This window comes from Hydrogenophaga taeniospiralis (assembly GCF_020510445.1).
Classification (GTDB): Bacteria; Pseudomonadota; Gammaproteobacteria; order Burkholderiales; family Burkholderiaceae_C; genus Hydrogenophaga.
Map to the genome: position 1 here is coordinate 2005711 of NZ_JAHBAG010000001.1, position 57671 is coordinate 2063381.

At 64.4% G+C, this 57671-nt stretch carries 48 protein-coding genes (2 of these 48 only partly in view); 37 read left to right on the forward strand and 11 right to left on the reverse strand.

Features of this window, described 5'->3' with window-relative positions:
• The 6 genes in view from KIH07_RS09620 to KIH07_RS09645 are tightly spaced (at most 38 nt apart) and all read left to right on the forward strand, a layout consistent with a single transcriptional unit that may run on beyond the window.
• On the forward strand, window positions 1-261 hold the final stretch of the coding sequence (locus KIH07_RS09620) for an ABC transporter permease subunit (RefSeq protein WP_319004850.1). 876 nt of this gene lie to the left of the window's left edge; only the last 261 of its 1137 coding nucleotides appear in the window; the start codon falls outside the window, past its left edge; the stop codon is at window positions 259-261.
• Window positions 258-1040 carry an ATP-binding cassette domain-containing protein gene (locus KIH07_RS09625; RefSeq protein WP_226491760.1) on the forward strand — a complete coding sequence of 261 codons (783 nt, stop codon included), beginning with the start codon at window positions 258-260 and terminating at the stop codon, window positions 1038-1040. The genes KIH07_RS09620 and KIH07_RS09625 overlap by 4 nt, the downstream gene beginning before the upstream one ends.
• The gene (locus tag KIH07_RS09630) at window positions 1041-2231 is read left to right on the forward strand and encodes an ROK family transcriptional regulator (protein WP_319004783.1); all 1191 of its coding nucleotides are present in this window, start codon (window positions 1041-1043) and stop codon (window positions 2229-2231) included.
• A gap of 5 nt (window positions 2232-2236) precedes the next feature.
• On the forward strand, window positions 2237-3685 hold the full coding sequence (xylB, locus tag KIH07_RS09635; RefSeq protein WP_226491761.1) for a xylulokinase: 1449 nt from the start codon (window positions 2237-2239) through the stop codon (window positions 3683-3685).
• A 38-nt stretch (window positions 3686-3723) separates the two neighbouring features.
• Window positions 3724-5037, forward strand: coding sequence for a xylose isomerase (gene xylA / locus KIH07_RS09640; protein ID WP_226491762.1), 1314 nt, complete (start codon window positions 3724-3726; stop codon window positions 5035-5037).
• Between the two features lie 37 nt (window positions 5038-5074).
• A complete protein-coding gene (locus tag KIH07_RS09645; RefSeq protein WP_226491763.1) occupies window positions 5075-6082 on the forward strand; it encodes a Gfo/Idh/MocA family protein in 1008 nt (335 codons plus the stop codon).
• Between the two features lie 37 nt (window positions 6083-6119).
• On the opposite strand, the gene KIH07_RS09650 is transcribed toward KIH07_RS09645, so the two are convergent.
• Entirely contained in the window at window positions 6120-6872 is a 753-nt protein-coding gene (locus KIH07_RS09650) for a helix-turn-helix domain-containing protein (protein ID WP_226491764.1), read from the reverse strand.
• 315 nt (window positions 6873-7187) lie between these two features.
• On the opposite strand from KIH07_RS09650, the gene KIH07_RS09655 reads away from it, so the two are divergent.
• Window positions 7188-8789 (forward strand): tannase/feruloyl esterase family alpha/beta hydrolase, encoded by a 1602-nt coding sequence (locus KIH07_RS09655; RefSeq protein ID WP_226491765.1) that lies wholly within the window; start codon window positions 7188-7190, stop codon window positions 8787-8789.
• Between the two features lie 282 nt (window positions 8790-9071).
• On the opposite strand, the gene groL is transcribed toward KIH07_RS09655, so the two are convergent.
• From groL to cdd, 3 genes are all read right to left on the reverse strand, one after another.
• Window positions 9072-10721 (reverse strand): chaperonin GroEL, encoded by a 1650-nt coding sequence (gene groL, locus KIH07_RS09660; RefSeq protein WP_226491766.1) that lies wholly within the window; start codon window positions 10719-10721, stop codon window positions 9072-9074.
• Window positions 10722-10766: 45 nt separating this feature from the next.
• Complete coding sequence (locus tag KIH07_RS09665; protein ID WP_226491767.1) at window positions 10767-11057, reverse strand: co-chaperone GroES; 291 nt, start codon at window positions 11055-11057, stop codon at window positions 10767-10769.
• Between the two features lie 249 nt (window positions 11058-11306).
• Window positions 11307-12296 carry a cytidine deaminase gene (cdd, locus tag KIH07_RS09670; protein ID WP_226491768.1) on the reverse strand — a complete coding sequence of 330 codons (990 nt, stop codon included), beginning with the start codon at window positions 12294-12296 and terminating at the stop codon, window positions 11307-11309.
• A 187-nt stretch (window positions 12297-12483) separates the two neighbouring features.
• On the opposite strand from cdd, the gene KIH07_RS09675 reads away from it, so the two are divergent.
• The 4 genes from KIH07_RS09675 to KIH07_RS09690 all read left to right on the forward strand — a co-directional run bounded on the left by KIH07_RS09675 (window position 12484) and on the right by KIH07_RS09690 (window position 18959).
• A complete protein-coding gene (locus tag KIH07_RS09675) occupies window positions 12484-13290 on the forward strand; it encodes a hypothetical protein (RefSeq protein WP_226491769.1) in 807 nt (268 codons plus the stop codon).
• A 31-nt stretch (window positions 13291-13321) separates the two neighbouring features.
• Complete coding sequence (locus KIH07_RS09680) at window positions 13322-14659, forward strand: hypothetical protein (RefSeq protein ID WP_226491770.1); 1338 nt, start codon at window positions 13322-13324, stop codon at window positions 14657-14659.
• A gap of 261 nt (window positions 14660-14920) precedes the next feature.
• Window positions 14921-17149, forward strand: a complete 2229-nt coding sequence (locus KIH07_RS09685; protein ID WP_226491771.1) for a carotenoid biosynthesis protein — start codon at window positions 14921-14923, stop codon at window positions 17147-17149.
• A 43-nt stretch (window positions 17150-17192) separates the two neighbouring features.
• Window positions 17193-18959: a 7TM diverse intracellular signaling domain-containing protein gene (locus KIH07_RS09690; protein WP_226491772.1), complete on the forward strand. Its 1767-nt coding sequence runs from the start codon at window positions 17193-17195 to the stop codon at window positions 18957-18959.
• Window positions 18960-19028: 69 nt separating this feature from the next.
• On the opposite strand, the gene KIH07_RS09695 is transcribed toward KIH07_RS09690, so the two are convergent.
• The 3 genes from KIH07_RS09695 to metK form a co-directional block, all read right to left on the reverse strand.
• Window positions 19029-19841 carry an SDR family oxidoreductase gene (locus KIH07_RS09695; RefSeq protein ID WP_226491773.1) on the reverse strand — a complete coding sequence of 271 codons (813 nt, stop codon included), beginning with the start codon at window positions 19839-19841 and terminating at the stop codon, window positions 19029-19031.
• A gap of 31 nt (window positions 19842-19872) precedes the next feature.
• Window positions 19873-21948, reverse strand: a complete 2076-nt coding sequence (locus tag KIH07_RS09700) for a PAS domain S-box protein (protein ID WP_226491774.1) — start codon at window positions 21946-21948, stop codon at window positions 19873-19875.
• Window positions 21949-22189: 241 nt separating this feature from the next.
• Complete coding sequence (gene metK / locus KIH07_RS09705; protein ID WP_226491775.1) at window positions 22190-23374, reverse strand: methionine adenosyltransferase; 1185 nt, start codon at window positions 23372-23374, stop codon at window positions 22190-22192.
• Window positions 23375-23594: 220 nt separating this feature from the next.
• On the opposite strand from metK, the gene KIH07_RS09710 reads away from it, so the two are divergent.
• Window positions 23595-24485, forward strand: a complete 891-nt coding sequence (locus tag KIH07_RS09710; protein WP_226491776.1) for a lysophospholipid acyltransferase family protein — start codon at window positions 23595-23597, stop codon at window positions 24483-24485.
• A 27-nt stretch (window positions 24486-24512) separates the two neighbouring features.
• On the forward strand, window positions 24513-25436 hold the full coding sequence (locus KIH07_RS09715; protein ID WP_226491777.1) for a lipid A biosynthesis acyltransferase: 924 nt from the start codon (window positions 24513-24515) through the stop codon (window positions 25434-25436).
• Between the two features lie 32 nt (window positions 25437-25468).
• On the opposite strand, the gene yihA is transcribed toward KIH07_RS09715, so the two are convergent.
• Window positions 25469-26260, reverse strand: a complete 792-nt coding sequence (gene yihA / locus KIH07_RS09720; protein ID WP_226491778.1) for a ribosome biogenesis GTP-binding protein YihA/YsxC — start codon at window positions 26258-26260, stop codon at window positions 25469-25471.
• A 102-nt stretch (window positions 26261-26362) separates the two neighbouring features.
• Between yihA and KIH07_RS09725 the strand changes: the two genes are divergently transcribed.
• The 5 genes from KIH07_RS09725 to KIH07_RS09745 all read left to right on the forward strand — a co-directional run bounded on the left by KIH07_RS09725 (window position 26363) and on the right by KIH07_RS09745 (window position 32482).
• On the forward strand, window positions 26363-26977 hold the full coding sequence (locus KIH07_RS09725; RefSeq protein ID WP_226491779.1) for a c-type cytochrome: 615 nt from the start codon (window positions 26363-26365) through the stop codon (window positions 26975-26977).
• Between the two features lie 172 nt (window positions 26978-27149).
• Window positions 27150-29294: a cytochrome c biogenesis protein ResB gene (locus KIH07_RS09730; RefSeq protein WP_226491780.1), complete on the forward strand. Its 2145-nt coding sequence runs from the start codon at window positions 27150-27152 to the stop codon at window positions 29292-29294.
• The gene (ccsB, locus tag KIH07_RS09735; RefSeq protein ID WP_413465727.1) at window positions 29291-30664 is read left to right on the forward strand and encodes a c-type cytochrome biogenesis protein CcsB; all 1374 of its coding nucleotides are present in this window, start codon (window positions 29291-29293) and stop codon (window positions 30662-30664) included. Before KIH07_RS09730 ends, ccsB begins: the two co-directional genes overlap by 4 nt.
• 87 nt (window positions 30665-30751) lie before the next feature.
• Window positions 30752-31759, forward strand: coding sequence for a protein-methionine-sulfoxide reductase catalytic subunit MsrP (gene msrP / locus KIH07_RS09740; RefSeq protein WP_226491781.1), 1008 nt, complete (start codon window positions 30752-30754; stop codon window positions 31757-31759).
• 138 nt (window positions 31760-31897) lie between these two features.
• Complete coding sequence (locus tag KIH07_RS09745) at window positions 31898-32482, forward strand: sulfite oxidase heme-binding subunit YedZ (protein WP_226491782.1); 585 nt, start codon at window positions 31898-31900, stop codon at window positions 32480-32482.
• A 36-nt stretch (window positions 32483-32518) separates the two neighbouring features.
• On the opposite strand, the gene lysA is transcribed toward KIH07_RS09745, so the two are convergent.
• Window positions 32519-33814: a diaminopimelate decarboxylase gene (gene lysA, locus KIH07_RS09750; RefSeq protein WP_226491783.1), complete on the reverse strand. Its 1296-nt coding sequence runs from the start codon at window positions 33812-33814 to the stop codon at window positions 32519-32521.
• A 79-nt stretch (window positions 33815-33893) separates the two neighbouring features.
• Complete coding sequence (lptM, locus tag KIH07_RS09755; RefSeq protein ID WP_226491784.1) at window positions 33894-34181, reverse strand: LPS translocon maturation chaperone LptM; 288 nt, start codon at window positions 34179-34181, stop codon at window positions 33894-33896.
• A gap of 15 nt (window positions 34182-34196) precedes the next feature.
• Here lptM and cyaY point away from each other — a divergent pair, with 15 nt between their 5' ends.
• Window positions 34197-34526, forward strand: a complete 330-nt coding sequence (gene cyaY / locus KIH07_RS09760) for an iron donor protein CyaY (RefSeq protein ID WP_226491785.1) — start codon at window positions 34197-34199, stop codon at window positions 34524-34526.
• On the opposite strand, the gene KIH07_RS09765 is transcribed toward cyaY, so the two are convergent.
• A complete protein-coding gene (locus tag KIH07_RS09765; protein ID WP_226491786.1) occupies window positions 34516-36945 on the reverse strand; it encodes a penicillin-binding protein 1A in 2430 nt (809 codons plus the stop codon). The two genes, cyaY and KIH07_RS09765, sit on opposite strands and share 11 nt — an antisense overlap.
• A gap of 268 nt (window positions 36946-37213) precedes the next feature.
• Here KIH07_RS09765 and KIH07_RS09770 point away from each other — a divergent pair, with 268 nt between their 5' ends.
• The 18 genes from KIH07_RS09770 to KIH07_RS09855 all read left to right on the forward strand — a co-directional run.
• On the forward strand, window positions 37214-38293 hold the full coding sequence (locus KIH07_RS09770; protein WP_226491787.1) for a pilus assembly protein PilM: 1080 nt from the start codon (window positions 37214-37216) through the stop codon (window positions 38291-38293).
• Window positions 38290-38913, forward strand: a complete 624-nt coding sequence (locus KIH07_RS09775; RefSeq protein WP_226491788.1) for a PilN domain-containing protein — start codon at window positions 38290-38292, stop codon at window positions 38911-38913. Before KIH07_RS09770 ends, KIH07_RS09775 begins: the two co-directional genes overlap by 4 nt.
• Before the next feature lie 17 nt (window positions 38914-38930).
• A complete protein-coding gene (locus KIH07_RS09780) occupies window positions 38931-39614 on the forward strand; it encodes a type 4a pilus biogenesis protein PilO (protein WP_226491789.1) in 684 nt (227 codons plus the stop codon).
• Window positions 39615-39652: 38 nt separating this feature from the next.
• Window positions 39653-40162 (forward strand): pilus assembly protein PilP, encoded by a 510-nt coding sequence (locus tag KIH07_RS09785; protein ID WP_226494668.1) that lies wholly within the window; start codon window positions 39653-39655, stop codon window positions 40160-40162.
• Window positions 40159-42318: a type IV pilus secretin PilQ gene (pilQ, locus tag KIH07_RS09790; RefSeq protein WP_413465728.1), complete on the forward strand. Its 2160-nt coding sequence runs from the start codon at window positions 40159-40161 to the stop codon at window positions 42316-42318. Before KIH07_RS09785 ends, pilQ begins: the two co-directional genes overlap by 4 nt.
• Window positions 42319-42351: 33 nt before the next feature.
• Entirely contained in the window at window positions 42352-42765 is a 414-nt protein-coding gene (locus KIH07_RS09795; RefSeq protein WP_226491790.1) for a hypothetical protein, read from the forward strand.
• A gap of 117 nt (window positions 42766-42882) precedes the next feature.
• Entirely contained in the window at window positions 42883-43434 is a 552-nt protein-coding gene (locus KIH07_RS09800; protein ID WP_226491791.1) for a shikimate kinase, read from the forward strand.
• A 131-nt stretch (window positions 43435-43565) separates the two neighbouring features.
• Window positions 43566-44687 carry a 3-dehydroquinate synthase gene (aroB, locus tag KIH07_RS09805; protein ID WP_226491792.1) on the forward strand — a complete coding sequence of 374 codons (1122 nt, stop codon included), beginning with the start codon at window positions 43566-43568 and terminating at the stop codon, window positions 44685-44687.
• Window positions 44688-44757: 70 nt separating this feature from the next.
• Window positions 44758-45951, forward strand: coding sequence for a deoxyguanosinetriphosphate triphosphohydrolase (locus KIH07_RS09810; protein ID WP_226491793.1), 1194 nt, complete (start codon window positions 44758-44760; stop codon window positions 45949-45951).
• Between the two features lie 7 nt (window positions 45952-45958).
• On the forward strand, window positions 45959-47212 hold the full coding sequence (locus KIH07_RS09815; RefSeq protein ID WP_226491794.1) for a CynX/NimT family MFS transporter: 1254 nt from the start codon (window positions 45959-45961) through the stop codon (window positions 47210-47212).
• 102 nt (window positions 47213-47314) lie between these two features.
• A complete protein-coding gene (locus tag KIH07_RS09820; protein ID WP_226491795.1) occupies window positions 47315-47962 on the forward strand; it encodes a hypothetical protein in 648 nt (215 codons plus the stop codon).
• Between the two features lie 59 nt (window positions 47963-48021).
• On the forward strand, window positions 48022-48723 hold the full coding sequence (locus KIH07_RS09825; protein WP_226491796.1) for a transposase: 702 nt from the start codon (window positions 48022-48024) through the stop codon (window positions 48721-48723).
• A 193-nt stretch (window positions 48724-48916) separates the two neighbouring features.
• The gene (locus KIH07_RS09830) at window positions 48917-53695 is read left to right on the forward strand and encodes a glutamate synthase-related protein (RefSeq protein ID WP_226491797.1); all 4779 of its coding nucleotides are present in this window, start codon (window positions 48917-48919) and stop codon (window positions 53693-53695) included.
• Window positions 53696-53727: 32 nt separating this feature from the next.
• Window positions 53728-55194 (forward strand): glutamate synthase subunit beta, encoded by a 1467-nt coding sequence (locus KIH07_RS09835; RefSeq protein WP_226491798.1) that lies wholly within the window; start codon window positions 53728-53730, stop codon window positions 55192-55194.
• A 79-nt stretch (window positions 55195-55273) separates the two neighbouring features.
• A complete protein-coding gene (locus KIH07_RS09840; RefSeq protein WP_226491799.1) occupies window positions 55274-56089 on the forward strand; it encodes an ABC transporter ATP-binding protein in 816 nt (271 codons plus the stop codon).
• Entirely contained in the window at window positions 56083-56865 is a 783-nt protein-coding gene (gene mlaE / locus KIH07_RS09845; RefSeq protein WP_226491800.1) for a lipid asymmetry maintenance ABC transporter permease subunit MlaE, read from the forward strand. Before KIH07_RS09840 ends, mlaE begins: the two co-directional genes overlap by 7 nt.
• Window positions 56866-56883: 18 nt before the next feature.
• Window positions 56884-57363, forward strand: a complete 480-nt coding sequence (gene mlaD / locus KIH07_RS09850; protein WP_226491801.1) for an outer membrane lipid asymmetry maintenance protein MlaD — start codon at window positions 56884-56886, stop codon at window positions 57361-57363.
• A 79-nt stretch (window positions 57364-57442) separates the two neighbouring features.
• On the forward strand, window positions 57443-57671 hold the beginning of the coding sequence (locus KIH07_RS09855; RefSeq protein ID WP_226491802.1) for a VacJ family lipoprotein. The gene runs 527 nt beyond the window's last position; 229 of the gene's 756 nt are visible here — the first part of the coding sequence; the start codon lies at window positions 57443-57445; the stop codon falls past the right edge of the window.

Genomic DNA, 57671 nt, shown 5'->3' on the forward strand with positions numbered 1-57671 from the left:
AACGCCGGCACCAACTCGCTGGGCACCAGCATGGAGCTGTTCGTGATCGCGGCGGCCGTGATCGGCGGCACCGCGTTGGCGGGCGGCAGCGGTTCCATCCTGGGCTCGGTGCTGGGCGCGCTCATCATGCAGAGCATCGACAGCGGCATGCTGCTGCTCGACGTGTCCATCGGCGTGCGCTACGTGATCATCGGCCAGGTGCTGATCGTGGCGGTGGTGTTCGACGTGATCTACCGCCGTCTGACGGGAGACGCTGCATGAGCACTGTTGCAAGTACCACCCCAGCGCTGGTGGAGATGCGCCAGATCGGCAAGGCCTTTGGCGGCGTGCAGGCGGTGGACGACGTGAGCATCCAGCTCTACCCCGGCGAAGTGGTGGCCTTGCTGGGCCACAACGGCGCGGGCAAATCGACCCTGATGAAGATGCTGGCCGGGGCCTACCCGATCGACAGCGGCGAGGTGCTGATCAACGGCGAGAAGGCCCACATCCGAACCCCGGTGGACGCGCAGCGTTGCGGCATCGAGTCGATCTACCAGACCCTGGCGCTGGCCGACAACCTCGACGCCGTGGCCAACCTGTTCCTCGGCCGCGAGCTGCTGACGCGCTGGAACACGCTGGACGACCACCGCATGGACGCGGACGCGCGCAAGGTGTTCCACCGCCTGAACAAGAACTTCCAGAACGTGCGCACACCGGTGCGCCGCCTCTCGGGCGGGCAGCGCCAGGTGGTGGCCATCTCGCGCGCCATCTACTTCAACGCGCGCATTCTGATCATGGACGAGCCCACCGCGGCGCTCGGGCCGGAGGAAACCGCGATGGTGGGCAACCTGGTGCGCCAGCTCAAGGCCGAGGGCGTGGGCATCTTCCTGATCACCCACGACATGCCCGACGTGTTTGGCCTGAGCGACCGCCTGGCGGTGATGAAGAACGGCAAGCTGGTGGGTGCCTACCGCACGGCCGACGTCACCGAGGACGAGGTCCTGGGCATGATCATCGCGGGCAAACAACCGGAGGGCAAAACGCAGACCCACAGCCTGTGAATGCTGCGCCGCTTCAAGACCATGAAAACCACCGGCGACCAACAACTCGTCAAGCGCATCAACCGCAGCGTTGTGCTGCGCCTGCTGCGCCGCCAGAGCGGGCTCTCCCGCGCCCAGCTGGCGCAGGAGAGCGGGCTGACCAAGTCCACGGTGAGTCTGCTGGTGCGCGAACTGCTCGACGAGGGCTGGGTGACCGAGGGCGACGTGCCCGCCGCCCAGGGGCTGGGGCGGCCGTCCACCCCGCTGCGCATCGACGGCAGCCGCCGCGGCATGATCGGCGTGGAAGTGGCGGTGGAGGCGTTGCGGGTGGTCGGGGTGTCGCTCATCGGCGAGGTGCTGTGTGCGCGGGAAGAGCCGCTGGCCGGCAGCGAGCCCGAGGTGGTGTGCCGCCAGGCCGCCGGCCTGGTGGCGCAGACCCAGGCACAGCTCGCCGGGCAGGGCGTGCAGCTTCAGGGCGTGGGGGTGGGCCTGCCCGGTGCTTTTGACGAGGCCAGTGGCATGCTGCGCTTTGCGCCCAACCTGGGCTGGCGCAACGTGGATTTCGTGCCCCTGATCACCCAGGCGCTGGCCCAGGCGGGCGTGCCCCCGGCGGCCGTGCACGTGCAGAACGAAGCCGACACGGCGGCCCTGAGCGAATACGAGTTTTCCGAGGGCGACGCCCAGGACTCGCTGATCTTCGTGACCTGCGGCGCCGGTGTGGGCGCGGGCATTGTGCTCAACGACCGCTTGTTCACCGGCATGCAGGGCATGGCCGGCGAGATCGGCCACAGCATCCTGCAGATCGACGGGCCGTTGTGCTCCTGCGGCCGCCGGGGCTGTGCCGAAACCTTCTTCGGCGCCCGCGCGCTGGCCCGGCTGGCCGACCCGGCGCAGGGTGGGCAGTTTCTGGGCGTGGTGCTGCAAAACCTCTGGACCACCTTCAACCCCAGCGCGCTGGTGGTCGGTGGTCCCTCGTGTGAACGCTATCCCGGCATCGTGCCGGTGGCCCAGGCCACCTTGCAGGGCTATGCCGCCAGCGCCGGTGTGCCCGCGCCCCCGGTGCGCGCCGCGCGCTACGGGCTGCTGGCGTCGGCCGTGGGCGCGGCCGCGCTGGTGCTGTACCACGACCTGCGGCCCATGCATGCGCCGGCACCCGGTGGGGCCACTCGCGCCACGGACGCCCCGCAAACCCCTTCAACCCCCACAACGTAACCCGCATGTTCATCGGTATCGACATTGGCACCTCCGAGGTCAAGGCGCTGCTCCTGGCCCCCGACCACACCGTGCAGGGATCGGCCGGCGCCGCCCTCACCGTGTCGCGCCCCCTGCCCGGCCACAGCGAACAGAACCCCCACGACTGGTGGGCCGCCACGCAGGCCGCGCTGGCGCAGCTGCGCGCCGCTCACCCGCAGGCCTATGCGGCGGCGCAGGGCATCGGCCTGTCGGGCCAGATGCACGGCGCCGTGCTGCTGGACGCGCAAGACCAGGTGCTGCGCCCCGCCATTCTGTGGAACGACACCCGCTGCGCCGCCGAGTGCGCCGAGATGATGGCCGAGCTGCCCAGCCTGCCCGATCTGGCCGGCACCCTGGCCATGCCCGGCTTCACCGCGCCCAAGCTGCGCTGGGTGGCCCGGCACGAGCCGGACATCTTCAAGCGCGTGGCCAAGGTGCTGCTGCCCAAGGACTACGTGCGGCTGATGCTCACCGGCGAGTACGTGACCGACCTGTCGGACGCCAGCGGCACCCTGTGGCTGGACGTGCGGCAGCGCAGCTGGTCCGACGCGCTGCTGGCCCTCACCGGCCTGAGCCAGGCCCACATGCCGCGCCTGGTGGAAGGCAGCGCGCCCGGCGGATTCCTGAAGCCCGCCGTGGCGCAGGCCCTGGGCCTGCCGGCGGGCATCGTCGTGGCCGGTGGCGGCGGTGACAACGCGGCCAGCGCCGTGGGCATGGGCGCGGTGGACGCGGGCCAGGGCTTTCTCTCGCTGGGTACCAGCGGCGTGCTGTTTGTCGTCACGCCCAGCTACCAGCCCAACGCCGCCAGCGCCACGCACGCGTTTTGCCACGCCTTGCCGCAGCGTTGGCACCAGATGAGCGTGATGCTCTCGGCCGCCAGTGCGTTGCAATGGGTGACCGATCTGCTGGGCGCACCGAACGCCGGTGCGGTGGCGGGCAAGGCCGCAGCGCTGTCGCTGGCCGAGCGCGCGGCTTCACCCCTGTTCCTGCCCTACCTGGGTGGCGAGCGCACCCCGCACAACGATGCGAATGTGCGCGGCAGCTTTCACCAGCTGAGCTTTGACACCGACGCCGCCCGCCTGGGCTACGCCGTCATCGAGGGTGTGAGCTTCGGCCTGAAAGACGGCTTGGCGGCTCTGAACGCGGCGGGCTGCAGCCTCAACCGCCTGTCGCTGGTGGGTGGCGGCGCCCGCAGTGCCTTCTGGGCGCAGCAACTGGCCAGCGCGCTGAACACCGAGGTCGTGACCCACGGCAGCTCCGCCGTGGGGGGCGCCTTGGGTGCCGCGCGCCTGGCCTGGCTGGCCACCGGAGCGCCGCAGAGCGCCGTGTGCCAGAGCCCCGCCGTGGAGGCCCGCTACCACCCCGATGCCGCCGAGCAGGCCCTGCTCGAACCCCGTTACGCCCAGTTCCGTTCCCTGTACCGAACGGCGTGAAGTCTTTACATACCCAACCCCTGCCCACCGAGAACGCCATGAGCTCCTATTTCGCCGACATCGCCCCCATCGCCTACGAAGGCCCCCAATCCGCAAACCCCTTGGCCTTCAAGTGGTACGACAAAGACCGCCTGGTGCTGGGCAAGCGCATGCAGGACCACCTGCGCTTTGCCGTCTGCTACTGGCACAGCTTCTGCTGGAACGGCTCCGACCCGTTTGGCGGCGACAGCTTCCAGCGCCCCTGGCAGCTGATGGCCGACCCGATGGCGGCCGCCAAGGCCAAGGCCGACGTGGCGTTCGAGTTCTTCGCCAAACTGGGCGCGCCCTACTATTGCTTCCACGACCGCGACGTGGCCCCCGAAGGCGCCACGCCGCGCGAGAGCGTGAACCACCTGCACGAGATGGTGGACGTGCTGGCCGCCAAACAGCAGGCCACCGGCATGAAGCTGCTGTGGGGCACGGCCAACCTGTTCAGCCACCGCCGCTTCATGTCGGGCGCGGCCACCAACCCCAACCCCGAAATCTTTGCCCTGGCCGCCCTGCAGGTCAAGGAAGCCATGGACGCCACGCTCAAGCTCGGCGGCGAGAACTACGTGTTGTGGGGCGGCCGCGAGGGCTATGAGACCCTGCTCAACACCCGCATGGGCCAGGAGCTCGACCAGATGGGCCGCTTCCTCAACATGGTGGTGGACTACAAACACAAGATCGGCTTCAAGGGCACCATCCTGATCGAACCCAAGCCGCGCGAACCCTCCAAGCACCAGTACGACTTCGACACCGCCACGGTCTACGGCTTCCTGTGCCGCTACGGCCTGGACAAGGAGATCAAGGTCAACATCGAGGCCAACCACGCCACGCTCTCGGGCCACAGCTTCGAGCACGAGATCGCCACCGCTTTGGACCTGGGCATCTTCGGCTCCATCGACATGAACCGCGGCGACATGCAGTGCGGCTGGGACACCGACCAGTTCCCCAACAACATCCCTGAGACCGCGCTGGCGCTCTACCTCATCCTCAAGGGCGGCGGCTTCACCACCGGCGGCCTGAACTTCGACTCCAAGGTGCGCCGCCAGTCCATCGACCCCGAAGACATGTTCCACGGCCACATCGGCGGCATGGACGTCTCGGCCCGCGCCCTGCTGATCGCCGAAAAAATGCTGCAGGACGACCAGCTCGGCCAATTGGTGGAGCAGCGCTACGCCGGCTGGGCCACGCCCTTCGGCCAGGACATCCTCGCCGGCAAGATGGGCCTGGACGCCGTGGCCGCCCACGTGGTGGCCCGCAACACCGACACCCGCCCGGTCTCGGGTCGCCAGGAACGGCTGGAGAACCTGGTCAACAGCTATATCTGAGCGACGCGACCGCGACGACCGCCACCTGGAGAACGCCATGAAGCCAGTCGTGTGGGGCGTGCTGAGCACCGCGAAGATCGGGCTCGAGCACGTGATACCGGCGATGCTGTCCAGCCCGCTGGTCGAGTTGCGCGCCATCGCTTCGCGGTCCTTGCCCGCGGCGCAAGCCGCCGCGCAGTCGCTGGGCATCGCGCAGGCCTACGGCAGCTACGAGGCGCTGCTGGCCGACCCCGCCATCGAGGCGGTCTACAACCCGCTACCCAACCACCTGCACGTGCCCCTCACGCTCGCGGCCGCGGCGGCGGGCAAACACGTGCTGTGCGAAAAGCCCTTCGCGCTCAACGCCGAAGAGGCCCTGAGCGTGAAGGACGCCGCATCGCGGGTGCTCATTGAAGAGGCCTTCATGGTGCGCCACCACCCGCAATGGCTGCGCGCCCGCGAGCTGGTGCGGGCCGGGCGCATTGGCACGCCACGCGCGGTGCAGGTGTTCTTCTCGTACTTCAACGAAGACCCCAGCAACGTGCGCAACCAGCCCGGCATTGGCGGCGGTGCGCTGTACGACATTGGCTGCTACGCGGTGCTGGCGGGGCGTTACCTGTTTGAAGCCGAGCCCCTGCGCGCCATCTCGCTGGTGGACCGCGACCCGGTGCTGGGAACCGACCGGCTGACCAGCGCGCTGCTGGACTTTGGCGGCACCAGGCAACTCAGCTTCACGGTATCCACACAGAGCGTGCCGTTCCAGCGGGTGCAGGTGGTGGGCACCACGGGCCGCATCGAACTGTTCGTGCCCTTCAACGCCGCGCGCGACGCGCAGATGCGCCTGGCGCTGGACGAAGGCGGGCAGCGGGACGGCAGCAGCGTCACCGTGGAGACCCTGCCCCTGGCCGACCAATACCGGCTGGAGGTGGAAGCCTTCTCGCGCCGCCTGCGCGAGGGCGCAGACCCCGGCGCCAGCAACGGTCTGAACGACGCGGTGGCACAGGCGCGCGTGATCGACGCACTTTGGCAATCCGAGCGCAGCGGGCGCTGGGAGCCGGTGGCCTGAGCGGGCCGTGTGCCGTTGGCAGCGCACATGGCACGCATCAGCCCAAGACACGGCAGTCCACGAACGCCTTGGGCGCCAGCATTTCGGTCGGCAGCAGATCGAAGTAACGCCTGATGGCCCGCGACGCGTGCGAAGCGTCGTAGAACCCCCCGGCGCTCACCAGGTGGGTGGCGCTCTGGCTCTGCCCGCGCTGTTGCGCGTCACAGGCACTGGCGGTCACCTGGTACAGCCTGGCCCACGCCAGGTAGCTTGAAAGCGTCATGCCCACCTGCTGGCGAAACAGCTTGCGCACGTGTTCGGCAGACAGGCCCAATTGACTGGCCAAGGCCACCGGGTCTGCGCGCCCCTCGCTGTGCCGATGCAAACCGGCGCGCAGCCCGGTCAGCCGTGCATCGACCCGCGCCGCACCGCCCGAAAGCGCAGCCGCCTCGCCCAGCACGCTGGCCACCCACCGCCTGACATGGGCTGCACCCACATCACCTTGACACAAGGCGTCCAAAGCCATGCCGTGCCGCGCCATCAACTCGCCATCCGGCCAGACCACCACCCCTCCCTGAGCGCGCTGCTGCAGGCAGACGCCCACGTCAGACAGGGGGTCCACGTACAGGAAGGCCAGCGCGCGACGCCGGGACAGCCCGCTCCACACACCACTGGCATGCAGCAGCACCGTGCCGCAAACCTCCGTCTCATCGCGCAGCCCCAACGTGGCAGGGGCACCCACCGACCCAAACACCAGTGCCGGCGCAACGTTCTCGGAGAGATTGAACGCGAGATCGGGATCGGCGTACATCAGCCAATCGTTGCCCAGATAGACCACCCCGGATATGGCATGAAGCGCCGACATCGGTGTTTCCCCTCGGTTCCCCGTGGCGTACAAGACGCCGGATTTGCACCGTCCTAGCATGGCCCAAGCCCGCTGCACAGGGCTGGCTGCACAGGGCTGGCCAGCCGTGCATGAGCGGCAATTTCCTTGCAAGGAAGCACATTGATGAGCCCCTCATTCTGCACAACCCCGTTCTGGGCGTCCCAGTCCAGTCGCGTTCACACCGCCGCAAAGGCATTCCCCAAGACAGCCGCTCTGACGGGCTCCCTGGCCAGCGCCGTCATGCTTGGCGCCCACGCCAGCAACAAGACGCCCGCACCGCCTTCGGCCCGGCCATTGGCCGAGTCGTGCGCCAGCTTTGTGCCCCACCGGTTGCCTGTCAACGCGAAGTTCGTCAAGACCGAACTGCGGCCCGCGCAAACCGTGCCCGAAACACACTACGGTTCCCAGGAGCCCATTGCCATGCCTCGCGCTTGCATCGTGCGTGGGACCGTCGTGTCGTCGCCCGGCTCCACCATCCACTGGGCCGTGGAACTGCCCGAGGGCACCGACTGGAACGGCAAGGTACTGACCCTGGGCGGCGGCGGGTTTGACGGCTTCATGCCCACCGACGACCCCTGGCACGTGAAATACGTGCAGGGCAAGGCCGCGCTGCCGTTCGTGCGCATCAGTTCCGACTCCGGCCACCAGACGGAAGACTTTGCCTGGGGCAAAGACAAGACCGCATTGAAGAACCATGCCTACGAAGCCAACCACCTTGCCTTGCAAGTGGGCGCGCACATCGCCACCCAGTTCTATGGCAAAGCCCCCACCCGGCGCTACATGGTGGGGCACTCCAACGGCGGCCGTTCGGGCCTGATGGCGGCCAGCAGGTACCCCAACGACTACGACGGCGTGCTGGCCATGTCCCCCGCCATCAGCCAGCAAGCCCACCAGGTCAACCTGGGCAACTTCAACCGCTGGATCTACGGCCACAACGCGGACGGCAGCAAAAAGGCCAACCTGCCCGAGCAGGCCAACTGGATCAGCCCCGGCAAATCGACCCTGTACGCAGCCGCCGAAATCAAGGCCTGTGACAAGCTGGACGGTCTGGAAGACGGCATCATCGGCAACGTGGAAGCCTGCAACTACGTGCCCACCGACCTGCTGTGCAAGGACGACGTGGCCGGCGCCAAGGACGACAGCTGCCTGACCTCGGGCCAAGTCGAAGCCATCCGCCTCAACTACGCCAACAAGACCGTGCCCATCACCCTGGCCAACGGCATGACGGGCTACGAGCGCTACGGGCGCGGCGGTGCCGCCACCGGCGACTGGCAGGTTTATGCCTTTGGCTTTGAGTACGATGGCGACTTCCTGAAAAAAGGCTTCAGCTACATCGCGCCCACTGCGGTCATCCAGACCCTGACGGGCTCCACGGAAGCCGACTCCATCAGCCACGACCCGCGGACCCTGGCACCCAAGTGGCAGTCTCTGTCCAAGGTGATGGAGCCCAAGGCTTCACTGAAGGCGTTTGGCAAGCGCGGCAAGCTGCTGGTGTGGTATGGCCTGGCCGACACCTGCGTCTCGGTGTACCGCACCGCCGCCTACCTGGACCAGGTACGCAAGGACAGTGGCAGCGCCGCTTTCGACGGCTATGCCCGGTTTGTGACCTCGCCCGGCGTCGGGCACGACCTCACAGGCCCAGGTGCGGCCCATGCCGACTTGGTGACCGCGCTGGTGGACTGGGTGGAAAAAGGCATCGCGCCCAACCAGCTTGTGGCGACCGGCACCACCGCCGCCGGAGCCACGTTTGAGCGGCCGCTGTGCCCCTACCCCGGCTACCCCCAATACAAGGGCAGCGGCGACCCGTCCCAGGCCAGCAGCTTCAGCTGCGCGGCACCCTGACGACGAGGCACGCGAGCGCTGGTCAAAAAACGCCCGGCCTGGCCCGCCACGCCGCGCACGGGTTCCTCCGCTGAATGACCGAGCGAGCTTTCTCGCTATTTTTTCCCCCATTGAAAAAAAACCCCGCGAGGCGACTCGCGGGGTTTTTTTGGGGGGGCGTCAGCCTGCAGTGATGCATTCCGACGCAGCATGAGGCGCCAGGCCAAGGCGCAAGGGCGTAGACAGTGGCAGCGCCACGGCAAGCCCTTGCAACGCCGGCATGGCGTCTCAGGCAAGGAGAACTTACATGCCCATGCCGCCCATGTCGCCCATGCCACCCATACCGCCGCCCATGCCACCGGCAGGTGCGTCGTCCTTCGGGGACTCGGCCACCATGCACTCGGTCGTCAGCATCAGAGCGGACACCGAAGCGGCGTTCTGCAGCGCGGTGCGGGTCACCTTCGTCGGGTCCAGGATGCCCATTTCGATCATGTCGCCATAGGTGTCGTTGGCGGCGTTGAAGCCGTGGTTGCCCTGGCCAGCCAGCACGGCGTTGACCACCACGCTCGGCTCGCCACCGGCGTTGGCCACGATCTCGCGCAAGGGCGCTTCGACCGCTTTCAGCACCAGCTTGATGCCGGCGTCCTGGTCGGCGTTGTCACCCTTGATGGTGCCAGCCGCCTGACGGGCGCGCAGCAGGGCCACGCCGCCACCGGCCACGATGCCTTCTTCCACCGCAGCGCGCGTGGCGTGCAGGGCGTCTTCCACGCGGGCCTTCTTTTCCTTCATTTCGACTTCGGTGGCAGCGCCGACCTTGATCACGGCCACGCCGCCGGCCAGCTTGGCCACGCGCTCTTGCAGCTTTTCGCGGTCGTAATCGCTGGTGGCTTCTTCGATCTGCACGCGCACTTGTTTCACGCGGGCTTCGATGTCAGCGGCAGCGCCGGCGCCGTCGATGATGGTGGTGTTTTCTTTGCCCACTTCGATGCGCTTGGCCGAGCCCAGATCGGCCAGGGTCACTTTTTCCAGCGTCATGCCGACTTCTTCGGCGATCACTTTGCCGCCGGTCAGGATGGCGATGTCTTCCAGCATGGCCTTGCGGCGGTCGCCGAAGCCAGGGGCCTTCACAGCCACCACCTTCAGGATGCCGCGGATGGTGTTGACCACCAGCGTCGCCAGGGCTTCGCCTTCGACGTCTTCGGCAATGATCAGCAGCGGACGGCCGGCCTTGGCGACCTGCTCCAGCGTGGGCAGCAGGTCACGGATGTTGGAGACCTTTTTGTCGTACAGCAGCACGAAGGGGTTGTCCAGCAGGGCGGCTTGCTTCTCGGGGTTGTTGATGAAGTAGGGCGACAGGTAGCCGCGGTCGAACTGCATGCCTTCGACGACGTCGAGCTCGTTCTGCAGCGACTTGCCGTCTTCCACGGTGATCACGCCTTCTTTGCCCACTTTGTCCATGGCATTGGCGATGATGTCGCCGATGCTGGAGTCGCTGTTGGCGGAGATGGAGCCGACCTGGGCGATTTCCTTGCTGGTCGTGGTGGCCTTGGAGGCCTTCTTCAGCTCAGCGATCAGGGCTTCCACAGCCTTGTCGATGCCGCGCTTCAGGTCCATCGGGTTCATGCCGGCGGCCACGTACTTCATGCCTTCGCGCACGATGGCCTGGGCCAGCACGGTGGCGGTGGTGGTGCCGTCACCGGCGTTGTCCGAGGTCTTGGAAGCGACTTCCTTGACCATCTGGGCGCCCATGTTCTGGAGCTTGTCCTTCAGTTCGATTTCCTTGGCCACGGACACACCGTCCTTGGTCACGGTGGGGGCGCCGAAGGAGCGCTCGAGCACCACGTTGCGGCCCTTGGGGCCCAGGGTGACTTTGACGGCGTTGGCCAGGATGTTCACACCCTCGACCATGCGTGCGCGGGCTTCGCCGCCGAAAATGACGTCTTTTGCTGCCATGTTGATTTCTCCGGATTCAGTAATTGGGGATGGGTGAGAGAAGAATTACTTCTCGACGACGGCGAACAGGTCGTCTTCCTTCATGACCAGCAGTTCGTTGCCGTCGACCTTGACGGTCTGGCCGCTGTACTTGCCGAACAGAACGCGGTCACCGACCTTGATGTTCATGGCGGACAGTTCGCCTTTGTCGTTTTTCTTGCCGGGACCGACGGCCAAGATTTCACCTTGGTCGGGTTTTTCAGCAGCTGCGTCGGGGATGACGATGCCGGAAGCGGTCTTGGTTTCGCTGTCGATACGTTTGACGATCACGCGATCGGCGAGAGGACGAAGGTTCATTGCATCTCCTGAAATAGAACGGAAAAGGGGTGGTTCACACGGTCGGTGCCGGCCACCAGGGGCCGGCGGATGCCGTTGATCGACTTGAAGCAAAGTGTTAGCACTCAACTCCAGCGAGTGCTAATGATAAGGGCGGGGACCCCGGTTTTCAAGGGCGGGGGTCTTTTTTGCCTGTCCGCAGGTGCGCGATGCCTGTGAACGCGTGGTGAACGTCTCTTCCCGAGCAGGCCCACCAATGGCGGCAAAAGGTCAAGGACTGGTTGCCGCGTGGTACTCCAGCGTCACGCCTGGAGCGTAGGCGGCCAGCACGGCCGCACTCGCGCTTTGCTGGCTGGACAGCGTCTGCACTTCCACCAGGACGCAGCGGGTCACCTGGCGGGTGGCGCCTTGCACCTGATTCATGTTCATGAAGGCCAGCGCGGACTCCAGGGGCGAGAGGCTGGGGTTGTAGGCCGCGTTTTCGGCGTTGCGTCCAGCGTAGATGCTTCCATCCTCCAGTTGCACGGCAATGCCCGCGTAGCCGTATGCCGTGTCGGTGGGATAGGGGGCGTAGCAACGCTGCGCTGCGCCGAGCGCGGCGGCAACCACGGGATCGCTCGGCGTTCCACCGGGCAGGCTCACCGCATGTGTGCACAGTTTGGGGTCCATCAGACCACCGGTGATGCCAAGGTCCGTCGGCCCGAAAGCATCGGGCAGGAAGCGGGTGAGCGGCGTCATCGTGTAGGCATAGGGGTCGCCGGGCTGGGGCGGCACCGGGGGCAACAGGATGTTGAGTTGCTGGGCGGACACCAGCTCGTACAGGAATTGCCGGCAATACCCGCAGGGCGCCGCGCTGATGGCCAACGCCTGCAGACCCGCTTCGCCATGGAGCCAGGCGTTGTTGGTGGCGGCCTGCTCGGCATGAACGGTGAAGCTCAGAGCCGCATTGTTGAACTCGAAGTTCGCGCCCAGATACAGGCTGGCCCAGCCCGTGCCTGGGACCGGCATCCCTGCTGCCACCGCCCCGACCTGATAGTGCGAGACGGGTACCACCGCATAGCTTTGCGCCACAGGCAACAGCTGCATCATCAAGGTGCCGATCTCAGCCTGCGCGCCGAGCTTGCCAAGCATGCTGCCAACCTGTTCGGCCGACAGAAACCCGCCCTGGTCCCACATCAGGTCAACGTCCGGGCGGATATCGGCGGGCAGGGTGCTGATGGCTGCGGTCCATGCGGAACTGCGTTGAGAAGTGCTGGCCATGTGGTCTCCATGAGTGTTTGAAAGAATGCCTACCCCTGCGCGGCCTTCGAGGCATGGTCGCGTCGGGCCCTGACCGTAGCAAGACGGTCGCCGGTCAGGCGGGCCCACCTGTCAGGGTTGCCAGTGCGTTGCGGGGCGAACGCATGCGATGCACGAGCATGGCCGCACAACAGCAGAGGAGGCAACCATGGAGAGGTTTCCGGCGGAATTCGCCGACATGCTCAGCGCGCGAGGCCAGGTGATGCTGCGGCAGGGTTTCGCAGACACAGCGCGTTTCGCCGGCTGGACCGCGAACAAGGACACGGGCTCCGGCCAGACGCCACTGGCCTTCTTGCCGGGCATGCTCAACAAGACCTGGGCGAAGCAAGCGCGACGCCTGCTCGACGCCACCATGCCGGCCCATGTCCGCCGCATCGAGTCGCGCATTCCGCCCGAGACCATCACCGGCATGCGCCGCAACTACACCGAGCGCTTGCCCAAGAGCATGCGCATCCAGACGGCCTATTTCGACTCCCCCCGAACGGCCGCTTACCGGGCCGCCGCGGACATCGGCCTGCTGCAGATGCTTCGTTCGGAAAGCCTGGCCCTCTTCGCCGAGCGGATCACCGGATTATCGCTGGAGCGGCGGCGCGGCGTGCAACTCATCCTGTACGAGCCCGGCGACTATTCGGGACCGCACAACGACCACCACCCGGAGAACGCCCACGCACGCGACGGTTTTGTGGATCTGCACATCTCGCTGTGCAACGACAGCGTCCAGGACCAGTTCCTGGTCTGCGAAGAGCATGGCCATCTGGCGGGCGTCTATCCGGCCGCCAGTGACGGATCGGTGGCGCTGTACCGCCTGCCTTTTTGGCACTACACCACGCCGCTGCGCGCCAAGCCGGGCGTCGAGCACAAGGCCCGGCGCTGGCTGCTGCTGGCCACGTTCGACCTGCGCCAGCCATCCGCATCACGGCACCAGGCCACGGCCAGACGCATGCGCACGGCGTGACCCGCACACGGACTTCAAAGGAGGCATTTTCATGACCCAGCGGTATTCCAAGGTCCGATTCATCGGATACACCATCCCCACCACGCCGGCCAACATGGTCGCCATCGGCAACCCCAATGGCCCGGGTGCGGTGGCGGGCACCTATCTTGGGCTGGAGGACTTTCAGGCGGACGTGCGTGCACGCATCGCGGTGCTGAAGAACGCCGCGGAACAGGCGCGCACCGCCCTGCCATCGGGCGATGCGCCGGGCAGCGTGCTCAACCTGTTCGTGGCGCCGGAGTTCTATTTCCATGGCACCCAGGGCCCATACGTCTACGGGCATGTGGATGCGGACCCGACCGATTTCATCCTGAGCGAGCTGCGCCAGGCTTTTCCGGCCAGCCAGTACCCGGACTGGACCTTTGTCTGCGGTTCGGCGATCACCTCGCGTGTGCATGACGTGACCAACATCCTGGCCTCCAACAGCACCCAGGTTCGCAATGCCGTGGTGCAGGCGTTGTCCGAGCAGTGGCTGGCGGCCTACGGGCCGCTGAACGGCGTGGTGTTCGACATGTTGGTCAACTTCATCAAGAACTGCCACTCCTACCCCTGCATGGAGGTGCGCAACCGGGCCTTGATCGTGAGCAACGTCGCGCTGGACACGCCCACCCATTCGCTGGGCACGGACCAGATGACCTGTGAGAAGTACTTTGTCTCCAACGAAGACTTCGTGCTCTACGACACGACCGGTCGCAAAGACACCGTGACGGAGCAGATGACGGCCTACCCCTTCATCGATCTGAGCCATGGCGACCTCAAGGCCAGTGCCAAGGACAAATACGCCATCTTCCGGCAGAACTACGGCCCGGACAATTTCCCGCAGTACGTCGATTTCGGCGTGGAGATTTGCCTGGACCACAGCGACGTGCGCCTGCGCCGCAACATCGACAACGAGCCTTGGCCCCAGGCGGTCGATGCCCTGCATGTGCAGATCATCCCCTCGTGCGGCATGCAGATCGCTGCGCCCAGCGTGGCCGCCGATGCCATGGGGTTCGTCTTCAACTGCGACGGCCAGTACGCCTTGGATGCCAGCAACGGCACGGCCTGTCAGGGCGTGCAAAACAGCGTGCAATGCGTCTACGCCAACTACCTTGACGCGGGCAACGCCGCCTATGCCGGCCATACCCAGCTGGCCCGCGTGCAGCAGCCCGCCGTCGGCGGCGACCCCAACCGCAGCGGTGCGCGCAACGCCAGCTTCCAGACCCTGGGCACGCAGGACATCGCCATCCTCGCCGTTCCCGCGGTGCCCGAGTTGGCCCAATGCTTCGCCGGTGGCCCGGGCGCCGTGCACATCTACGGTCTGAAGTCTCCGTACGACTTCTACGCGTGAGACGGGCGCGCCCACGCCACCACCGGTCTGTCGGTGGTGGTTCGCCTGGGGAATACCCTGACCTGACGGTTATCTAAAATAAACGTCGACTCCCGCGCCACCGCTGGGCCGACCCAGCATGCACGAACCATGCGCGTTGGTGGTGGGGCACGGGGTCGGTTGCGGCGGCTGCGGGTGAATGCCCGGCCGGCCGTTGCCCGTCAACGCAGGGGGCTGTGACCGATTTCCTGGGAGGCTCCAGTGGCTCTTCTGCGTTCGCGTTTGCTCCAAGTCCTGCTGCCCGGCCTGCTGTCGGTGGGCCTCATCCTCGTCACCGCGCAGGCCTACCCGCTGCTCACGCTCGGTCTGGTGGCCGTTTCGGTGGCCATGTTCTGGGCCGCGTTGTGGTCTGCATCGGTGTTGCTGGGCCACCGCAGCACCCGGGTGTTGGCCGTGCTGGCGCTGGGGCTGGGCTGGTTCGCCGAGCAGATGGGCTCTTCTCGCGGCTGGTTCTTCGGCCGCTACACCTACACCGAGGTGCTGGGTCCCCGGCTGGGCGATGTGCCGCTGGCGATTCCGCTGATGTGGCTGGCCCTGTGCCTGGTGGGTTATGTGCTGGCCAGCCTCATCCTGTGGCGCACGCCGGTGCACGCGGCGCCCACGCTCAAGAGCGGCGCGCTCACCGCCTGGCTGGCCGCGATGATCGTGACCACCTTCGATCTCGGGGCCGACCCGTACTTCGTGTACGTGCTCAAGGCCTGGATCATGGAAAAGCCCGACGGGGGCTGGTTTGGCGAAACGCTGCAGGGTTTCGCGGGCTGGATGCTGGTGTCCTTCGTGATCGTCGCCGTGTTCCAGGCGCTGGCCGCACCGCGCCGTGTGCCGGCCATCGCGCGCCAGACCCGGCTCGCGGCCTGGGTGCCGATCGGGCTGTACGCCAGCGGCCTGGTGTTCCAGGTATTTCTGGGCCACCCGGTCGAAATCCGCGCCATCGCCTTTTTTGCCATGGGCATGCCCACGCTGATCGCTTGGGTGGCCTGGCGGCACTGGACCCTGGCGCACGCCGAGGCGCCCCAGGCGCAGCCCGCCCACAGCGTGCCGCTGGACCCGATGGGGCTGCAGGCCGACCCGCTGGCGGACCGGACCGTGGCGGCGCTCATCGGGCCGTGGTCCGACGCCGACGGCGCCACCGGCCCGGCCACGGACCGGCTCGCCGCCGCCACCCGCCTCATGGCGGGCTGGACCAGCAACGGCGCCCTGGCCGACTGGGGGCCGGGCGACCCCGCAGCGGTGGCGGTCGATCCGGCGGTGGTGGCCGCGTTGCGCGCCTATGTCGGCGAAGGGCGCGCGTTGCCCGCCTGGGCCGACGCGGCCAAGGTCGAGCGCGCCGAGGCCATCTTCATGGAACAGGGCCCGCTGTCGTGCACGCTGCTGTTCTGCGCCAGCCTGCCCGAGTGCTACGTGCTGCCCAACCTGGCCGAGGTACTGCACATCGCGGGCCAGCTGGAGCAGCACACCGAACACCGCATCCGCCAGACCGCGGCCATGGTGTTCCCGGTGATGATGAAGGGCGGGCTGATGGACGCCAGCGGCGCCGGTGTGGCCCAGGTGCTCAAGGTGCGGCTCATCCATGCCACCATCCGCCACCTGATCCTGCGCGGTGAGCCGCAGGCGGTGCGCGGCCAGGTCGCGCCGCTGCTGCGGGCCGGCGCATCCACCGGCATGCACGCGGCCCTGATGTCGCACGGCTGGGACGTGGACCGCCAGGGACTGCCCTGCAACCAGATCGAGCTGGCCTACACCCTGCTGACCTTCAGCTACAGCTTCCTCAAGGGCATGCGCACGCTGGGCCTGGGCCTGCCGCGCGCCGACGAAGAGGCCTACCTGCACGCCTGGAACGTGATGGGCCATGTGCTGGGGGTGCGGCGCGAGCTCATGGCCGACACCATGGAGGAAGCCGCCGCGCTGTTTGAGCGCATCCAGGCGCAGGCGCATGGACAGTCGGTGAGCCCGGACGCCCGGCCGGCCCTGGGACGCGCGCTCATGCACACCATGGAGCGCACGATCCGCCTGCCGGTGGTGCGGGGCATCCCGGTGCCGCTGACGCGCTGGCTGATCGGGCCGGACACCGCGTGCGAGATCGGCGTGGACGAGCGCGTCTCCTGGCCCACCCGGCTGCTGTTCCTCGCGGGCCGGCTGCTGGTGCGCCTGATCGACACCGTGGTGCGGGTGTTTTCGCCGGGCTTTTCGTTGTCCCGGCTGTTCACCCGCATCGTGGGCTACCACCTGCTGACCCGTTTCTTGCTGGACCAGACGCGCCCGCTGAACCTGCCCGACCACCTGCTCAACCCCCTGACCGAGACCGTATCGGCCTGGAGCGACGATCCCGCAGCCCCGGGCTGGCTCAACCGCCTGGAAGACCGCTGGACGACCACCGGCCACTGGCGGCCGGTGCACGGTGGCGGCACGGCACAGCGGCCCGTTCCCGAGCCCGACGCCGTCGTTTCCTGAAGAAATTTTTCCGCGCGCGTTACAAATGTTTACGATGCCGGTCATGGATCGATCCACCGCCCCCCCCAACCCGGCCCATTGCTGCGCCGCTGCCATGCGCCGGATGGTGGGGATGGTGGTTGTGCTGCTGGGTCTGGGGCTCGCCCTGTGGATCGGCCCTGCCCGGGCCACCGAGGGCGAAGGCGACGTCACCCTGCAGACGCATTTCTGGGTCGACGAGTCGGGCACGAAGGGCATCGCCGATGTGGTGGCGCTGCCGCCCAACAGCTTTCAGCCCATGGAGACATTCCGCGTCTTCCAGCTCGACGGCACCGCCCTCTGGATGCGCCTGGAGCCGCCCCGGCTGGACGCCGCTCAGCGCTGGTACCTGATGCTGAGCGCCGCGGCCTTCACCAACGAGGCCACCCTGTACAGCCGGGGGCCCAATGGCGCCTGGCGCGAACAGCGCTCCGGTGACCACCTGCCGGTGTCGCAATGGGACCACCCGGACCAGACCCCCGTGTTCGCCCTCGATCCCCAGGCCGCCGGTCCGGTCTGGCTGCGCGTGGTGAACGCGCCCGCGCCCACGAGCCCGCGCCTGCAGCTGTTGACCGAAAACAGCCTGCAGGAAAAGCGGTACTGGACCTTCCTCATGATCGGCGGCTACCTGGGCTTTGGCCTGCTGGTGTTCTTCCTGGGCTGGGTGCACGCGCGCCTCTACGCCGACCGCGTGTTCATCGCCTACTGCTGCTACGTGGCCTGCATGCTCGGCTTCCAGGCCGCGTTCACGGGCATCGGTGGTCTGTTCTTCTGGCGCGACTCGGCCTGGTGGAACGACGTGGCGCCGGCCGTGTTCATGCTCTGGCTGACGGCCTCGGGCATCTGGTTCGTGCGCGAGGTCTGCGCGGTGTCGCGTTACCACCGCGGTGTGGACCGCTTCGTGCTGGCCTGGTCGGTGTTTGGCCTGCTGTACGCGGTGGTCTATGTGGCGTGGATGAGCCCTACGGCCTTCCTGGTGCTCAACCTCTACGGCCTGCTGTCGGTGCTGCTGAGTTTTTCCCTGTGCATCTGGACCTGGCGCCTGGGCGAGACCTACGCCGGCTGGATGGCGCTGGGCTTCCTGCCGGTGCACCTGGGCTACCCCTTTCCCGCGCTGCGCAGCGCCGGCGTGTTGCCCGACAGCTGGGCCACGCAGTACGCGGTGCTGATCGGTTCGGCCATCGAGATTCCGCTGTTGCTGTACATCCTGCACCGCCGGGCCAAGGACTTCAACGAGAACCGGGCCCGCCTGCGCGCCATCGACAGCACCGACCCCCTGACCGGTCTGACCATCGCGCCCGTGCTCCACCTGCGCCTGCGCGACGCCATGCGCCGTTCCCGGCGCTATGGCCACCCCTGTGGCCTGGTGCTGGTGGAGCTGTCCAACCACGGCGAGATCGTTGCCCGCGAGGGCCGCGAGGCCGGCGACCGCGCGCTGGTGGTGGCCGCTTCGCGCTTGTCGGCGGTGGTGCGCGAGGTGGACACCGTGTCCCGCATCGCCGACACGCGCTTCGCGGTGCTGGTCGAAGGGCCGCTGCGGCCCGAAGAGCTCAAGCTGCTGGCCCAGCACATTGTGGCCAAGGGGCTGGAGCGGGTGCCCGCGCTGCCGGTTGAGCTGCCGCTGCGCTTTCGCCTGGTTTCGGCCACCTTGTCCGAAACGGCCAAAACGGCCGACGAGCCGGTCGACGAGATGCGGCTGCTGGAGCGCCTGAACCAGGCGCTGGACCGGATGGCGGTGGACCCGCGACGGGTCGTGCTGCATCTGCCGCAGAGCGTACCGGCCCGGTTGTAGGGCGATCGGACTGGGGGCGTGCGCGTCGTCCGGGCCCGCGTCAGCGGTGGGCCTGGGCCCAAGGTGCGCTCAGAAATGCGCCAGATAACCGCCGTCGACCACCAGCACTTGGCCGGTGACGTAGCTGGCGGCTGGGCTGGCCAGGAACACCGCCGCCCCGGCGATCTCGGCCGGCTCGCCCCAGCGGCCCAGCGCGCTGCGCTGGCGCAACCAGGCCAGGGTCTGGGCATCCTCCACCATGGCCGCGTTGGTCTCGGTGGCGAAGTAGCCCGGGGCGATGGCGTTGACGTTGATGCCCTGCGGGCCAAGCTCGGCCGCCAGCGCGCGCGTCATCGCCTCCAGCGCACCCTTGGTGGTGGTGTAGGCGGCGTCGCCCGCGCGGGCGATCGGCCCGGCGATCGACGTGACGTTGATGATGCGTCCGAAGCCCTGCGCGCGCATCGGGCGCGCGGCTTCGCGGCACAGGTGCCAGGCGCAGACCAGGTTGGTTTCGAGCAGCTCGCGCAGGGCCTGGGCCGGCAACTGGTCCAGCGGCTCGCGCCGGCGCTGGCCCACGTTGTTGAGCAGCACGTCCAGCCGCCCGCTGTGCGCCAGCAGCTGGGCCAGGGCGGCGCTGGCGGCGGCCTCGTCGGTCACGTCGAACGGCAGGGCATGGGCGCTGCCCCCCGCGGCCTGGCCGGCCGCCCGGGCCTGGGCCACGGCGTGTTCCAGGCTGGCGGCGTCGCGGCCGTTGAGCCAGACGGTGGCGCCGTGCGCGGCCAGTGCGCAGGCCATGGCCAGGCCCAGGCCCCGGCTCGCGCCGGTGACCAGCGCCACCCGGCCGTGCAGGGCAAAGAGGGCGGTGGGAACGGTGGATGCGCGGGTGGGAAGGCTGGGGTTCACGCCGCGATTATCCGGCGTGCCCGCGCGCCGTTCACGCGCTCAGTTCGACCAGCGACGACTTCGGAAAATCGAGCTCGGGCTCCAGGCCTTCGAACGGCAGGGTGAAGTAGAAGGTGCAGCCTTCGCCAGGTGCGGTTTCGGCCCAGATGCGGCCGTTGTGGCGCTCGATGATGCGCTGCGCCAGGGCCAGCCCGGTACCGGTGCCTTCGAAGTCCATGGAGTGGTGCTGGCGCTGAAACATCACGAACAGGTTGTGCGCTTTCTCCAGATCGAAGCCCACGCCGTTGTCGTGCACATAGAAGGTCCGCCCGCCCACCGGGTTGACCTTCCAGCCCACTTCGATACGGGCGTTTTCGCGCGGCCGGGTGTACTTGACCGAGTTGCCCAGCAAGTTGCTCCAGGCCTGGGCCAGCAGCATGGCGTCGCCACGCACCACCGGCAGATCGTCCTCGACCACCCACTCGATGGAGCGGCCCGGGTTTTCCTGCTTCAGGTGGGCGACGATGCCCTCGAGCAGGGGGGTCAGCGGCACGGGCTGCGACTCGATGGTCACCCGGCCCAGGCGGGCGTATTCGAGCAGGCCCTCGATCATGTGGCTCATGCGCTTGCTGGCCGTGGCGGTGGAGTTCAGGTATTGCTTCACCAGCTTGTCACCGGACTCTCCCAGCTGCTCCTGCAGCAGGCTTACGAAGCTGGCGATGTGGCGCAACGGCGCGCGCAGGTCGTGCGACACCATGTGCGAGAACACGTCCAGGTCCTTGTTGGCCGCCACCAGTTGCTGGGTGCGCTCGGCCACGCGTTTTTCCAGTTCCCGGTTGAGGTCGTTCATCACGTCTTCCAGGCTCTTCGAGGCGGTCATGTCGCGCGTGATGCTGGACAGGCCCTGCAGTTCACCGGCTTCGTTGCTCAGCGCGGTCAGCACGGTGTGGGCCCAGAAACGGGAACCGTCCTCGCGCAGGCGCCAACCCCGCGTTTCCCACTGGCCATGGGTCTTGGCCAGGCGCAGCACCTGGCCGGGATCGACCTCGTCCTCCCCCGCGTTTTCGGGCGCCAGCAGGGTCGTGTAGGGCTGACCGAGCATTTGCGAACGGCGGTGGCCGTGCATGCGCTGGGCACTTTCGGTCCATTCGGTCACGGCACCTTCTTCGTCCACGAAATAGATGCAGTAGTCCTGGATCGCATCGACCATGAGCCGGTAGCGCTGCTCACTCTGGAACAGCTCGGCGCTGCGCTCGCGCACGCGCTCTTCCAGATCGCGGTTGGCTTCGAGCACGAACTCTTCGGTGCGGCGCCGCTCGCTGATGTCGTGCAGTTCGATGAAGATGCCTTCCACGTTGCCGTTCTGGACGTCCGGGATGTAGTGGATCTCGTAGAAGCTGCGCGAGCCGTCGGCGGCCGAGCGCTCGGCCTCGAAGCTCTGCGCATGCCCACTGAGCGCTTCGGCCACGCGCGGCAGGATCTCGGGCAGCAGCTCGGGGCGAACCACCTGGGTCAGGTGCGAGCCCACCATTTCGCCAGCGAGTTTGCCGTAGCGGCTGGCATGGGCCGTGTTCGCGAAGCGGCAGATCAGGTCTTTGTCGTAGTAGGCCAGGCGCGCCGGAATGCGGTCGGTGATGGTCTGCAGGAAACCATCGTGGGCGGCAACGCGTTGTTCAGCGGCCTTGCGCTCGCTGATGTCGACCAGGGTGGTGTTGCTGTACAGGAACGTGCCTTGTTCGTCGTACACCGCGGTGGACGAGAACAAGGCATGGAAACGGCGGCCGTCCTTGTGCAGCACCTCGATTTCCAGCGGTTCGGTCTGCCCTTGCTGCAGCAGGGTCATCAGCCGGCCCTGGATCGCGGTGCGCCAGGTCGGGTCGATCAACTGGAAGATGTCCATTCCTTCCTGCACTTCCTCACGGCGGTAGCCCAGCCAGCTCAGGAGCGTCTGGTTGATGTTGACCAGGCGCAGTTGCGCATCGAGCGACAGGTAGCCACAAGGGGCGTGGTCGTACAGCGCTTGTGCGCGATCAAGGGCTTTCTGGAGTTCGTGGGTGCGCTGGGCCACCAGCGTTTCAAGGTCCGTTGGCGGGGCGTCGGTTCGTTCCGGGCTGTTGTTGGGGTGCATGGAAGGCTCCAGATCGTTGCGGTGCGCAGCGTGAGTAAGGTCTGTCCAGGTCTTATCGGACGGAAGGGGCGAAAATTCAGGTCAGGCTGAATCCTGCGCTCATTTGAAACCGTATGGCGGGAAAAAAAAAGCCCCTGGCGCATGCACAGGGGCTTGTTGGGGCGGTCATGCAAGCGCGGCCGCTGCCGACGTGGTATAGCGCTGCGCGACGGAGGCGTGCTCCCAGGCCGAGAGTGTGGCCTTACTTGAGGCCTGCGGCTTCCCGCAACGCCTGTGCCTTGTCCGTCTTCTCCCAGCTGAATTCGGGCTCTTCGCGACCGAAATGGCCGTAGGCGGCGGTCTTTTCGTAGATCGGGCGCAACAGGTCCAGCATCTGGATGATGCCCTTGGGGCGCAGGTCGAAGTGATCGCTGACCAGCGCGGCGATGGCTTCGTCCGGGATCACGCCGGTGCCCTCGGTGTAGACCGTCACGTTCATCGGCTTGGCCACACCGATGGCGTAGGCCACCTGGATCTGGCACTGGCGCGCGATGCCTGCGGCCACGATGTTCTTGGCCACGTAGCGTGCGGCATAAGCGGCCGAGCGGTCGACCTTGCTCGGGTCTTTGCCGCTGAAGGCGCCGCCGCCGTGCGGGCAGGCGCCGCCGTAGGTGTCGACGATGATCTTGCGGCCGGTCAGGCCGCAGTCGCCTTGCGGGCCGCCGATGACGAAGCGGCCGGTCGGGTTGATCAGGTAGCGGGTTTCCTTCAGCCACTCTTTCGGCAGCACCGGCTTGATGATCTCTTCAATGACGGCCTCAATGAACGAGGCCTTCATCTTGTGCGGTGTTTCGCTCTGGTCGGGGCTGTGCTGGGTGGAAAGCACCACGGTGTCGATGCTGTGCGGCTTGCCGTCCACATAACGCATGGTCACCTGGCTCTTGGCGTCGGGGCGCAGGAAGGGCAGGCGGCCGTCTTTGCGCAGCTGGGCCTGGCGCTCGACCAGGCGGTGGGCGTAATAGATGGGCGCTGGCATCAGCTCGGGCGTTTCGTCGCAGGCGTAGCCGAACATCAGGCCCTGGTCGCCGGCGCCGATGTTCAGGTGGTCGTCGCTTGCGTGGTCGACGCCCTGGGCGATGTCGTTGCTCTGCTTGTCATAGGCCACGAGCACGGCGCAGCCCTTGTAGTCGATGCCGTATTCGGTGTTGTCGTAGCCGATGCGCTTGATGGTGTCGCGCGCGACCTGGATGTAGTCGACGTGTGCGTTGGTGGTGATCTCACCGGCCAGCACCACGAGGCCGGTGTTGGTCAGCGTCTCGGCGGCCACGCGGGAGCGCGGGTCTTGCTTGAAGATCGCGTCGAGGATGGCGTCTGAGATCTGGTCGGCGACCTTGTCGGGGTGGCCTTCAGAGACGGATTCGGAAGTGAAGAGAAAGTCGTTCGCCATATAAACTCCGGTTAGGTTGATCGGCGTTGCCGGTCTTCAGAGTTCGGCGAACGCTTTAGCGGAATTTGTGAATCGCCCCGCAATTAGTTCAATAACTCGGCGATGGGCGTAGTTTAAATCAAGCGCCGTCGCCGATGCCGAAAACCCTTTTCGCCGAGGGCGACGCGCCACCCCGAAGAATACCGCCGTCGCCGGCCACGCCCGTCCATCCGAGCACTTCGTGACTGCTTTCGTACAACTGGTTTTCCGTTTCCTGTCCTGGATGCCCCTGCCCGTGCTGCACGCGCTGGGCTGGCTGCTGGGTTGGCTCAGCTTCCTGCTCTCGGGTCGCTACCGCCGCCAGCTGTTTGCCAACGTGAAGCAGGCGGGTTTTTCGCGGGCGGTGGCTTGGTCCTCGGTGGGCGAGGCGGGCAAGCTGGTGGCGGAGCTGCCCCGGTTGTGGCTGGGGCGCCCGGTCCGCGTCGGCTGGGAGGGTGCGGCCCACATCGAAGCCGCGCAGGCGCACGGGGCGGGGGTGTTGTTCCTCACGCCACACCTGGGCTGTTTCGAGATCACCGCGCAGGCCTATGCCCAGCGTTTCGGGCAGCAGCAGCCCGTCACCGTGTTGTTCCGTCCGGCCCGGCAGCCCTGGCTGCGCGAACTGGTGGCCAATGCGCGCAATCGCCCGGGGCTGAGCACCGCGCCGACCACGCTGGCCGGTGTGAAACAGCTCATCAAAGCGCTCAAAGCCGGGCAGGCGGTGGGCCTGTTGCCCGACCAGGTGCCTCCGGCCGGGCAGGGGCTCTGGGCGCCTTTTTTTGGCCGCGAGGCCTACACCATGACGCTGCCGGCGCGCCTGGCCCATTCGGGCGGGGCCCGGGTGGTGCTGATCTGGGGTGAGCGGCTGAGCTGGGGACGGGGCTATCTGGTGCGGGTGCGCCCCCTGGGACCGGCGGGCGCGGACACGCTGTCCACCGATGCGCACGAAGCGGCCCGACAGATCAACCGGGCCATGGAATCGCTGGTGCGAGAATGCCCGCCGCAGTACCTGTGGTCCTATGCCCGGTACAAGGTGCCACATGGCCAGGCCGGCGCGGACGTTGGCCCCGGCACGTCGCTCCCTTTGCGGTAAACCCTTTTCAAGGCCTCCTTCTTGTCCATGTCGAAAACCACCGAAACCGCTCAGCCGTCGGAGGCGCCCCAGCGCTGGAGCGACCGCCTGGGCCTGGGATTCATGCGCCTGCTGGCGCGCCTGCCGCTGTCCTGGGTGCGGGGCCTGGGCTGGCTGGTGGGGCAGGTGCTGCATCTGGTGGCCGCGCGGCGGCGGCGCATCGCGAGCACCAACTGGGCGCTGTGTTTTCCGCAGGACAGCGAGGCCCAGCGGCGCCGGGCCGTGCGCCAGCATTTCGTGCACTTTGCCCAGGCCTGGCTGGACCGCAGCTGGCTCTGGGAAGCGGACGAAGCCACGGTGCGCGCCCGGTTGCGGATGGTCGGCGCCACCCACGAGCTGCAGGTGGAGCAGCCCACGGTGATCCTCGCGCCGCATTTCGTGGGGCTGGATGCGGGGGGCATGGCGGTGTCGCTGAACGTGAAGCGCCCACTCATCAGCATTTATGCCGGGCAGCTCAACGAAGCGGTGGACCAATGGATCCGCGCGGGGCGGCTGCGTTTTGGCGACGTGAAGCTGGTGGAGAAGCACCAGGGGCTGCGCCCCGTGATCCATCTGGTGCGCGGCGGTGGCGCGTTGTACCTGCTGCCCGATATGGACATGGGGCCGCAGGAATCCGTGTTCGTGCCCTTCTTCGGCGTGTCCACCGCGACCGTGCCGACCCTGCCGCGCATCGCCCGCCTGGGCCATGCGCGGGTGGTGCCGGTGATCAGCCGCATGACGCGCGAGGGCTACGACGTGGAGGTGCTGCCCGCCTGGAGCGACTACCCGGGTGAGGATGCGGTGGCCGACACCGCCACGATGAACCAGAAGCTCGAAGCCATGATCGCGACCATGCCCGAGCAGTACTACTGGGTGCACAAGCGCTTCAAGACGCGCCCGCCGGGCGAGGCGTCGCTCTACAACGGCGACTGAGCAACCGCAGGCGCCAGCGGTGGCGCCGAGGATCAATCCAGCGCGGGCGGCTCGTCTTCCTCCTCAGCGCTGGCAGCGGCTGGGGCCACCGCGCCGGCGGGTTCGTGGGCCCACTGCCACAGCAGCAGGGCCACTTCGTCCAGTCCCTGCTTCTTCAAGGCGGAGAACAGCTTCGCTTCGCCACCACCGCTTTGCAGTCGCGCGATCGACAGCGCTTTGGCCGCTTCCGAACGGCTGAGCTTGTCGGCCTTGGTCAGCAGCACCAGGAACTTCAGGCCTTCCTCGACCCGCGGCCGGATCACTTCGAGCAGGATCTCGTCGAGTTCGGTCAGCCCCAGGCGTGGATCGATCAACAGCACCACGCCCTTGAGATTGGCCCGCGTCAGGAGGTAGTTGCCCATGACGCGTTGCCAGCGCAGCTTGGCCTCGCGCGGCACGGCGGCGTACCCGTAGCCGGGCAGATCGGCCAGCACCGCGTCGGTGACGCCCTGTTTGCCGAGCGCGAACAGGTTGATGCTCTGGGTACGCCCCGGGGTTTTGGACGCAAACGCCAGCCGCTTCTGTTGCGTCAGCGTGTTGATGCAGGTCGACTTGCCGGCGTTGGAGCGGCCAACGAACGCGATTTCCGGCATGCCCAGCTCGGGCAGGTGCTCCAGTTGGGGTGCGGTGGTGAGAAAGCGGGCGGTGTGCAGCCAGCCGTGCGCGATCTTGGCATCGACCTGGCCTGGGCCGGCGGTTTTTCCAGCGTGGGCGGCGGCTTGCGCCGCCGGGGCGCCCCGGGTTGGCGGGGCTTTGGGGGGGGCTGGAGTGTGGTGATGGGTCATTTGGGGTTTTCCCGGTGGGGCATTGTAAAATTGATTGGCTAAGTCCAGACACATTGCGAATTTCCTCAACCCGAACCCGTCGCCCCCGACGTCCGCCCAGTCATGAAATTGCCCGTTTCACTTCTTTGTGCCGCTGCCGCCGCAGCCTTGTCGTTCAGTGCCCATGCCCAGTCGGCCAAGCCCGATCTGGCCAAAGGTGCGGCCTTGTTCGGCCAGGTGTGCGTGGCTTGCCATGCTGCCGACGGCAACTCGACCACGCCGGCCAATCCCAGCCTGGCCCAGCAGCATCCGGAATACCTGGTCAAGCAGCTGAGCGAGTTCAAGTCCGGCAAGCGGGACAACGCGATCATGAAGGGTTTCGCCGGCAGCCTGTCCGATGATGACATGCGCAACGTCGCTTACTGGCTGACCGAGCAGAAAGCCAAGACCGGTTTTGCCCAGGACAAAGACCTGGTCCGTCTGGGCGAGCGCATTTACCGCGGTGGCATTGCCGACCGCCAGATCGCTGCCTGCGCCGGTTGCCACAGCCCCAACGGTGCCGGCATCCCCTCCCAGTACCCCCGTCTGTCGGGCCAGCACGCGGAATACACCGTCACCCAGCTCAAGGCCTTCCGCGATGGCACGCGCAACAACAACGCCCAGATGACCGGCGTGGCGGCCAAGTTGAACGACCGCGAGATCCAGGCGGTGTCCGACTACATCGCCGGCTTGCGCTGAGGCAAGCCCCCGGGGATGACCGGGGATATAAGTAATCGTTAATATTTGGCGGCACAATGCGTGAAATTCTCCTTTCGCATTGAACGGCCAGCCAGAATTCACATCACATCAGGGCGCGTTCTGGTTCCACCAGGACCGCCTTTTTTGTTGGACCGTTCCTTTTGAGCCCTTCATGACCGTCTCCACCCAAGGCCTGCAGATCCGCACCGGCTCCCGCATCACCAGCGAACTGGTGGAGTTGTTGTCATCCATGCGTTTTGCCATCTCACTGTTGACGGTGATCTGCATCGCGTCGGTGATCGGCACCCTGGTCAAGCAGCACGAGCCGCTGAACAACTACGTCAACCAGTTTGGCCCGTTCTGGGCCGACGTGTTTGCCAGCGCCGGCCTCTTCTCGGTGTACAGCGCCTGGTGGTTCCTGCTGATCCTGGCGTTCCTGGTGGCCAGCACCAGCCTGTGCATCGTGCGCAACACGCCCAAAATCTTCATCGATTTCAAGGCCTTCAAGGAAAACATCCGCGAGCAGAGCCTCAAGGCGTTCCCCAACCGGACCGAAGCGGCGCTGGACGAGTCGCCGGAGCTGGCGGCCAACCGCATCGGGCAACAACTGCTCGGCTCGGGCTGGAAGGTCAAGCTGCAATCGCGTGAAACCCCGGCCGGGGTGGGCTGGATGGTGGCGGCCAAGAAGGGTGTGGCCAACAAGATCGGTTATCTGGCGGCGCACAGCGCCATCGTGCTGGTCTGCGTGGGGGGGCTGCTGGACGGCGACTTGATCGTGCGGGCCCAGATGTGGTTCAACGGCAAGACGCCGTTCACGGGCGGTGGCCTCATCGCCGACGTGCCGGCACAGCACCGGCTGTCCGCCAGCAACCCCACTTTCCGGGGCAACCTGCTGGTCACCGAAGGCACCACGGCGGGCACGGCCATCCTGGCCCAGCCCAACGGGGTGCTGCTGCAGGACCTGCCGTTCTCCGTCGAGCTCAAGAAATTCATCATCGAGTACTACGACACCGGCATGCCCAAACTGTTCGCCAGCGACATCGTGATCCACGATCACGAAACCGGCGAGCAGAAACCGGCGCGTGTCGAGGTGAACCACCCGGCCAGTCACCGCGGTATCAACATCTACCAGTCCAGCTTTGACGACGGGGGCTCGCGCGTGACGCTGCAGGCCGTCCCGCTCAACGGGCAGGTCAAGCCGTTCGAGGTGGCGGGCGTGATCGGGGGAACGAGCGCGCTGACCAATGGCGACGACAAGCTCACGCTGGAGTACACCGGGCTGCGCGTCATCAACGTGGAGAACTTCGCCAACGTCAACGGCGGGTCGGACGTGGACGTGCGCAAGGTCGATCTGCGCAGTTCGATCGAAAGCCGCCTGGGCTCCGGGCACAAGACCAGCACCGAAAAAACGCTGCGCAACGTGGGACCGAGCGTCACCTACAAGCTGCGCGATGCCGCCGGGCAGGCGGTGGAGTACAACAACTACATGCTGCCTGTGGAGATCGACGGCGTGCGCATGTTCCTGCTGGGCGTGCGCGAAACCCCGTCCGAGCCCGTGCGTTACCTGCGCATCCCGGCCGATGCGCAAGACAGCATGGACGGTTTCGTGCGCCTGCGCACAGCCCTGGCCGATCCGGCCATGCGCGAACTGGCGGTGCGCCGCTACGCCCTGTCGGCCGTCGAGGGCAACCGACCGGAACTGGCCGAGGCGCTGCAGGTGTCCGCCTCGCGGGCCATTGGCCTGTTCGCCGGGGCCGAGCAGGTGAAGCTGGCGCCCGTGGACGCCACCGGGGCACCGACCCCGATTCGAGGGGGCCTGCAGGCGGTGTCGGCCTTCCTGGAGAGCAATGTGCCCGAGGCCGAGCGTGAACGCGCGAGCGACGTGCTGGTGCGCATCCTCAACGGCACCCTGTTCGAGTTGATGCAGCTCAGCCGCGAGCGCGCCGGTTTGCCGCCACTCGAACGTGGCGACACCACCCAGCAGTTCATGGCGGCCGCCGTGATGAGCCTGAGCGACGCCTTCTTTTACCCCGCGCCCATGACTTTCCAACTCAAGGACTTCAAGCATGTGCAGGCCAGCGTGTTCCAGGTGGCGCGCGCGCCGGGGCAGAACATCGTCTACCTGGGTTGCCTCTTGCTGATCCTGGGTGTTTTTGCCATGCTCTACGTGCGTGAGCGCCGGGTGTGGGTGTGGCTTTCGCCCACCGGAGAGCGGTCGTCACAGGCCAGCATGGCCTTGTCGTCCAACCGCAGGACCATGGAAGCCGACCGTGAGTTCAACGTCTTGAAAAGCCAATTGCTGAAGGTTTCGCCATGAACACCACCTCCGCCACCGTCACCCAGACCATTGAATTGAAGAAGGGCTCCGATGGCTCGGGCATGGAGCCCGGCTACTTTGCCCGCCGCAATGTGTGGGACTGGCTGTTCGCCGTGCTGATGGTGGCCGGGGGGCTGATTGCTTTCTCCCGGTACAACGCGGCCATGGACGTGTACGAGAAAGGCATCCTGATCGGGGCGGTGCCCTCGATGATCTGGCTGGGCTGGTTCTGGCGACCGCTGCGCGTCCTGGTGGTGGTGGTCGGCGCGCTCGCGCTGCTGGCGATCTGGCTGTACCAGATCCCGGCCGGCACGGCCGACCTGGCTCGGGCGGATCAGGTGTTCATGCTCAAGTACTTCATCTCCAGCCAGTCGGCCATCCTTTGGATGAGCATGCTGTTCTTCATGAGCACCGTGTTTTATTGGGTCGGCATGTTCAGCCGCGGTGGCCAGACCTTCGAGCTGCTGGGTTCGCGCCTGGCCTGGGTCGCGGTCACGCTGGCGCTGGTGGGCACCATGGTGCGCTGGTACGAAAGCCACCAGATCGGCCCGGACATCGGCCACATCCCGGTCAGCAACCTCTACGAAGTGTTCGTGCTGTTCTGCTGGATGACCGCGGCCTTCTACCTGTACTACGAAGACCACTACAAGACCCGCTCGATGGGCGCGTTCGTCATGCTGGTCGTCAGCGCGGCGGTGGGTTTCCTGCTCTGGTACACGGTGATTCGCGAAGCGCATGAAATCCAGCCCCTGGTGCCCGCCCTGCAGAGCTGGTGGATGAAGCTGCATGTGCCCGCCAACTTCATCGGTTACGGCACCTTTGCGATCGCCGCGATGCTGGCGTTCGCTTTCCTGATCAAGCAGAGCGCCAGCGAATCGCGCTGGTACAAGCTCGCTCCGTTGTGGCTGCTGGGTGTGGTGCTGTGTTTCGAGCCCATCGTGTTTCGCCAGTCGGCGGCCGAAAAGGGGGGCAGCTACTGGTTCGTTTATTTCGGTATTTCCGCGCTGATCGTGGCGACCATCATGTACGGACGCCACCGCATCGCCGCGCGTCTGCCCAGTTTCGAGGTGCTGGACGACGCGATGTACAAGGCCATCGCGGTCGGCTTCGCTTTCTTCACCATCGCCACGGTGCTGGGTGCGCTGTGGGCGGCCGAAGCCTGGGGCGGCTACTGGAGCTGGGACCCGAAGGAAACCTGGGCGCTGATCGTCTGGCTGAACTACGCGGCCTGGCTGCACATGCGCCTGATGAAGGGGTTGCGCGGCACCGTGGCGGCCTGGTGGGCGCTGGTGGGGCTGGTGGTCACGACCTTCGCGTTCCTCGGGGTGAACATGTTCCTTTCGGGCCTGCACAGCTACGGCGAACTCTGAGTGCGCCGACCCTGGCTCCAGGGTGAGGCCAGGAACTTTGTAAGAATGGACCGGTTCCCACGACCTACGGGAAACCAGGAGCCATTCATGATCATCCGCAGCACCGACAACGGGTTTCAGCACCCGGTTTCCAGCGACATCACACCGCCGTCCGCCTACCTGGGGCGCCGCGCCTGGCTGCAGCGGCTTGCCCTGGGCGTGGCCGGCCCGGCCATGGCCAGCTGGGCGGCGCGTGATGTTTTTGCCCAACCGGGTGTGCCAACGCGCCCGGGGCGCCTGGCTGCCCTGAGCGGGGCCCGCTCGACCGTGCCGGGCGCGACGACGGTCGAGACCGTGTCCACCTACGAACACGCGTCGGGCTACAACAACTATTACGAATTCGGCACCGACAAAACCGACCCCGCGGCGTACGCCAAAACCCTGAAGCCTCGGCCCTGGACGGTGGCGGTGGAAGGCCTGGTCAACAAGCCCGGCAGCTACGACATCGACAGCCTGCTCAAGCTGGCGCCGATGGAGGAGCGCATCTACCGCTTGCGCTGTGTCGAGGGCTGGTCCATGGTGATTCCGTGGGTCGGTTATTCCCTCTCGACGCTCATCCGCCAGGTCCAGCCGCAGGGCAGTGCGAAGTACGTGGAATTCGTCACCCTGGCCGACCCGCAACAGATGCCGGGTCTGCGCTCCCATGTGCTGGACTGGCCTTATGTGGAGGGCTTGCGGCTGGACGAGGCGCAGCACCCGCTGACCCTGCTGGCGTTTGGCATGTACGGCGAGGTGCTGCCGCATCAGAATGGCGCGCCGCTGCGCCTGGTGGTGCCCTGGAAATACGGGTTCAAGAGCGGCAAGTCGATCGTGAAAATCCGGTTCACCGAACAGCAGCCCGGCACCGCCTGGAACCGCGCAGCACCCCAGGAGTACGGCTTCTATTCCAACGTGAATCCCGAGGTGTCGCACCCACGCTGGAGCCAGGCCACCGAGCGCCGCATCGGGGACGAGGGTGGGTTGTTTGCCAAGCGCCGCAAGACGCTGATGTTCAACGGGTACGAACACCAGGTGGGGCAGTTGTACGCGGGCATGGACCTGCGCCGCTGGTTCTGACCCGGCGCATTTCAACCCCTTTTTTAAAGCCATTGATCCCGTATGCGCAGCGCCACGGCCTCCCGGACTCTGCCCCCCGGTTCACCCGCCACCGTTCGCGGCACGCCGTCCCGCGCGAATCGCTGGCTCGCGCACGGCATGGTCAAGCCGCTTGTGTTTGTGCTGGCCTGCCTTCCGGCCGCCTGGTTGTTCTGGGCTGCAATGAACGACCAGCTCGGCGCCAATCCGGCCGAGGCCTTGATCCGCTCGTTGGGTGATTGGAGTCTGCGGTTTCTGGTGTTGGTGCTGACCGTCACGCCTTTGCGTGAACTCACCGGCTGGTCGACGTTGGCCCGACTGCGCCGCATGATCGGCCTGTTTGTTTTCTTCTACGTGTGCCTGCACCTGCTGGCCTACGCCTGGTTCGACATGGGGTTCGAGCTGGGTGAGATCGTGGCGGATGTGGCCAAGCGTCCGTTCATCCTGGTTGGCATGATGTCTTGGGTGCTGCTGGCGGCACTGGCTGCCACGTCGTTCAACCGGGCCATCCGGCGCCTGGGGGCTCGGCGCTGGCAGGCTTTGCACCGAGGGGTGTACGTGGTGGCGGTGCTGGCGGTGCTGCACTTTTTCTGGATGCGCAGCGGCAAGAACGACTTCGCCGAAGTGGCGGTGTACGCCACCCTCCTGGGGGCGTTGTTGGCCTGGAGGCTGTGGCGGCGCTTTGGACCGGGGGCGCGTCGCTGAGGGGGCGTCGCGTCTGAGCCTCTGGCTGTTCGTTGCTCAGAGGGTCGGCAACAGGGTTTCCAGGCGGAACTGGTCCTCGGCCGTTTCGCGCGCCCGGATGAGCGTGGCGGCGTCGCCGTCCACCAACAGTTCGGCCGCTCTGCCGCGGGTGTTGTAGTTGCTGGCCATGCTCATGCAGTAAGCGCCCGCTGACAGCACGGCAAGCCAATCGCCGGCCTGCACGTTCAAGGCCCGATCACGGCCCAGCCAGTCGCCGCTTTCGCACACGGGGCCCACCACATCCCAGGTCGTGGTTTCGCCTGGGCGTTGGGAGAGCGGAACGATCTGGTGGAAGGCCTGGTACATGGCCGGCCGTGGCAGGTCGTTCATGGCGGCGTCCACGATCAGGAAATTCTTGTGCTCACCGGGTTTGAGGTAGATGACCTCGGTCAGGCAGACGCCCGCATTGCCGACCAGTGAGCGACCGGGTTCGATCAGAATCTTCCGGTCACCGAACCCGCGCGCGTCGAGCTTTTGCAGCAGCCGTTGCCACAGGGTGTCGGCAGCCGGAGGGGTGTCACCCCGGTAGTCGATGCCCAGGCCGCCGCCAAAGTCGATGTGGGCGATCGGCACGCCCGCAGCCTCAATGGTCTCGACCAGGTCCAGGATGCGGTCCATGGCGTCCAGGTAAGGGTCGGCTTCGGTGATCTGCGAGCCGATGTGGCAATCGATACCGACCACGCGAAGGCCACCGCAGGCCGCCGCATGGCGGTACGTGGCCACCACATCTTCATGGGCGATGCCGAATTTGTTGTCTTTCAGCCCGGTGGAAATGTAGGGGTGTGTTTTGGCGTCCACATTGGGATTGACGCGCACGCTGACCGGCGCACGCAGACCCATGCCTTGCGCGACCTCGTCCAGCACATCCAGCTCGGCGCGGCTCTCCACGTTGAAGCAGCCGATGCCGACCTCCAACGCGCGGCGCATCTCGCGGCGGGTTTTGCCCACGCCCGAAAAAATGACCTTGGCCGGATCGATCCCCGCAGCGAGCGCTCGCTCCAGTTCACCCCCGGAGACGATGTCCAGACCGCAACCCGCCTGCACCAGGGTCTGCAGAATGGCCAGCGTCGAGTTGGCCTTCATCGCATAACAAATCTGGTGATCGCGTCCGGCCAGCCCACGCTGGTATGCGGCCAGGGCCGAAAGCATGGCCGCGCGGCTGTAGACAAAGAGCGGCGTGCCATGCTGCTGGGCCAATGTGGACAGCGACACCCCCTCGACCATGAGCTGACCATCCTGGTACGCGAAAAATGGCGGAAGTGTGGAACTGGAAATGCCGGGCGTTGGAGCCATGGGGTGTTTGATGTCGGTGTTGGCGGCTCGCAGCCCCGCGGCTTGATCGAGACGCTGCAGGCCAGGGGGCTGGCCGGGATCAGGGCGTGGTTTCGGTGGCGGGCTCGGTGCTGGGTTCCGCCGCGTCGCTCTCTGCGGGAACGACTTCCGCAGGAACGACCTCGGTCGGGCTGACCACGGCCGGGCTGTTCTCCACGGGAAGGACCCGTTTCACCGCCGCAGGACGCTTGGCCGCCTGGGGGCTGGGCAGATACAGGGGGCCCTTCTGACCACAACCTGCGCCCAACAGGCCCAGCGCGATCAACATCGCGCCGCCCACGATGCGTGTGTGGGCAGGAATGGCACCTAGAATTCGGGATATCTTCATAGTGATTGCATTGTAATGACCGACACCGAGTATCTGGATCGCGCGGAAGCCTTGCTGGTCGCCATTGAGCTGGCCTGCGACCGCATCAACGAGCTGACCGATGCCGACATCGATAACCAGCGTGTGGGCGGCATGATCACCATCACCTTTGCGAACCACAGCCAGATCGTCGTGAACCTGCAAAAGCCGCTGCAGGAAGTGTGGATGGCCGCTCGTGCCGGTGGATTCCACTACCGGTACGACGGCCAGGCCTGGATGGACACCAAGGGGCAGGGTGAATTTTTCGCCCACCTTTCCCGCTATGCCAGTGAGCAGTCGGGGCAGTCGTTGACCTTCAGTTCCTGAACAAATCCAGGATGCTGCGACGGTCTTCTGACTGAGGCTTGGCCGCGGCATCGTCGCCGGTTGCGGGTTCGGTATCCCCACCACCGTTGGTGGCCGCGCCGGGCCAGGGGTCCTGCAGACCCAGCCCATGCACGCCGCGTCCAGGGCCATATTCTTCGTAGTACCACTCGCCGCCGACATTGATCAGGCCGGGGGGCGGGGTGTATTCCGTGACTGGCACTCCCTTGAGCGCTTCCGTCATGTACGTGATCCAGATGGGCAGGCTCAGACCGCCTCCGGTTTCGCGGCTGCCCAGGTTGCGCGGGTTGTCGTAGCCGACCCAGGCCGCCGCGACCACGGTCGGCTGGTAGCCGACGAACCACGCATCCACGGAATCGTTGGTGGTCCCGGTCTTGCCGTAGAGATCGGGCCGTTTGAGCGTGGCCTGGGCCCTGGCCGCGGTACCGGTCCGGGTGATTTCCTGCAATAGGCTGCTCATCAGATACGCGTTGCGCGCATCGATCGCACGATGCGAGTCGCTCAGGACGGGTTCGGGCGCTTCAAACAGCACCTTGCCTTTCTGCTCGACCACACGTGTGATCAGCGTGGGTGCGATCCGGTAGCCACCGTTGGCAAACACGGCGTAGCCGGTGGCCATCTGCATTGGCGTGACCGCGCCCGCGCCCAGTGCCATGGTGAGATAGGGCGGGTGTTTGTCTGCGTCGAATCCGAACCGCGTGACCCATGCCTGCGCACTCTGCGTGCCCACCAGTTGCAGCACGCGGATGGACACCATGTTCTTGGACTTGGCCAGAGCCCGACGCACCGACATCGGTCCTTCAAACTGGCCGTCGTAGTTTTTGGGTTCCCAGGGTTTGCCGCCGGTCTGACCCGCCGTGTAGAACAACGGGGCGTCGTTCACCACCGTCATGGGTGAGACCCCTTTTTCCAGCGCGGCGGAGTAGATGAAGGGCTTGAAACTGGAGCCGGGCTGTCGCCAGGCTTGCGTCACGTGGTTGAACTTGCTTTTCTGGAAATCGAATCCCCCCACCAGCGACCGCACTCTGCCGCTGCGGGGATCCAGTGCCACGAATGCCGACTCCACCTCGGGCAGTTGGGTGATGCGCCAGGCGCCTGAGCCTGTCTTGATCACGCGGATCACCGCCCCGGGGCGGATCTTGATGTTGGGGCCGGCCTTTTCGGACAGACCGGACTGCGCCGGCCTCAAACCCTCGCCGGTGATTTCGAACGGCTCCCCGTCCTGACGCACCGCCACGACCTTGCGTGCCGTCGCGGTCAGCACCACGGCCGACATCAGGTCGTCGTTGTCCGGTCGCTCGTTGAGCGCCTCGTCAATCGCGTCGTCGCGAGCCGCCTTCTCGCCAGGCAGATCGATGAACAGCTCCGGTCCACGGTAGATCTGCCGGCGCTCGTAATCCAGCACGCCCTGGCGCAGTGCGCGGTAAGCAGCCTCCTGTTCGGCCGCACGCAGGCTGGTGGTGACCGTCAATCCGCGGGTGTAGGCCTCATCTCCGTACTGCGAGACCATGACTTGTCTCACCATCTCCGCCACGTAGTCGGCATGCACCTGGCTGCGGACACTCCCCATTGATCGCAGCTTGAGCTCCTCGGCCTTGGCTTGCTCCGCCTGCTCATGGGTGATGAAGCCGTTCTCTTCCATGCGCTCGATGATGTACTGCTGGCGGGCGCGTGCACGTTTCGGGTTGGTGATCGGGTTGTATGCCGACGGGGCCTTGGGCAGACCCGCCAGCATCGCCGCCTCGGCAATGCTCACGTCCTTCAGGGGTTTGCCAAAGTAGGTTTGTGCCGCGGTCGAGAAGCCATAAGCACGTTGTCCCAGAAAAATCTGGTTCATGTAGATCTCAAGGATCTGCTCCTTGGACAGCTGGTGCTCCAGCTTGAACGTCAGCAAGACCTCATAGATCTTGCGTGTGTAGCTTTTTTCTGCAGAGAGGAACACATTGCGCGCCACCTGCATGGTGATGGTGGACGCACCCTGGCTTTTGGCTTCGCCCAGGTTGGCCAGCGCGGCGCGGAGCATGCCCCGGTAGTCCACGCCGTGATGCTCGAAGAAGCGCGAGTCTTCGATCGCCAGGACGGCGTTCTTCACCACTTCGGGGATCTCGTTGATGGTCAACAGATTGCGACGCTCTTCGCCGAACTCGCCGATCAGTTGCCCGTCCGCTGTGAGCACACGAAGAGGCAGCTTGGGTCGGTAGTCGGCCAGATCTGCCACATCGGGAAGATTGGGGTAGGCCACCGCCAGCGCGATGCCCACCGCGATCAGGATGGCCGTCACCCCGGCCACAGACACCCCCACCAGCCCTACCAACAGCCGGCCCAGCGAGATCAGAATGCCACGCCCGGAAAAGGCGGCAGAGGGACGGGCTCGCGGTGCAGAATTTTCGTCTTGTGGCATGGGGTTGGCCGAGGGGAGGGAGTCTGATTATAAAAATCGGGCTGTTGCGAGGACGCCCTAGGGTTGCGTCATATTGTGAGTTGTTGTGCGTTTCTGGCTGCCTCGGTCGTCGTTCATGGGGCTGGGGGCGTTTTTTGCGTATGCTTTTGACAACGTTTCCTTTTGTCTCAAAGACAAAAAATCTTTGCCGCACAAGGGGCTTGCTGCTAGCATTCAAGTGAATTCTTAAGTCTGGCGCCCTGCAGCGCTGCCATTTATGGGGGTCTCCTTGATCTCATTGGGTTCGTTATTCAGCCGGGAGCCGGCACCGTTGCTGGGCATAGACGTCAGTTCGTCGAGTGTCAAGCTGGTTGAGCTTGGCCGTAACCGCTCGGGAGACCTGGTCCTGGAGCGCTGCGCCATGGAGCCCCTGGAGCGGGGCTGGATCACCGACGGCAACATCGAAAAGTTCGATGAAGTGGTCGAGGCGGTTCGGCGTGTGGTCCGCAAGAGTGGCAGCAAAACCAAAAACGTTGCCTTTGCGTTGCCCGCGTCGGCGGTGATCACCAAAAAAATCATCCTACCAGGCGGGTTGTCTGACAAAGAGCTCGAAGCGCAGGTGGAGTCGGAAGCCAATCAATACATTCCCTTCTCTCTGGATGAAGTGAGTCTTGACTTCTGTGTCGTAGGCCCGAGCGCCACCTCGGTGGGAGACGTGGAGGTGTTGATCGCCGCGTCCCGCAAGGAAAAGGTGTCTGACCGGCAGGGCCTTGCTGAAGCGGTGGGTCTGAAGCCGGTTGTCATGGATGTGGAGTCATACGCCTCGCGCATGGCTGCGGGTCGGGTGATCGAAACGTTGCCCAACCAGGGGGTGGACTCCTTGGTCGCACTGTTTGAGGTGGGTGCGCTGACCACCAGCATGCAGGTCATGCGAAATGACGATGTGCTCTACGAGCGTGATCAGGCTTTTGGTGGTGCACAGCTGACGCAGTTGATCGTTCGGCAATATGGTTTTTCTTCGGATGAGGCCGAAGCGAAGAAACGTTCTGGGGATCTCCCGGAAGACTATCGGACGACGGTTCTTGATCCATTCATTGAAAGCATGGCGCAGGAAATCGGGCGCGCGTTGCAGTTCTTTTTCACCAGCACGCCTTACAACAAGGTCGATCACATCCTTTTGGCGGGAGGCAGTGCAGCACTGCCCGGCCTGACGGAGGCGGTCACCCATCAGACTTCTTTCGCCTGCATGGTGATCAATCCTTTTGATGGCATGGAAATGGCTTCCAATGTCCAGGCTCGCAAGATCACCAGAGAAGCTCCCTCCTACCTGACGTCAACCGGTCTGGCGCTTCGGAGGTTCTACCAATGATTCTGATCAATCTGCTGCCTCATCGGGAGGCGAGTCGCAAGAAGCGCAAAGAGCAGTTCTTCTCCCAACTGGGCTTGTCGGCATTGCTTGGTGGTGTGATCTGCGGGGCCATTTTTACGTGGTACCAGGGACAGATTGCTGTCCAACAAGGACGCAATACTTTTCTGCAGGGTGAAATTGCTCGACTGGATGATGAGATCAAGGATATCGCCAGCCTGCAGGCGCAAATTGCTTCTCTGCGTGCAAGACAGACGGCGGTGGAAGACCTTCAGGGAGATCGAAATCTGCCGGTCCATTTGTTGGATGAGCTGGTGGTGCAACTGCCGGATGGAATTTACCTGTCCAGCATGAAGCAAGAAAATCAGAGTGTTTTGTTGACCGGGATTGCTCAATCTCAGGAGCGGGTTTCCGATCTGTTGCGAAATCTTGCGAACAACAGCCCGTGGCTTGAAAAGCCCGACCTGGTTGAAATCGTTGCAGCGACAGAGGATCTGTCCAGCCGTGATAAGAGACGAGTCTCAAAATTCACGATCCGGGTCACGCTCAAACGACCTGCTGCAGCCGGTGCAACGCCAGCGGCGGGCGAAAAGATCAAGAATGTGGCTCCGGGCAAGGTCTGAACTGGGTATACAAGACAATGGCAAAAACACCCAAAATGAACCTGGACCTAAAACTGGTTCAGGACAAAATCCAGGGGCAGTTCAAAGGGCTCGACCCGAACGATCCATCCGAGTGGCCACTGCTGCCTCGCGGTTTGCTGTTTGTGGTGGTATGTGCGGCTGTTATTGCGGGCATGTGGTTTGCATGGCTCAAGTCGATTGACGAAGAGTTGCTTGCGGAAAAAACACGCGAAGAGCAGCTGCGCGAGGACTATCGGAAAAAACTGGTTCAAGCAGTCAATCTTGATGCGTTGAAGAAACAACTTGAGCAGGTGCAGCAATACGTAAGCCAGCTCGAGAAGCAGTTGCCAAGCAAGGCAGAGATGGATGCCTTGTTGTCGGACATCAACCAGGCTGGGTTGGGGCGGAGTCTGCAATTTGAATTGTTTCGCCCTGGTCAGGTGGTTGTCAAAGAATACTATGCCGAACTGCCCATTACGGTTCGTGTCACCGGACGCTACCATGATGTTGGACTTTTTGCTGCAGATATTGCCAATCTGTCGCGTATTGTCACGCTGAATAATTTGTCTTTGGTGCCCGTGAAAGATAGGGCAGGTGTGTTGACGATGGATGGCACAGCCAAAACCTTCCGCTATCTTGATCAGGAGGAGATTGCTTTGCAGCAGCAGTCGGTGAAAAAGAAGAAGGAGGCTGTCAAGTGAATTTCAAGTTTCCACTGAGTCTGGTATTGCTGTCATCCATGTTGGTGTTGTTGGGGTGTACCTCTTCTGAGCAGGAAGAGTTGCGACAGTGGATGCAGAGCGAGCGAAATTCCATTCGACCGCAGATCAAGCCGATCCCCGAGCCCAGTAAGTTTATTCCGCAAAGCTACGCTGGTGAAAGCTTGACGGACCCGTTCAGTGCCGAAAAGTTGGCCAGTGTGATGCGAGGAAATCAGGGGCCGTCGTTGGGCGGCTCTGCATTGATTGAGGCAGAGTTGAACAGGCGGAAGCAGCCACTTGAAGCGTTTCCTCTGGATACCATGTCGATGGTTGGAAGTCTGACACGTCAGGGGCAATTGGTTGCATTGGTTAAGGTTGATAATTTGCTCTACCAAGTGAAGGTGGGTAATTATCTGGGGCAGAATTATGGTCGGGTGCTTGATATCACCGAAACAGAAGTTGCTCTGCGTGAAATTGTTCAAGATGCTGCAGGTGAGTGGATTGAGCGCACTTCGGGGTTGCAGTTACAAGAGGATGTGAATAAATGATTAAACCTAAGATGGCGACTGACCAGAGTGCGTTGAATTTGAAAATGGTCAGGGCAATGGCTTTTGCCTGTTTGGCATTTACATCGTTCCTGGCGCAGGCCCAGAACGCAATCCAGTCCCTGACCGCCAGTGTCCAGGGTGGGGTGGAGGTTCTTCGCATCGATACAACCGAGCCGCTCTCCGGTGTTCCTGCAGGATTCGTCATACAATCGCCCGCGCGCATTGCGCTTGATTTTCCGGGGGTGATCAATGCGATAGGGCGTAGTGTAATTGAGCTTAATCATGGGAATGTTCGCTCAGCCAATGTGGTGCAGGTTGGAGATAGGACTCGAGTTGTTATTAACTTGAAGAATCCATCTGCTTACCAGGCAAAAATTGAAGGAAAATCATTGGTCGTTTTGCTGGAGAGGCCAGAATCTGGAACTCCTGCGCCAACAAGTGCACAGGCGGTCTTTGCGGAGAGTCAGAACCGAGATGTGGTAGCTCTGAAGGATATCGACTTCCGCCGTGGTGTCGGTAACGCCGGGCGAATTGTTGTGGATCTTGCAAACAATCAGGTCGGTGTGGATATTCGGCAGCAAGGGCAGAATCTGGTGGTCGAGTTTTTGAAGACCTCGTTGCCTGAAGGTTTGCGCCGCAAGCTGGATGTGAGCGACTTTGGCACGCCAGTGCAGACCGTGACCTCCAGTCAGAGTGGTGATCGTGTCCGTATGGTGGTCACACCTAGGGGCAACTGGGAGCATTCCGCCTATCAAAGTGATAACCAGTTTGTACTGGAGGTCCGAGAGCAGAAGGTTGATCCTTCCAAGCTCACTCAGGGCCCAGGATACAATGGCGAAAAGCTGTCTCTGAATTTCCAGAACATTGAAGTGCGGTCGCTGTTGCAGGTGATCGCGGACTTCACCAATTTCAACGTGGTGACCTCGGATTCCGTGACTGGCGCTGTCACGTTGCGCCTGAAGGATGTGCCTTGGGACCAGGCTTTGGACATCATTCTTCAAGCCAAAGGGCTTGGTATGCGCAAGTCTGGCAACGTGCTTTGGATTGCTCCGAAGGACGAAATTGTCGCTCGCGAAAAGCAGGAGCTTGAATCGAAGGTATCGATAGAGAGTCTGGAAACCTTGAGAACACAGAGTTTTCAGATGAATTATGCCAAGGCCAGCGATATTGCCGAACAGTTGGCCGCGGCAAGCAAGGGCGCCGCTGGAGAGGGCAGCGCAAGAATGCTGTCTACGCGGGGAAGTGTGATCGCCGAGCCCAGAACGAATCAGCTGTTTGTAACCGATATTCCTTCCAAGCTGGAGCAGGTGCAGCAACTTATCGCCAAACTTGACATACCTGTTCGACAAGTCCTTATCGAAGCGAGGATTGTCGAGGCGGATGATCGTTTTGGACGATCTTTGGGGGTGAGACTGGGCGGCAGTGATTTGCGTGGTGTTAGAGGTGGTGAGCCGGGATATAGCGTTGGTGGTGCGAATCGGATTGCGATTGGTGGCAGCTATAACGCGGTATCTAGCACAACAGTCGAGTCTGAGAATGTGCTCGATACACTCAACACCAGTTTCGTGAACCTGCCGTCCACTGGTGCTGGTGGTTTTCAGCCGGCCGCATTTGCGTTGTCTCTTTTCAGTTCTGCTGCCAATCGATTCTTGAATCTTGAAATATCGGCACTTGAGGCCGATGGACGAGGGAAAATTGTGTCGAGCCCGCGGGTGGTGACTGCTGATCAGGTCAAGGCCTTGATTGAACAGGGTACAGAATATCCATATCAGACGGCCACTTCGAGCGGTGCCACTGCAATCGCATTTCGAAAGGCCAATCTGAAGCTTGAGGTCACTCCTCAGATCACTCCTGAGGGGAGCATCATCTTGGATGTTGATATCAACAAGGACAGTCGTGGCGAAACCACGACCGCAGGTATTGCAATCAACACCAAGCACGTGCAAACGCAGGTATTGATTGAAAATGGTGGGACCGTGGTGATTGGTGGCATATTTGAGCAGATCGAAGTGGATGATGTGACCAAGGTGCCGTTGTTGGGGGATATTCCTTTCATGGGTCATTTGTTCAAGAATAAAAGCAAAACGGCGAATAAATCGGAGTTGTTGATCTTCATCACGCCGCGAACGATCACCGATCGTGGTGTGACTCGATGATGGCGTTATTTGCGTAAGGCAAAGGATATGGGTATGAACTGGTTGAAAGTGTCTGGATCTCTCTTGGTTGCTGGCGCACTGGCTTCTTGTGGGGGAGGGGGGGATGTGGCGGGCGACACAGATGAATTCTTCACGAATCCTTCGGAGATTAAATGGAGCACTCCAGCGGGAAGCTCTTCGTGTAAGGCGGGTGGCGGAGCCGGCGGTGAAACCTTGGTGACCATCGTTGGTGGGACTCCCCCATTTAGGATCCACAACCCTTCGCCTGACTCAATAGGACTCGATAGGACGGAGGTCACGGGGAAAGATCCAGTGTTTAAGATCACCACGTTGGGTGGCTGTATGGAAGGCGTCGGAGTGCTGGTGCTTGACTATCATTCGAGGTCTGCCGTTGTTGAGGTGACCGTTGAAGAGGCTGCGGCGGAAGAGGATGCGGCGGCAGAATAGTTAGCCTGTTTCCTTCAGCGGTTGATATAAATCATATTGAGTAAATTATTTGTTGCGGTGTTTGCCCAATTTGAATGATCGCGAGGTTTTGCTAGGTGTTATAAGGTCATTTTTATTGTGCAGGCCCATGCTCTGATCTCGTTGGTTGGTTTGCCCGGGTCTGGCAAATCGACCATCGGCCGGCAGCTCGCCCGCCGTCTGGCACTTCCCTTCTTTGATTCTGACCTCGTGATCGAACAGCGTCTGGGTTGTTCGATTCGTGAGTTTTTCGAACGAGAGGGCGAGGCTCGTTTTCGGGATGTGGAAGAGGGGGTGCTGGACGAGTTGACCCAAGGTCCGGCCTGCGTGTTGTCCACCGGTGGTGGTTCGGTTCTGAGGCCGACGAACCGGTTGCATCTTCGGGAAAGAGGGCAAGTCGTGTATTTGCGGTCAACTCCTGAAGAGGTTTATCGACGGCTGCGGCACGATCGAAACCGTCCATTGCTGCAGGTCGCGGACCCGTTGCAACGCTTGCGCGACTTGTATGACGTGCGTGATCCCTTGTATCGGGAAACGGCGCACTACGTGGTCGAAACTGGGCGTCCCTCAGTTTCGACACTGGTCAACATGATCATGATGCAGCTGGATATGGCGGGAATATCCGGTGGATCGCAGCCCGGCGGAAGCTAGGTAGGCAACGGGTGATCGGCTGCTCTTGGACTCTGCAGTGCCCCGTGGGTGGGGGGCTTTTGTCGCCCGCGTCGTCCGGGTTTTGCCCGGGCCAGGTTTTTGCTGTTGAGCAGGCTCTAAACTCGTGGGCTATGCAGCATCAGACATCCTCATCTTCAAGCGAGCACGTCCAGATTCATCTGGGTGATCGCAGCTACAGCATTGTGATTGGTGCCGGGCTGCTGGACCTTCCCTCAAGCTATGAGGGGCTGCCGTCGGCAGTCAGCGCTGTCATCGTGACGAATGAGACGGTGGCGCCGCTCTATCTGTCCCGCTTGCAGGCAGCGTTGGCTTCCCACTTCGACACCATACACGTGGTAACCCTGCCCGATGGGGAGGCCTTCAAGACCTGGGAGTCGCTCAACCTCATTTTTGATGCCCTGTTGCGCCATGGTTGTGATCGCAAGACTGTCCTGTTTGCGCTTGGAGGTGGTGTGATTGGCGACATGACCGGGTTCGCGGCAGCGAGCTATATGCGGGGTGTGCCATTCGTGCAGGTGCCGACCACCTTGTTGGCGCAGGTGGATTCGTCGGTGGGGGGCAAGACCGCCATCAACCACCCAATGGGCAAGAACATGATTGGGGCCTTCTACCAGCCACAACGGGTCATCTGCGATCTGGAGACGCTCAATACGCTGCCACCGCGTGAACTCAGCGCCGGGTTGGCCGAGGTCATCAAATACGGCCCGATCGCTGACATGGCCTTCCTGGAGTGGATGGAGGCCCATGTGGCCGAGCTGCTCGCCCGGGACCCTTCAACCATGGCTTACGCGGTGCGGCGCAGTTGCGAGATCAAGGCCGATGTGGTGGGTCAGGATGAGCGCGAATCGGGCCTGCGGGCCATTCTCAATTTCGGACACACCTTTGGACATGCCATCGAGGCGGGCATGGGCTATGGGCGGTGGCTGCATGGCGAGGCGGTGGGTTGCGGCATGGTGATGGCGGCCCGGCTTTCGCAGCGTCTGGGGCTGGTGGATGAAGGCTTCGTGCTGCGACTGACGCGCTTGATCGAACGCGTGGGTCTGCCGGTGGTGGCGCCGGTGCTGGATGCGGCCGACAACGCCGGCCGTTACCTGGCTTTGATGCGGGTGGACAAGAAGTCCGAGGCGGGGGAAATCAAGTTCGTTCTCATCAATGGGGCCGGGCAAGCCCTGGTGCAAAGCGCACCCGACCACGTGGTGGCCGAGGTGATTGAAACGAGCTGCCGCGCATGAGCTCCTGCACCGGGTCTTGTTCCGGCTGGACGGGCGGGATGGTGCGGTGTCGGCGAGGGGAACGGCGTTGATGGAGGTTGGCGCTTCCATAGGACTGGCTGCGTATGCCAGCCATCCGGAGCACAGCCGCGGCCGGCGGTTTCCCGAACCCGAGGCCCCCACGCGCACGGCCTTTCAGCGCGACCGGGACCGCATCATCCACAGCACCGCGTTTCGCCGTCTGGTCTACAAGACCCAGGTCTTTCTCAACCACGAAGGCGATCTGTTTCGCACGCGTTTGACCCACTCGCTGGAGGTCGCGCAACTCGGACGCAGCATCGCGCGTTCGTTGCGTCTGAACGAGGATCTGGTCGAGGCGATCGCACTCGCGCACGATCTGGGGCACACACCCTTTGGTCATGCCGGTCAGGATGCCCTGCATGCTTGCATGAAGGCGCTGACGCCGGTCGGGATGGCTGGGGATGGCGGCTCGGAAGAAGGCGCTTGGGGCTTCGAGCACAACCTGCAGAGCCTGCGCGTCGTGGACAAGCTGGAGGAGCGCTACCCGGCCTTCGACGGATTGAACCTGACGTTCGAGACCCGGGAAGGCATCCTCAAACACTGCTCGCGCGCGAACGCGCAACGGTTGCAGGCGCAGGACCCCAGTGGCGTGGCGCAGCGTTTTCTACAAGGTGGTTCGCCCTCGCTGGAGGCGCAGCTGTGCAATCTGGCCGATGAAATCGCCTACAACGCGCACGATATCGACGACGGTGTGCGCTCGGGGCTTCTCACCCTGGAGCAATTGGGCGAAGTGCCTTTGTTTGCGCAGTACCACCGGCAGGCCCTGGCCGCCCACCCCCACTTGGGTGGACGGCGCCTGTTGTTCGAATCGATCCGTCTCATGCTGAGCGACCAGGTCTATGACGTGATCGACACCACACGTGCGCGCATCGAGGTGTCCGGTGTGGACAGCGTGGATGCGGTGCGGGCTCGTGGGCCTCTGGTGGCGTTCTCGGCCGACATGGGGGGCCGTTCACAAGTGCTCAAGGGATTCTTGTTGCGCAACCTGTACCGCCATCCGCAGGTCATGGAGACCACCGATCGGGCGCGGCGTGTGGTGACCGAGCTGTTTGCCTTCTACATGCAGCGGCCCACCGAGTTGCCCGACGCTCATGCACGAAGTGGGCATCGGGCGCGGGCCGTGGCCGATTACATCGCCGGCATGACGGATCGTTTCGCCATCCGCGAGCACGAACGCCTGAGTGGTGCGTCGCTCTTCCCTTGAACACTTGATGCTTGTGGCCCCCACCGCCGACACGCCGCCGTCGCGCGCGTCCGGGCCCTTGGCGGCTGTGGTGGTGGGCGTGGGAGTGTGTTGCGCACTGCACGTGGGCAAGCTGCCGGTGGCCATTCCCGTGTTGCGCGACTCGCTGGGGCTGAGTCTGGTGCAGGCGGGATTTCTGCTGTCACTGGTGCAGTTGGCGGGCATGACGCTTGGGTTGATCGTCGGGCTGAGCGCTGATCGCCTGGGGCCCCGGCGGTTGATGCTCGCCGGCTTGCTGCTGCTTGCTCTGGGCAGCGCCCTGGGAGCATGGGCGCCGAACGTGTCGGTGCTGCTGGCCACGCGGGTCCTAGAGGGGCTGGGTTTCTTGCTGGCGGTGTTGCCAGCGCCCGGCCTGCTGCGCCTACACGTGCACCGCCACCATACGCTGTCGCGCGCGCTCGGTTGGTGGGGCGCCTACATGCCGCTGGGTACGGCGCTGGCGCTGTTGCTGGGTGCGCCGCTGTTGTCGGTGGTGGGGTGGCGCTGGGTCTGGCTGGGACTGGCGGTGCTCACGCTGATGGCGGCAGCGTTGCTGGCACTGCGGGTGCCCGCCGACGGGGTTGTCGCCGCCAGCAGCGGCGATGCAGCACAAACCCGCAGGCCCGCGGCCTGGTGGCCCAGGTTGCGACGGACGTTGGGCGCGCCAGGCCCCTGGCTGGTGGCCCTGGCGTTTTTTCTCTACTCTGGGCAATGGCTGGCGGTGGTGGGGTTTCTGCCCACCATCTACAGCCAGGCCGGCTACAGCGGCAACGTCGTCGGACTTCTCACGGCACTGGCGGCGGGCATCAATATGCTGGGCAACATCGGCGCCGGCCGCTGGATGTCGCACGGCACCCGGCCCGGCACGGTGTTGTCGCTCGGCTACCTCGCCATGGCGCTGGGCGCTGTCGTGGCATTCGGCGCAGTGGGCCACCCGGTCTGGCAATACCTGGCTGTCTTGCTGTTTTCCGGGTTGGGTGGCCTGATTCCCGGCACCCTCTTTGGGCTGGCGGTGGTGCTGGCGCCCGGCAAAGACACGGTGTCCACCACCGTGGGCTGGATGCAGCAGTTCTCTTCACTGGGGCAGTTTGTGGGGCCTCCGGTGGTGGCCTGGCTGGCGGTGCGGGCCGGCGGGTGGCAATGGACCTGGGTGGCTACCGGGGCTTGTTCATTGCTGGGCGTCGTGCTGGCGCACCAGCTGCAGCGCGCCTGGGAGCGGCGTCCCTCAGAGGTGGCCCTGTAGCCCGCGTGGGCGTTCGAGCGGCTAAACTTTCCCGCAATCCGCCAGTCCTCACCCGTGCCGTTCAACGCAAGGACCGGCTCTCACGCTCACAGGGAATCACGCATGAGCTTTCTCAACCAGCTCAAACAACAGGCGAAATCGCTGCAGTCGCAGCAGGAGGTAGACCTCCAGCATCTGGAGGCCAACGTTGCCGCCACCGAGGCCGCCTGCAAAACCACCTGGCATTACTTCACGGAGCTGCCGCGCCAACTCAATGTGATCGAGCCGGCCGCGGCACGGCTGAGCCTGGACGGCAAGACACCCTGGCCGGCCATGAAGCAGACCGACTTTCGCTTCGACGCCCGCAAGAAGCTCCTGCGCGACAAAGAAGTGTTTGACTACCTTGCCCTGGGCTGGCGCCTGGAACCGCGCGAAGGTGGTGCGGCCAAAGGCAGTGTGGCGGTGAACTTTCCACCCGACCTGGAGCGGGTCGAGCGCCGCCTGCGCGCGGGTCACGTGCCCCATGAGCGGCGGGAACAGCGCCACCCGGACACCCACCGGATACAGCTCATCGTGTTTGAACACGAGCTGGCCTCTCGGGCCAGCGTGTTGATCACGGCGGACCACGACAACGCGGTGCTCGACATTCGGTTGGCCTGCGTCAACGGGCTGGAGATCGTGACCACCCGCTACGCCGCCGATCAATGGACCACAGCGGTGTTGGACGAGCTGGCCAAGCTCATCGTTGGGGAACCCAGCCTGTTCCTGTGACGAACCGAGGGACGGGGGTTCCATAATCGGGGTCAGATTCACTGCTGGCTTCGTTCGACATGGCCCGTCTTCCTCGCCTGACCCTGCCGGGTTACCCGCACCACGTCATCCAGCGAGGCAACAACCGCCAGCCCATCGTGTTGAACGATGCGGACCGGCACATGTTGCTGGAACTGATCTGGGAAAACGCCCGCAAGCACCAAGTGGCGCTGCACGCCTGGGTGCTGATGGACAACCACTTCCACCTGCTGCTCACGCCCGAGACGCCGGATGGTGTGCCACTGATGATGCAGGCGATCGGACGGCGCTACGTGCGCTATTTCAATGCCCAGCATGGGCGCACCGGTACGCTGTGGGAAGGCCGGTACAAGTCCACCCTGGTGCAGACCGAGCGCTACCTGCTGGCCTGCATGGCCTATCTGGATCTGAATCCGGTGCGGGCGGGCATGGTGGCCGAGCCCGCCACCTACGCCTGGTCCAGCCACCGCCACTACATCGGCCAGGCGCACGACCGCCGCATCACGCCGCATCCTTTGTATTGGAGCCTGGGTAACACGCCGTTTGCCCGGGAGGCGGCGTACGCGGACATGGTGCACTCGGGTTTGACGACGCAGCAGCAGGAAGCCATCACCGGTGCGGCCTTGCACGGTTGGGCGCTCGGGGAGCCGGCGTTTGTGCAAGAACTGCAAAAACAGACCGATCGACGGGTCAGCAAGGCGAAACCCGGGCGACCGACATCGAAGCCGTCGCTGGGCGAATGAGGGAGGCGTAAATCCTGTCAACTCAGGCTTTTTTTACATGATATTGATATGTCCCCAATTATTTCGACACCATTGCCGTGGTGGTATTATTGGAATCTGACCCCAATTAAAATGCTTGGCATCGTTGTTGCAATGCACTATGCTTCGCATCCCACGCATTTTTGTCACGTCCTTGAACCGAGAAGGAAGCGCCATGACCACGGCAGCCGAGCAGCAGCAACTCCAGCAACAGGGTCTGTACGACCCGGCCCACGAACACGACGCTTGTGGTGTCGGCTTTGTGGCCCACATCAAGGGCGAAAAAAGCCACGCCATCGTGCAACAGGGTCTGAAGATCCTGGAAAACCTGGACCATCGGGGCGCGGTGGGGGCGGACAAGCTCATGGGCGACGGTGCCGGCATCCTGATCCAGTTGCCCGATGCCCTGTACCGCGAAGAAATGGCCGCCCAGGGCGTGACCCTGCCGGCCCCGGGCGAATACGGCGTCGGCATGATCTTCATGCCCAAGGAACACGCATCGCGGCTGGCCTGCGAGCAGGAGATGGAGCGTGCCATCGCCAACGAAGGCCAGGTCCTGCTGGGCTGGCGCGACGTGCCGGTGAACAAGGACATGCCGATGTCGCCGACCGTGCGCGAAAAGGAGCCCATCCTGCGCCAGGTGTTCATCGGTCGCGGCAACGACGTGATCGTGCAGGACGCGCTGGAGCGCAAGCTGTACGTGATTCGCAAGACAGCCAGCGCTCACATCCAGTCGCTCAAGCTCAAGCACAGCAAAGAGTATTACGTGGTGAGCATGAGCAGCCGCACCGTGATCTACAAGGGCCTGCTGCTGGCCGATCAGGTGGGCACCTATTACAAAGACCTGCAGGATCCACGCTGCGTCTCGGCCCTGGGTCTGGTGCACCAGCGCTTCTCCACCAACACCTTCCCCGAGTGGCCGCTGGCCCATCCGTACCGCTATGTGGCGCACAACGGTGAAATCAACACCGTCAAGGGCAACTACAACTGGATGAAGGCGCGCGAAGGCGTGATGTCTTCGCCGGTGCTGGGGGCCGACCTGCAGAAGCTGTACCCGATCAGCTTCGCGAACCAGTCGGACACCGCCACCTTCGACAACTGCCTGGAACTGCTCACCATGGCGGGTTACCCGCTGGCGCAGGCCGTGATGATGATGATCCCCGAGCCGTGGGAACAGCACACCACCATGGACGAGCGCCGCAAGGCCTTTTACGAATACCACGCCGCCATGATGGAGCCTTGGGACGGCCCGGCCTCCATCGTGTTCACCGACGGCCGCCAGATCGGCGCCACGCTGGACCGCAACGGCCTGCGCCCCTCGCGCTACTGCATCACCGACGACGACTTCGTGATCATGGGTTCCGAGTCCGGCGTGCTGCCGGTGCCGGAGAACAAGATCGTGCGCAAGTGGCGCCTGCAGCCCGGCAAGATGTTCCTGATCGACCTGGAACAGGGCCGCATGATCGACGACGAGGAGCTCAAGGCCAACCTCGCCAACAACAAGCCCTACAAGCAATGGATCGACAACCTGCGCATCCGCCTGGACGATGTGGACAACCCCGTGGCGGGTGAGGCGGCGCAAGAGCAGCGCATCGACGCGACCGAGCCGCAGACCGCGGGCATGGAATCCGTGACGCCCGAACTGCTGGACCGTCAGCAGGCCTTTGGCTACACCCAGGAAGACATCAAGTTCCTGATGAGCCCCATGGCCACCAATGGCGAAGAGGGCATCGGCTCCATGGGCAACGACAGCCCGCTGGCCGTGCTGTCCGACAAGGACAAGCCGCTCTACAACTACTTCAAGCAGCTGTTCGCCCAGGTGACGAACCCGCCGATCGACCCGATCCGCGAAGCCATCGTGATGTCGCTGGTGTCCTTCATCGGCCCCAAGCCCAACCTGCTGGACATCAACCATGTCAACCCGCCCATGCGCCTGGAGGTGAGCCAGCCCGTGCTGGACTTCGCCGACATGGCCAAGCTGCGCGACATCCATGTTGTGACGCAAGGCAAGTTCCGCAGCCATACGCTGGACATCACCTATCCGGTGTTTTGGGGACGTGCCGGGGTCGAGGCCAAGCTGGCCTCGCTGTGCGCTGAAGCGGTGGACGCGATCAAGGGCGGCAAGAACATCCTGATCGTGAGCGACCGCGCCATCAGTGCCACCCAGGTGGCCATCCCCGCGCTGCTGGCGCTGTCCGCCATCCACCAGCACCTGGTGCGCGAGGGCCTGCGCACCTCGGCCGGCCTGGTGGTGGAAACCGGCACGGCGCGCGAGGTGCATCACTTCGGCGTGCTGGCGGGCTACGGTGCCGAAGCCGTGCACCCCTACCTGGCCATGGAGACCCTGGCGGCCATCAGCAAAGACCTGCCAGGCGACCTGAGTGCCGACAAGGCGATCTATAACTACGTGAAGGCGATCGGCAAAGGGCTGTCCAAGATCATGTCCAAGATGGGCGTGTCCACCTACATGTCCTACTGCGGCGCCCAGCTGTTCGAAGCCATCGGCCTGTCCAGCGACACGGTCGACAAGTACTTCACCGGCACCGCCAGCCGGGTGCAGGGCATCGGCGTGTTCGAGATCGCCGAAGAAGCCCTGCGCATGCACAAGGCCGCCTTTGGCAACAACCCGGTGCTGGCCACCATGCTGGACACCGGTGGCGAATACGCCTGGCGCACGCGCGGTGAAGAGCACATGTGGACGCCCGACGCCATTGCCAAGCTGCAGCACAGCACGCGTTCCAACAACTGGAACACGTACAAGGAATACGCCCAGATCATCAACGACCAGAACCGTCGCCACATGACGCTGCGCGGTCTGTTCGAGTTCAGGATCGATCCGTCCAAGGCCATCTCCATCGACGAAGTCGAGCCCGCCAAGGAAATCGTCAAGCGCTTCGCCACCGGCGCCATGTCGCTGGGCTCGATTTCCACCGAGGCGCACGCCACGCTGGCCGTGGCCATGAACCGCATCGGCGGCAAGAGCAACACCGGCGAAGGCGGCGAAGACGCGCTGCGCTACCGCAACGAACTCAAGGGCATCCCGATCAAGCAGGGCCAGACCATGTCCGATCTGCTGGGCAAGGACACCTTCGAGGTGGACTACGTGTTGCAAGAGGGCGACTCGATGCGCTCGCGCATCAAGCAGGTGGCCTCGGGTCGTTTCGGTGTGACTGCCGAGTACCTGAACAGCGCCGACCAGATCCAGATCAAGATGGCGCAGGGCGCCAAGCCCGGCGAAGGCGGCCAACTGCCCGGCGGCAAGGTGTCGGACTACATCGGCAAACTGCGCCACAGCGTGCCGGGCGTGGGCCTGATCAGCCCGCCGCCGCACCACGACATCTACTCGATCGAAGACCTGGCGCAGCTGATCCACGACCTGAAGAACGTGGCACCGCACAGCTCCATCAGCGTCAAGCTGGTGTCGGAAATCGGCGTCGGCACCATCGCTGCGGGCGTGGCCAAGTGCAAGGCCGACCACGTGGTGATCGCCGGCCACGACGGCGGCACCGGCGCCTCGCCTTGGTCGTCCATCAAACACGCCGGATCGCCTTGGGAAATCGGCCTGGCCGAAACGCAGCAGACCCTGGTGCTCAACCGCCTGCGCAGCCGCATCCGCGTGCAGGCCGACGGCCAGATGAAGACCGGTCGCGACGTGGTCATCGGCGGCCTGCTGGGCGCCGACGAGTTCGGTTTCGCCACCGCTCCGCTGGTGGTCGAGGGCTGCATCATGATGCGCAAGTGCCACCTCAACACCTGCCCGGTGGGCGTGGCCACGCAAGACCCGGAGCTGCGCAAGAAATTCACCGGCAAGCCCGAGCACGTCGTCAACTACTTCTTCTTCATCGCCGAAGAAGCGCGCCAGATCATGGCGCAGCTGGGCATCCGCAAGTTCGACGAGCTGATCGGTCGCGCCGACCTGCTCGACATGAAGCAGGGCATCGAGCACTGGAAGGCCAAGGGCCTGGACTTCGGCCGCCTGCTGGCCATGCCGGCGGCTCCGGCCGACGTGCCGCGTCTGCACACGCAAAACCAGGAACATGGTCTGGAGAAGTCGCTCGACAACATCCTGATCGCGAAGTCGCGCCCCGCCATCGACAAGGGCGAGCGCGTGCAGTTCATCGAGGTGGCGCGCAACGTGAACCGCTCCGTGGGGGCCATGCTCTCGGGCGCGGTGACCCAGGTGCACCCCGAGGGCCTGCCGGACGACACCATCCGCATCCAGCTCGAAGGCACGGGCGGCCAGTCTTTCGGCGCCTTCCTCACGCGCGGCATCACGCTGTACCTGATCGGTGACGCCAACGACTACACCGGCAAAGGCCTCTCGGGTGGCCGCGTGGTGGTGCGCCCCAGCATCGACTTCCGCGGCGAAGCGGCGCGCAACATCATCGTGGGCAACACCGTGATGTATGGCGCCACCACCGGTGAAGCCTTCTTCAGCGGCGTGGCCGGCGAGCGCTTCGCGGTGCGCCTCTCCGGCGCCACCGCGGTGGTGGAAGGCACGGGCGACCACGGTTGTGAATACATGACCGGCGGCACCGTGGTGGTGCTGGGCAAGACCGGCCGCAACTTCGCCGCTGGCATGAGCGGCGGTGTGGCCTACGTGTACGACGAGGACGGCCAGTTCGCCAAGCGCTGCAACACCGCCATGGTCAGCCTGGAAAAGGTGCTGAGCACGGCGGAGCAGGAGGCCACGGTGGACAAGGCCATCTGGCACCGTGGGCTGGGTGACGAAGCGCAACTGAAGAAGCTGCTTGAGGAGCACAACCGCTGGACCGGCAGCAAGCGCGCGCGCGAACTGCTGGACACCTGGGCCGAGTCGCGCGGCAAGTTCGTGAAGGTCTTCCCGAACGAATACAAGCGCGCTCTGGGTGAGATCAACGCCCGCAAGACGGCCGCTGCCGTCACCACCAAGGCCCAGGGCACGGCGAAGCTGGCCACGGCCGCTGCCAAGTAAGCCCAGACACACGGATACGAAGGACCAACATCATGGGAAAAGTCACCGGCTTCATGGAATACGAGCGTCTGGAAGAGGGCTACAAGCCCGTTCCCGAGCGTCTGAAGCACTACAAGGAATTCGTGGTCGGCCTCGATGAGGGCCAGTCCAAGGTGCAGGCCGCGCGCTGCATGGACTGCGGCACACCGTTCTGCAACAGCGGCTGCCCGGTCAACAACATCATTCCGGACTTCAACGATCTGGTGTACCAGGGCGACTGGAAGAATGCGATCACCGTGCTGCACAGCACCAACAACTTCCCCGAGTTCACCGGCCGCATCTGCCCCGCCCCGTGCGAGGCCGCCTGCACGCTCAACGTGAACGACGACGCGGTGGGCATCAAGTCGATTGAACACGCCATCATCGACCGCGCCTGGGCCGAAGGCTGGGTGCAGCCGCAGCTGGCCAAGATCAAGACCAGCAAGAAGGTTGCCGTGGTGGGGTCCGGCCCGGCCGGCATGGCCGCCGCCCAGCAGCTGGCGCGCGCCGGTCACGACGTGACCCTGTTCGAGAAAAACGACCGCGTCGGTGGCCTGCTGCGCTACGGCATCCCCGACTTCAAGATGGAGAAGAGCCACATCGACCGCCGTGTCGAGCAGATGAAGGCCGAAGGCGTGGTGTTCCGCACCGGCGTGCTGGTCGGTGCGCTGCCCAAGGACAGCAAAGTGACCAACTGGGCCAAGGAAACCGTCTCGGCCGAACAGCTGCAAAAGGACTTCGACGCCGTGCTGCTGACCGGGGGCTCCGAGCAGAGCCGCGATCTGCCGGTGCCCGGCCGCGATCTCGACGGCATCCACTTCGCCATGGAGTTCCTGCCGCAGCAGAACAAGGTCAACGCGGGCGACAAGCTCAAGGGCCAGCTGCGTGCCGATGGAAAACACGTGATCGTGATCGGTGGTGGCGATACCGGCTCCGACTGCGTCGGCACCAGCAACCGCCACGGCGCCGCCAGCGTGACCCAGTTCGAGGTGATGCCCCAGCCGCCCGAGCAGGAAAACAAACCCCTGGTGTGGCCCTACTGGCCGCTCAAGCTGCGCACCAGTTCCAGCCACGAAGAGGGTTGCACCCGAGAGTTCGCCATCTCCACCAAGGCCTTCAAGGGCGAAAAGGGCAAGGTCACCGGCCTGACCACCGTGCACGTCGAAATGAAAGACGGCAAGCTGGTCGAGATTCCTGGCACCGAGAAGGAATACAAGGCCGACCTGGTGCTGCTGGCCATGGGTTTCGTCAACCCGGTGGCCACCGTGCTCGAAGCCTTTGGCGTGGACAAGGACGCGCGCGGCAACGCCAAGGCCACGACCGACTTTGACGGTGGCTACGCCACCAACGTGCCCAAGGTGTTTGCCGCTGGTGACATGCGCCGTGGGCAGAGCCTGGTGGTGTGGGCGATCCGCGAAGGCCGGCAAGCCGCGCGCTCGGTCGACGAATTCCTCATGGGGTTTTCCGATCTACCACGTTGAGCAATCTTGGTGTATTGCCGTGGGATAAGGGGGAGATGGGTTGGCGTGCGACAATGCGCCCTCATTTTTCTTGGGTCCCATGAGCGAATCCCCCTTCATCGAAATTGATCATGTGACGTTCGGTTACGACAGTCGCCGAACCATACTGAACGACGTCTCATTGCAATTCGCACGTGGCAAGGTCACGGCGGTGCTGGGGGGCTCCGGCTGTGGCAAGACCACCTTGCTGCGTCTGATCGGCGGCGTGCACGCCCCCAACAGCGGGCGCGTGGTGTTTGACGGTGAAGTCGTGGACGCGGGGAACAAGACCCAGTTGTTCCGTTTGCGCCGTCGCCTGGGCATGCTGTTCCAGTTCGGGGCCTTGTTCACCGACCTTTCCGTGTTTGACAACGTGGCGTTTCCGCTGCGTGAAATGACCGATCTGCCCGAGGCACTGATTCGCGACATCGTGCTGATGAAGCTCCACGCCGTGGGTCTGCGGGGCGCGGCGGGCCTGCGCATCAGCGAGGTGTCGGGCGGCATGGCGCGGCGCATCGCGCTGGCCCGTGCCATCGCGCTGGACCCCGAACTCATCATGTACGACGAGCCCTTCGCCGGGCTCGACCTGGTGTCCATGGGCGTGACGGCCAAGCTGATCCGCACCCTGACCGACGTCACCGGCACGACCACGCTGCTCATTTCGCACGACGTGCCCCAGTGCATGGCCATCAGCGACTGGGTGGTGCTCATGGCCACGGGCGGGCGCATCGTGGCCCAGGGCACACCCGCCGAACTGATGGCCAGCGCCGAACCCGAGGTGCGGCAGTTCGTGCGCGGGGAGCCAGACGGTCCGGTCAAGTTCCATTACCCGGCGCCACCGGTAGCGGTGGATTTCGGCCTGGAGGCTTCATGCTGAACGCGCTGCAACTGCTGGGCCGTCGAGCCCTGGACGTGTTCGCGGCCTGGGGCCATGGCACCGTGTTTTTCATCGAGCTGATCAGGGCGGTGCCGGCCGGACTGGCCCGCTTTGGTCTGGTGGTGACACAGATCCATGCCATTGGCAACCGTTCGCTGGTCATCATCCTGGCCTCGGGTCTGGCGGTGGGCTTCGTGCTGGCGCTGCAGCTCTACAACACGCTCACCAATTTCGGTGCGGCGGAGTCTCTGGGGCTGGTGGTCAACCTGTCGCTGGTGCGCGAACTCGGGCCTGTGGTCACGGCGCTGCTGTTCGCCGGCCGGGCTGGCACCTCGCTCACCGCGGAAATCGGTCTCATGAAGGCCGGCGAGCAGATCGCCGCCATGGAACTGATGGCCATCGATCCGCGCAAGCGGGTGCTGGCACCGCGGTTCATCGCTGGCGTCATCGCGATGCCTTTGCTGGCCGCGTTGTTTTCCGCCATCGGTATCCTGGGCGCCTGGGTCGTCGCGGTCGGTTTGATCGGCATTGACGCTGGCAATTTCTGGTCGATCCAGCAAAACGGCGTTGACGTCTGGCGCGACGTGGGCAACGGTGTGGTCAAAAGCGCGGTCTTCGGCGTCATCTGCACGGCGGTGGCGCTGTACCAGGGCTATGAAACCGAGGCCACGCCCGAAGGTGTGGCCTACGCCACCACCCGGACCGTGGTGACCGCCTCCCTGGGTGTGCTGGCGATGGACTTCATCCTCACCGCCCTGATGTTCTCGACCCCCTGATCATTGAGCAGCTTACGTATGAACAAAAGAAGCACTGAAATTTTTGTTGGCCTGTTTGTCGTGCTTGGCGCGCTGGGCCTGCTTTTCCTGGCCTTGAAAGCGGCCAACCTGGCCAGTTTTTCCAACGGTGGGGAAACCTACGTGGTGCAGGCACGTTTCGACAACATCGGTGGCCTGAAGGCGCGCGCTCCGGTGCGCTCGGCGGGCGTGAACGTCGGCCGGGTGACGAGCGTCGTGCTCGATACCCAGACCTACCAGGGCGTGGCCACGCTGGAGATCAAACAGAGCGTGGTGTTCCCCAAGGACTCCTCGGCCAAGATCCTCACGGCAGGCCTGCTGGGCGACCAGTACATCGGCATCGAGCCGGGCGGCGACACCAAGAACCTGGCGGCGGGCGACGTGATCACGCAGACCCAGTCGGCCGTGGTGCTTGAAAACCTGATCGGCCAGTTTCTGTTCGACAAGGCGGCCGACGGCGGCGAAAAGAAGGAACAGTGAGCGGGTCAGCTGCGCGTGACCGTGCCGCTGCTCGCAGCACATGGTGATGGCGGCCATGCCCATGCACGGGAGCAGGAACATGAACAACACATTCAACGATCGTCTGAACCGCCGCACGCGTTGCGTGGCCGTTGCCATGCTGCTGCTGGTCCTGGCGGGCTGCGCCACCCGGGAAGGTGGCAATCCGCGTGATCCCTGGGAGCCCTTCAACCGCAAGGTGACAGAGTTCAACGACGCGGTTGATGGTGCGGTGCTCAAGCCGGTGGCCACGGTTTACCGCGACGTGACCCCCGATCTGGTGCGTACCG

What these genes read in the sequence shown, in the direction of transcription:
- KIH07_RS09630 (WP_319004783.1), top strand. Translation starts at nt 1,041, where the DNA reads ATGCTGCGCCGCTTCAAGACCATGAAAACCACCGGCGACCAACAACTC.
- ccsB (WP_413465727.1), top strand. Translation starts at nt 29,291, where the DNA reads ATGAACACCACCTCCGCCACCGTCACCCAGACCATTGAATTGAAGAAG.
- KIH07_RS09715 (WP_226491777.1), top strand. Translation starts at nt 24,513, where the DNA reads ATGTCGAAAACCACCGAAACCGCTCAGCCGTCGGAGGCGCCCCAGCGC.
- KIH07_RS09730 (WP_226491780.1), top strand. Translation starts at nt 27,150, where the DNA reads ATGACCGTCTCCACCCAAGGCCTGCAGATCCGCACCGGCTCCCGCATC.
- KIH07_RS09625 (WP_226491760.1), top strand. Translation starts at nt 258, where the DNA reads ATGAGCACTGTTGCAAGTACCACCCCAGCGCTGGTGGAGATGCGCCAG.
- KIH07_RS09825 (WP_226491796.1), top strand. Translation starts at nt 48,022, where the DNA reads ATGGCCCGTCTTCCTCGCCTGACCCTGCCGGGTTACCCGCACCACGTC.
- KIH07_RS09745 (WP_226491782.1), top strand. Translation starts at nt 31,898, where the DNA reads ATGGTCAAGCCGCTTGTGTTTGTGCTGGCCTGCCTTCCGGCCGCCTGG.
- KIH07_RS09840 (WP_226491799.1), top strand. Translation starts at nt 55,274, where the DNA reads ATGAGCGAATCCCCCTTCATCGAAATTGATCATGTGACGTTCGGTTAC.
- KIH07_RS09675 (WP_226491769.1), top strand. Translation starts at nt 12,484, where the DNA reads ATGGAGAGGTTTCCGGCGGAATTCGCCGACATGCTCAGCGCGCGAGGC.
- KIH07_RS09700 (WP_226491774.1), bottom strand. Translation starts at nt 21,948, where the DNA reads ATGCACCCCAACAACAGCCCGGAACGAACCGACGCCCCGCCAACGGAC.
- pilQ (WP_413465728.1), top strand. Translation starts at nt 40,159, where the DNA reads ATGATTAAACCTAAGATGGCGACTGACCAGAGTGCGTTGAATTTGAAA.
- lptM (WP_226491784.1), bottom strand. Translation starts at nt 34,181, where the DNA reads ATGAAGATATCCCGAATTCTAGGTGCCATTCCTGCCCACACACGCATC.
- metK (WP_226491775.1), bottom strand. Translation starts at nt 23,374, where the DNA reads ATGGCGAACGACTTTCTCTTCACTTCCGAATCCGTCTCTGAAGGCCAC.
- KIH07_RS09775 (WP_226491788.1), top strand. Translation starts at nt 38,290, where the DNA reads ATGATTCTGATCAATCTGCTGCCTCATCGGGAGGCGAGTCGCAAGAAG.
- KIH07_RS09815 (WP_226491794.1), top strand. Translation starts at nt 45,959, where the DNA reads ATGCTTGTGGCCCCCACCGCCGACACGCCGCCGTCGCGCGCGTCCGGG.
- mlaE (WP_226491800.1), top strand. Translation starts at nt 56,083, where the DNA reads ATGCTGAACGCGCTGCAACTGCTGGGCCGTCGAGCCCTGGACGTGTTC.
- xylA (WP_226491762.1), top strand. Translation starts at nt 3,724, where the DNA reads ATGAGCTCCTATTTCGCCGACATCGCCCCCATCGCCTACGAAGGCCCC.
- KIH07_RS09835 (WP_226491798.1), top strand. Translation starts at nt 53,728, where the DNA reads ATGGGAAAAGTCACCGGCTTCATGGAATACGAGCGTCTGGAAGAGGGC.
- groL (WP_226491766.1), bottom strand. Translation starts at nt 10,721, where the DNA reads ATGGCAGCAAAAGACGTCATTTTCGGCGGCGAAGCCCGCGCACGCATG.
- lysA (WP_226491783.1), bottom strand. Translation starts at nt 33,814, where the DNA reads ATGGCTCCAACGCCCGGCATTTCCAGTTCCACACTTCCGCCATTTTTC.
- KIH07_RS09690 (WP_226491772.1), top strand. Translation starts at nt 17,193, where the DNA reads ATGGATCGATCCACCGCCCCCCCCAACCCGGCCCATTGCTGCGCCGCT.
- KIH07_RS09765 (WP_226491786.1), bottom strand. Translation starts at nt 36,945, where the DNA reads ATGCCACAAGACGAAAATTCTGCACCGCGAGCCCGTCCCTCTGCCGCC.
- msrP (WP_226491781.1), top strand. Translation starts at nt 30,752, where the DNA reads ATGATCATCCGCAGCACCGACAACGGGTTTCAGCACCCGGTTTCCAGC.
- KIH07_RS09795 (WP_226491790.1), top strand. Translation starts at nt 42,352, where the DNA reads ATGAACTGGTTGAAAGTGTCTGGATCTCTCTTGGTTGCTGGCGCACTG.
- yihA (WP_226491778.1), bottom strand. Translation starts at nt 26,260, where the DNA reads ATGACCCATCACCACACTCCAGCCCCCCCCAAAGCCCCGCCAACCCGG.
- KIH07_RS09780 (WP_226491789.1), top strand. Translation starts at nt 38,931, where the DNA reads ATGGCAAAAACACCCAAAATGAACCTGGACCTAAAACTGGTTCAGGAC.
- KIH07_RS09650 (WP_226491764.1), bottom strand. Translation starts at nt 6,872, where the DNA reads ATGTACGCCGATCCCGATCTCGCGTTCAATCTCTCCGAGAACGTTGCG.
- cyaY (WP_226491785.1), top strand. Translation starts at nt 34,197, where the DNA reads ATGACCGACACCGAGTATCTGGATCGCGCGGAAGCCTTGCTGGTCGCC.
- KIH07_RS09665 (WP_226491767.1), bottom strand. Translation starts at nt 11,057, where the DNA reads ATGAACCTTCGTCCTCTCGCCGATCGCGTGATCGTCAAACGTATCGAC.
- KIH07_RS09655 (WP_226491765.1), top strand. Translation starts at nt 7,188, where the DNA reads ATGCTTGGCGCCCACGCCAGCAACAAGACGCCCGCACCGCCTTCGGCC.
- KIH07_RS09830 (WP_226491797.1), top strand. Translation starts at nt 48,917, where the DNA reads ATGACCACGGCAGCCGAGCAGCAGCAACTCCAGCAACAGGGTCTGTAC.
- KIH07_RS09680 (WP_226491770.1), top strand. Translation starts at nt 13,322, where the DNA reads ATGACCCAGCGGTATTCCAAGGTCCGATTCATCGGATACACCATCCCC.
- KIH07_RS09820 (WP_226491795.1), top strand. Translation starts at nt 47,315, where the DNA reads ATGAGCTTTCTCAACCAGCTCAAACAACAGGCGAAATCGCTGCAGTCG.
- aroB (WP_226491792.1), top strand. Translation starts at nt 43,566, where the DNA reads ATGCAGCATCAGACATCCTCATCTTCAAGCGAGCACGTCCAGATTCAT.
- KIH07_RS09645 (WP_226491763.1), top strand. Translation starts at nt 5,075, where the DNA reads ATGAAGCCAGTCGTGTGGGGCGTGCTGAGCACCGCGAAGATCGGGCTC.
- mlaD (WP_226491801.1), top strand. Translation starts at nt 56,884, where the DNA reads ATGAACAAAAGAAGCACTGAAATTTTTGTTGGCCTGTTTGTCGTGCTT.
- KIH07_RS09810 (WP_226491793.1), top strand. Translation starts at nt 44,758, where the DNA reads ATGGAGGTTGGCGCTTCCATAGGACTGGCTGCGTATGCCAGCCATCCG.
- xylB (WP_226491761.1), top strand. Translation starts at nt 2,237, where the DNA reads ATGTTCATCGGTATCGACATTGGCACCTCCGAGGTCAAGGCGCTGCTC.
- cdd (WP_226491768.1), bottom strand. Translation starts at nt 12,296, where the DNA reads ATGGCCAGCACTTCTCAACGCAGTTCCGCATGGACCGCAGCCATCAGC.
- KIH07_RS09725 (WP_226491779.1), top strand. Translation starts at nt 26,363, where the DNA reads ATGAAATTGCCCGTTTCACTTCTTTGTGCCGCTGCCGCCGCAGCCTTG.
- KIH07_RS09785 (WP_226494668.1), top strand. Translation starts at nt 39,653, where the DNA reads ATGTTGGTGTTGTTGGGGTGTACCTCTTCTGAGCAGGAAGAGTTGCGA.